The 55,224-nt window shown below is 64.5% G+C and carries 56 protein-coding genes and 1 pseudogene (2 of these 57 running past the window's edge); 25 read left to right on the top strand and 32 right to left on the bottom strand.

What is annotated here, in order from left to right; translation table 11 throughout:
• From AC5ZFO_RS06675 to AC5ZFO_RS06655, 5 genes are all read right to left on the bottom strand, one after another.
• Positions 1-1,326, bottom strand: partial view of a potassium transporter Kup gene (locus AC5ZFO_RS06675; protein ID WP_282518227.1) — the 5' portion only. 603 nt of this gene lie to the left of the window's left edge; only the first 1,326 of its 1,929 coding nucleotides appear in the window; its start codon is at positions 1,324-1,326; the stop codon falls past the left edge of the window.
• A 140-nt stretch (positions 1,327-1,466) separates the two neighbouring features.
• On the bottom strand, positions 1,467-3,365 hold the full coding sequence (locus AC5ZFO_RS06670; protein ID WP_282518228.1) for a potassium transporter Kup: 1,899 nt from the start codon (positions 3,363-3,365) through the stop codon (positions 1,467-1,469).
• A 274-nt stretch (positions 3,366-3,639) separates the two neighbouring features.
• Complete coding sequence (locus tag AC5ZFO_RS06665) at positions 3,640-4,470, bottom strand: OmpA/MotB family protein (protein ID WP_282518229.1); 831 nt, start codon at positions 4,468-4,470, stop codon at positions 3,640-3,642.
• 24 nt (positions 4,471-4,494) lie between these two features.
• Entirely contained in the window at positions 4,495-5,268 is a 774-nt protein-coding gene (locus AC5ZFO_RS06660; protein ID WP_028146686.1) for a motility protein A, read from the bottom strand.
• A 226-nt stretch (positions 5,269-5,494) separates the two neighbouring features.
• The gene (locus tag AC5ZFO_RS06655; protein ID WP_496121813.1) at positions 5,495-6,319 is read right to left on the bottom strand and encodes an SDR family NAD(P)-dependent oxidoreductase; all 825 of its coding nucleotides are present in this window, start codon (positions 6,317-6,319) and stop codon (positions 5,495-5,497) included.
• A 100-nt stretch (positions 6,320-6,419) separates the two neighbouring features.
• Between AC5ZFO_RS06655 and AC5ZFO_RS06650 the strand changes: the two genes are divergently transcribed.
• Positions 6,420-6,713 (top strand): hypothetical protein, encoded by a 294-nt coding sequence (locus tag AC5ZFO_RS06650; protein ID WP_282518231.1) that lies wholly within the window; start codon positions 6,420-6,422, stop codon positions 6,711-6,713.
• 16 nt (positions 6,714-6,729) lie between these two features.
• Here the strand turns inward: AC5ZFO_RS06650 and AC5ZFO_RS06645 are convergent, their stop codons facing one another.
• The 4 genes and pseudogenes from AC5ZFO_RS06645 to AC5ZFO_RS06630 form a co-directional block, all read right to left on the bottom strand.
• Positions 6,730-7,449, bottom strand: coding sequence for an RraA family protein (locus AC5ZFO_RS06645; protein ID WP_208086134.1), 720 nt, complete (start codon positions 7,447-7,449; stop codon positions 6,730-6,732).
• A gap of 121 nt (positions 7,450-7,570) precedes the next feature.
• Positions 7,571-8,455: a CDP-alcohol phosphatidyltransferase family protein gene (locus AC5ZFO_RS06640; RefSeq protein ID WP_282518232.1), complete on the bottom strand. Its 885-nt coding sequence runs from the start codon at positions 8,453-8,455 to the stop codon at positions 7,571-7,573.
• Positions 8,456-8,535: 80 nt separating this feature from the next.
• A pseudogene (locus AC5ZFO_RS06635) lies at positions 8,536-9,246 on the bottom strand (phosphatidylserine decarboxylase); the annotation flags it as partial.
• A 74-nt stretch (positions 9,247-9,320) separates the two neighbouring features.
• Complete coding sequence (locus tag AC5ZFO_RS06630; protein WP_496121810.1) at positions 9,321-11,279, bottom strand: ABCB family ABC transporter ATP-binding protein/permease; 1,959 nt, start codon at positions 11,277-11,279, stop codon at positions 9,321-9,323.
• A gap of 201 nt (positions 11,280-11,480) precedes the next feature.
• On the opposite strand from AC5ZFO_RS06630, the gene AC5ZFO_RS06625 reads away from it, so the two are divergent.
• On the top strand, positions 11,481-12,086 hold the full coding sequence (locus tag AC5ZFO_RS06625) for an LOG family protein (protein WP_248882691.1): 606 nt from the start codon (positions 11,481-11,483) through the stop codon (positions 12,084-12,086).
• A gap of 4 nt (positions 12,087-12,090) precedes the next feature.
• On the opposite strand, the gene AC5ZFO_RS06620 is transcribed toward AC5ZFO_RS06625, so the two are convergent.
• The 4 genes from AC5ZFO_RS06620 to cysS form a co-directional block, all read right to left on the bottom strand.
• Positions 12,091-12,468 carry a VOC family protein gene (locus AC5ZFO_RS06620; protein ID WP_282518234.1) on the bottom strand — a complete coding sequence of 126 codons (378 nt, stop codon included), beginning with the start codon at positions 12,466-12,468 and terminating at the stop codon, positions 12,091-12,093.
• Positions 12,469-12,692: 224 nt separating this feature from the next.
• The gene (gene cimA / locus AC5ZFO_RS06615) at positions 12,693-14,291 is read right to left on the bottom strand and encodes a citramalate synthase (RefSeq protein WP_282518235.1); all 1,599 of its coding nucleotides are present in this window, start codon (positions 14,289-14,291) and stop codon (positions 12,693-12,695) included.
• On the bottom strand, positions 14,288-14,779 hold the full coding sequence (locus tag AC5ZFO_RS06610) for a GNAT family N-acetyltransferase (RefSeq protein WP_282518236.1): 492 nt from the start codon (positions 14,777-14,779) through the stop codon (positions 14,288-14,290). The genes cimA and AC5ZFO_RS06610 overlap by 4 nt, the downstream gene beginning before the upstream one ends.
• A 115-nt stretch (positions 14,780-14,894) precedes the next feature.
• Entirely contained in the window at positions 14,895-16,277 is a 1,383-nt protein-coding gene (gene cysS, locus AC5ZFO_RS06605) for a cysteine--tRNA ligase (protein WP_282518237.1), read from the bottom strand.
• 290 nt (positions 16,278-16,567) lie between these two features.
• Here cysS and AC5ZFO_RS06600 point away from each other — a divergent pair, with 290 nt between their 5' ends.
• The gene (locus tag AC5ZFO_RS06600) at positions 16,568-16,873 is read left to right on the top strand and encodes a hypothetical protein (protein WP_354117388.1); all 306 of its coding nucleotides are present in this window, start codon (positions 16,568-16,570) and stop codon (positions 16,871-16,873) included.
• Between the two features lie 142 nt (positions 16,874-17,015).
• A complete protein-coding gene (locus AC5ZFO_RS06595) occupies positions 17,016-18,218 on the top strand; it encodes a DUF2865 domain-containing protein (RefSeq protein WP_496121806.1) in 1,203 nt (400 codons plus the stop codon).
• A gap of 54 nt (positions 18,219-18,272) precedes the next feature.
• Here AC5ZFO_RS06595 and AC5ZFO_RS06590 read toward each other — a convergent pair whose 3' ends face one another.
• The gene (locus tag AC5ZFO_RS06590) at positions 18,273-19,181 is read right to left on the bottom strand and encodes a DUF2189 domain-containing protein (RefSeq protein WP_282518240.1); all 909 of its coding nucleotides are present in this window, start codon (positions 19,179-19,181) and stop codon (positions 18,273-18,275) included.
• 545 nt (positions 19,182-19,726) lie between these two features.
• Between AC5ZFO_RS06590 and AC5ZFO_RS06585 the strand changes: the two genes are divergently transcribed.
• The 5 genes from AC5ZFO_RS06585 to AC5ZFO_RS06565 all read left to right on the top strand — a co-directional run bounded on the left by AC5ZFO_RS06585 (position 19,727) and on the right by AC5ZFO_RS06565 (position 24,257).
• Positions 19,727-20,560 (top strand): cytochrome c oxidase subunit II, encoded by an 834-nt coding sequence (locus AC5ZFO_RS06585; protein ID WP_282518241.1) that lies wholly within the window; start codon positions 19,727-19,729, stop codon positions 20,558-20,560.
• A gap of 78 nt (positions 20,561-20,638) precedes the next feature.
• Complete coding sequence (locus AC5ZFO_RS06580) at positions 20,639-22,417, top strand: cbb3-type cytochrome c oxidase subunit I (protein ID WP_282518242.1); 1,779 nt, start codon at positions 20,639-20,641, stop codon at positions 22,415-22,417.
• Positions 22,414-23,118, top strand: a complete 705-nt coding sequence (locus tag AC5ZFO_RS06575; protein ID WP_282518243.1) for a cytochrome c oxidase subunit 3 — start codon at positions 22,414-22,416, stop codon at positions 23,116-23,118. The genes AC5ZFO_RS06580 and AC5ZFO_RS06575 overlap by 4 nt, the downstream gene beginning before the upstream one ends.
• Before the next feature lie 14 nt (positions 23,119-23,132).
• Positions 23,133-23,855, top strand: coding sequence for a heme-copper oxidase subunit III family protein (locus AC5ZFO_RS06570; RefSeq protein ID WP_282518244.1), 723 nt, complete (start codon positions 23,133-23,135; stop codon positions 23,853-23,855).
• A 9-nt stretch (positions 23,856-23,864) separates the two neighbouring features.
• A complete protein-coding gene (locus tag AC5ZFO_RS06565; protein ID WP_282518245.1) occupies positions 23,865-24,257 on the top strand; it encodes a cytochrome C oxidase subunit IV family protein in 393 nt (130 codons plus the stop codon).
• Positions 24,258-24,282: 25 nt separating this feature from the next.
• Here the strand turns inward: AC5ZFO_RS06565 and AC5ZFO_RS06560 are convergent, their stop codons facing one another.
• Genes AC5ZFO_RS06560 through AC5ZFO_RS06550 form a run of 3 tightly spaced genes read right to left on the bottom strand, consistent with a single transcriptional unit; the run spans position 24,283 to position 27,803 of the window.
• A complete protein-coding gene (locus AC5ZFO_RS06560; protein ID WP_282518246.1) occupies positions 24,283-26,040 on the bottom strand; it encodes an NAD+ synthase in 1,758 nt (585 codons plus the stop codon).
• A gap of 16 nt (positions 26,041-26,056) precedes the next feature.
• Positions 26,057-26,410, bottom strand: a complete 354-nt coding sequence (locus AC5ZFO_RS06555; protein WP_063983991.1) for a diacylglycerol kinase — start codon at positions 26,408-26,410, stop codon at positions 26,057-26,059.
• A 4-nt stretch (positions 26,411-26,414) separates the two neighbouring features.
• Positions 26,415-27,803, bottom strand: a complete 1,389-nt coding sequence (locus AC5ZFO_RS06550) for a class II 3-deoxy-7-phosphoheptulonate synthase (RefSeq protein ID WP_282518247.1) — start codon at positions 27,801-27,803, stop codon at positions 26,415-26,417.
• Between the two features lie 182 nt (positions 27,804-27,985).
• Here AC5ZFO_RS06550 and AC5ZFO_RS06545 point away from each other — a divergent pair, with 182 nt between their 5' ends.
• Positions 27,986-28,882, top strand: a complete 897-nt coding sequence (locus tag AC5ZFO_RS06545) for an alpha/beta hydrolase family protein (protein WP_282518248.1) — start codon at positions 27,986-27,988, stop codon at positions 28,880-28,882.
• A 2-nt stretch (positions 28,883-28,884) separates the two neighbouring features.
• Here AC5ZFO_RS06545 and AC5ZFO_RS06540 read toward each other — a convergent pair whose 3' ends face one another.
• Both AC5ZFO_RS06540 and AC5ZFO_RS06535 read right to left on the bottom strand, forming a co-directional pair.
• Positions 28,885-30,195 carry an ATP-binding protein gene (locus AC5ZFO_RS06540; RefSeq protein WP_282518249.1) on the bottom strand — a complete coding sequence of 437 codons (1,311 nt, stop codon included), beginning with the start codon at positions 30,193-30,195 and terminating at the stop codon, positions 28,885-28,887.
• A complete protein-coding gene (locus AC5ZFO_RS06535; RefSeq protein WP_071917541.1) occupies positions 30,192-30,854 on the bottom strand; it encodes a response regulator transcription factor in 663 nt (220 codons plus the stop codon). Before AC5ZFO_RS06535 ends, AC5ZFO_RS06540 begins: the two co-directional genes overlap by 4 nt.
• Before the next feature lie 227 nt (positions 30,855-31,081).
• Here AC5ZFO_RS06535 and AC5ZFO_RS06530 point away from each other — a divergent pair, with 227 nt between their 5' ends.
• The 3 genes from AC5ZFO_RS06530 (at position 31,082) to AC5ZFO_RS06520 (ending at position 33,149) form a co-directional block, all read left to right on the top strand.
• A complete protein-coding gene (locus tag AC5ZFO_RS06530) occupies positions 31,082-31,831 on the top strand; it encodes a COG4705 family protein (protein ID WP_247307291.1) in 750 nt (249 codons plus the stop codon).
• Positions 31,832-31,952: 121 nt separating this feature from the next.
• Positions 31,953-32,291 (top strand): hypothetical protein, encoded by a 339-nt coding sequence (locus AC5ZFO_RS06525; RefSeq protein WP_282518942.1) that lies wholly within the window; start codon positions 31,953-31,955, stop codon positions 32,289-32,291.
• Between the two features lie 69 nt (positions 32,292-32,360).
• Complete coding sequence (locus AC5ZFO_RS06520) at positions 32,361-33,149, top strand: COG4705 family protein (protein WP_496121800.1); 789 nt, start codon at positions 32,361-32,363, stop codon at positions 33,147-33,149.
• Here the strand turns inward: AC5ZFO_RS06520 and AC5ZFO_RS06515 are convergent.
• From AC5ZFO_RS06515 to AC5ZFO_RS06500, 4 genes are read right to left on the bottom strand one after another with little or no spacing between them, the layout of a single operon-like run.
• Positions 33,136-34,890: a cytochrome c biogenesis protein DipZ gene (locus AC5ZFO_RS06515; protein WP_282518251.1), complete on the bottom strand. Its 1,755-nt coding sequence runs from the start codon at positions 34,888-34,890 to the stop codon at positions 33,136-33,138. The two genes, AC5ZFO_RS06520 and AC5ZFO_RS06515, sit on opposite strands and share 14 nt — an antisense overlap.
• Before the next feature lie 13 nt (positions 34,891-34,903).
• Positions 34,904-35,701 (bottom strand): substrate-binding domain-containing protein, encoded by a 798-nt coding sequence (locus AC5ZFO_RS06510; protein WP_496121797.1) that lies wholly within the window; start codon positions 35,699-35,701, stop codon positions 34,904-34,906.
• Positions 35,702-35,729: 28 nt separating this feature from the next.
• Entirely contained in the window at positions 35,730-36,419 is a 690-nt protein-coding gene (locus AC5ZFO_RS06505; RefSeq protein WP_282518253.1) for a M24 family metallopeptidase, read from the bottom strand.
• Between the two features lie 40 nt (positions 36,420-36,459).
• A complete protein-coding gene (locus AC5ZFO_RS06500) occupies positions 36,460-36,699 on the bottom strand; it encodes a hypothetical protein (RefSeq protein WP_282518254.1) in 240 nt (79 codons plus the stop codon).
• A 176-nt stretch (positions 36,700-36,875) separates the two neighbouring features.
• On the opposite strand from AC5ZFO_RS06500, the gene AC5ZFO_RS06495 reads away from it, so the two are divergent.
• From AC5ZFO_RS06495 to AC5ZFO_RS06485, 3 genes are all read left to right on the top strand, one after another.
• Entirely contained in the window at positions 36,876-37,880 is a 1,005-nt protein-coding gene (locus AC5ZFO_RS06495; protein WP_282518255.1) for an NHL repeat-containing protein, read from the top strand.
• A gap of 289 nt (positions 37,881-38,169) precedes the next feature.
• Positions 38,170-39,690, top strand: coding sequence for an aldehyde dehydrogenase (gene adh, locus AC5ZFO_RS06490; protein ID WP_282518256.1), 1,521 nt, complete (start codon positions 38,170-38,172; stop codon positions 39,688-39,690).
• 69 nt (positions 39,691-39,759) lie between these two features.
• Positions 39,760-40,140 (top strand): DUF779 domain-containing protein, encoded by a 381-nt coding sequence (locus AC5ZFO_RS06485; RefSeq protein WP_496121794.1) that lies wholly within the window; start codon positions 39,760-39,762, stop codon positions 40,138-40,140.
• A 1-nt stretch (position 40,141) separates the two neighbouring features.
• Here AC5ZFO_RS06485 and AC5ZFO_RS06480 read toward each other — a convergent pair whose 3' ends face one another.
• Positions 40,142-40,405 carry a hypothetical protein gene (locus tag AC5ZFO_RS06480; protein WP_063983997.1) on the bottom strand — a complete coding sequence of 88 codons (264 nt, stop codon included), beginning with the start codon at positions 40,403-40,405 and terminating at the stop codon, positions 40,142-40,144.
• Between the two features lie 187 nt (positions 40,406-40,592).
• Entirely contained in the window at positions 40,593-42,077 is a 1,485-nt protein-coding gene (locus AC5ZFO_RS06475; RefSeq protein ID WP_496121865.1) for an aldehyde dehydrogenase family protein, read from the bottom strand.
• A gap of 113 nt (positions 42,078-42,190) precedes the next feature.
• On the opposite strand from AC5ZFO_RS06475, the gene AC5ZFO_RS06470 reads away from it, so the two are divergent.
• The 5 genes from AC5ZFO_RS06470 to AC5ZFO_RS06450 all read left to right on the top strand — a co-directional run bounded on the left by AC5ZFO_RS06470 (position 42,191) and on the right by AC5ZFO_RS06450 (position 46,861).
• Entirely contained in the window at positions 42,191-43,273 is a 1,083-nt protein-coding gene (locus AC5ZFO_RS06470; protein WP_282518258.1) for a substrate-binding domain-containing protein, read from the top strand.
• A 126-nt stretch (positions 43,274-43,399) separates the two neighbouring features.
• Entirely contained in the window at positions 43,400-44,146 is a 747-nt protein-coding gene (locus AC5ZFO_RS06465; RefSeq protein WP_496121791.1) for a glutamine amidotransferase, read from the top strand.
• Positions 44,147-44,152: 6 nt separating this feature from the next.
• A complete protein-coding gene (locus tag AC5ZFO_RS06460) occupies positions 44,153-45,580 on the top strand; it encodes an NAD-dependent succinate-semialdehyde dehydrogenase (protein ID WP_282518260.1) in 1,428 nt (475 codons plus the stop codon).
• 8 nt (positions 45,581-45,588) lie between these two features.
• A complete protein-coding gene (locus AC5ZFO_RS06455) occupies positions 45,589-46,374 on the top strand; it encodes a class I SAM-dependent methyltransferase (protein ID WP_282518261.1) in 786 nt (261 codons plus the stop codon).
• 112 nt (positions 46,375-46,486) lie between these two features.
• Positions 46,487-46,861, top strand: a complete 375-nt coding sequence (locus tag AC5ZFO_RS06450; RefSeq protein WP_282518262.1) for a winged helix-turn-helix domain-containing protein — start codon at positions 46,487-46,489, stop codon at positions 46,859-46,861.
• Between the two features lie 48 nt (positions 46,862-46,909).
• Here AC5ZFO_RS06450 and AC5ZFO_RS06445 read toward each other — a convergent pair whose 3' ends face one another.
• Positions 46,910-47,896, bottom strand: coding sequence for a cysteine synthase A (locus AC5ZFO_RS06445; RefSeq protein ID WP_496121788.1), 987 nt, complete (start codon positions 47,894-47,896; stop codon positions 46,910-46,912).
• Between the two features lie 157 nt (positions 47,897-48,053).
• Positions 48,054-48,431, bottom strand: coding sequence for a hypothetical protein (locus AC5ZFO_RS06440; protein ID WP_028159380.1), 378 nt, complete (start codon positions 48,429-48,431; stop codon positions 48,054-48,056).
• 182 nt (positions 48,432-48,613) lie between these two features.
• Here AC5ZFO_RS06440 and AC5ZFO_RS06435 point away from each other — a divergent pair, with 182 nt between their 5' ends.
• The 3 genes from AC5ZFO_RS06435 to AC5ZFO_RS06425 all read left to right on the top strand — a co-directional run bounded on the left by AC5ZFO_RS06435 (position 48,614) and on the right by AC5ZFO_RS06425 (position 51,766).
• Positions 48,614-50,023 (top strand): aldehyde dehydrogenase family protein, encoded by a 1,410-nt coding sequence (locus tag AC5ZFO_RS06435; protein WP_014496167.1) that lies wholly within the window; start codon positions 48,614-48,616, stop codon positions 50,021-50,023.
• A gap of 67 nt (positions 50,024-50,090) precedes the next feature.
• Complete coding sequence (locus tag AC5ZFO_RS06430) at positions 50,091-50,642, top strand: DUF2478 domain-containing protein (protein WP_282518264.1); 552 nt, start codon at positions 50,091-50,093, stop codon at positions 50,640-50,642.
• Positions 50,643-50,818: 176 nt separating this feature from the next.
• Entirely contained in the window at positions 50,819-51,766 is a 948-nt protein-coding gene (locus tag AC5ZFO_RS06425) for an AraC family transcriptional regulator (protein WP_282518265.1), read from the top strand.
• Positions 51,767-51,786: 20 nt separating this feature from the next.
• On the opposite strand, the gene AC5ZFO_RS06420 is transcribed toward AC5ZFO_RS06425, so the two are convergent.
• From AC5ZFO_RS06420 to AC5ZFO_RS06400, 5 genes are all read right to left on the bottom strand, one after another.
• The gene (locus tag AC5ZFO_RS06420) at positions 51,787-52,371 is read right to left on the bottom strand and encodes a TIGR00645 family protein (RefSeq protein ID WP_282518266.1); all 585 of its coding nucleotides are present in this window, start codon (positions 52,369-52,371) and stop codon (positions 51,787-51,789) included.
• Between the two features lie 34 nt (positions 52,372-52,405).
• Positions 52,406-53,041: a TerC family protein gene (locus tag AC5ZFO_RS06415; RefSeq protein ID WP_282518267.1), complete on the bottom strand. Its 636-nt coding sequence runs from the start codon at positions 53,039-53,041 to the stop codon at positions 52,406-52,408.
• Entirely contained in the window at positions 53,038-53,400 is a 363-nt protein-coding gene (locus tag AC5ZFO_RS06410) for a hypothetical protein (RefSeq protein ID WP_282518268.1), read from the bottom strand. Before AC5ZFO_RS06410 ends, AC5ZFO_RS06415 begins: the two co-directional genes overlap by 4 nt.
• Before the next feature lie 2 nt (positions 53,401-53,402).
• Positions 53,403-53,876, bottom strand: a complete 474-nt coding sequence (locus AC5ZFO_RS06405) for a TerB family tellurite resistance protein (protein WP_439034564.1) — start codon at positions 53,874-53,876, stop codon at positions 53,403-53,405.
• 568 nt (positions 53,877-54,444) lie between these two features.
• Positions 54,445-54,825, bottom strand: a complete 381-nt coding sequence (locus AC5ZFO_RS06400) for a nuclear transport factor 2 family protein (protein ID WP_282518270.1) — start codon at positions 54,823-54,825, stop codon at positions 54,445-54,447.
• 176 nt (positions 54,826-55,001) lie between these two features.
• Here AC5ZFO_RS06400 and AC5ZFO_RS06395 point away from each other — a divergent pair, with 176 nt between their 5' ends.
• A protein-coding gene (locus AC5ZFO_RS06395) for an MOSC and FAD-binding oxidoreductase domain-containing protein (protein ID WP_282518271.1) crosses the window boundary here: on the top strand, positions 55,002-55,224 show its beginning. The gene runs 1,535 nt beyond the window's last position; 223 of the gene's 1,758 nt are visible here — the first part of the coding sequence; it begins with the start codon at positions 55,002-55,004; its stop codon lies off the right edge, out of view.

The following is a 55,224-nucleotide window of genomic DNA, read 5'->3' as shown; positions in this document are numbered from 1 at the left end:
GCCCTCGAACACCTTGAGCAGGTTGGCGGCGAGGAAGGTCAGGTCGAGGAACAGGAACGGCACGATCAGGGCGGCGGCGGCGAACGGCGACCACTTCCAGACCTTCCAGATCACGACGAAACCCATCATCGCCGTGACCACCATGGTCCCGGTGACAGAGATGCCATAGGCCGACGCCAGCGCGCTGGAGGAGCGGAACAGCAGCACCAGCAGCACCACCGCGACCAGCAGAAGCTGGTTGATGCGCGGGATGAAGATCTGGCCCGAATGAGCTTCAGACGTATGGCGAATTTCGAAGCGCGGCAGCAACCCGAGCTGAATCGCCTGGCGCGTCAGCGAATAGGCACCGGTGATGACGGCCTGGCTCGCGATCACCGTGGCAGCGGTGGCGAGAACGACCATGCAGCCGCGGAAAAAGCCTTGCGGGAACAGCTGGAAGAACGGGCTCACGATCGCGCCGGGATCGCCGAGGACGAGAGCGCCCTGCCCCAGATAGTTCAGCGCCAGCGACGGCAGCACGATGAACAGCCAGGCGGTCTGGATCGGCCGCTTGCCGAAATGGCCGAGGTCGGCATAGAGCGCCTCGGCACCGGTGACCGCCAGGAACACCGCGCCCAGCGTCACGAAACCGATGATGCCATGGTGGAACATGAAGGACACGGCGTAGAGCGGGTTCAGCGCGAACAGCACCTGCGGCTGCTCGATGATCGGGTGGATGGCCGCGATCGCGATCACCGCGAACCAGACGCACATCACGGGACCGAAGAACGCGGCGACGCGGGCGGTGCCGCGCGACTGCACGGCGAACAGGCCGACCAGGATGATCACGGTCAACGGAACGATGTAAGGCTCGAAGTGCAGGGTGATATCCTTCATGCCTTCGATGGCCGATAGCACCGAAAGCGCCGGCGTGATCACGGCGTCGCCGTAGAACAGGGCGCCGGAAATGATGCCGAGCAGGACGATGGTCGCCCCGCCGGTGCCGACCGCGCGCTGGGCCAGCGCCATCAGCGCCAGCGTGCCGCCCTCGCCATTGTTGTCGGCGCGGAGCAGGATCACGACGTATTTGAGCGTCACCACGACGATGAGCGCCCACAGGATCAGCGAGAGCACGCCAAGCACGGCTGCCGGCGTCGGCACCCCCTCCGCGCCCGAGGCCGCCATCACCGCCTCGCGGAACGCGTAGAGCGGGCTGGTGCCGATATCGCCGTAGACGACGCCGATGCTGCCGAGCGTCAGCGCACCGAAACGGGCGGTGGTGTGGGCTTCGCCATGCCCATTGGCCGCCGCCGTTTCCGGGGCGGAAATCGCTACGTCACTTGTCATGGGAGAGCCCAGTGGCCTCTAGAATGCTTCGCTGCACAACGGCGGAAGAGCGCGCGGCTTATAGTCCTGCGCTGCCGGCATAGCCTAGCCCGATTTTGGGCCCTTGCCATGCGAAATTTGCATGGATTGGCCAATTGCGTTCAGATGGTGACTTGGGTGCCGACTTCAACCACCCGCCCGGTCGGAATCTGGAAATAGTCGGTGGCGTCGTTGGCGGACCGGCTCAGCGCAATGAAGAGGTGATCCTGCCACAGCGGCATGCCCGACTGGGCCGAGGCCTTGAGCGACCTTCGCGACACGAAGAACGACGTCGACATGATGTCGAACTGCCAACCCTGCTTGCGGGCGATCGCCAGCGCCTTCGGCACGTTCGGCTGCTCCATGTAGCCGAAGCGCAGCCTGACCTTGGAGAACTTGTCGCTGATCTTCTCCATGCGGAACCGCTCGGACAGGTCGACCCGCGGCGTATGCGCGGTCTCGATGGTCAGGACCACGTTGTGCTCGTGCAGCACCTTGTTGTGCTTGAGATTGTGCAGCAGCGCGGTCGGCACGAAGGCGGGATCGCTGGTCAGGAACACCGCGGTGCCCTTGACGATGTGCGGCGGGCGCTTCTCGAGGCTGCGGATCAGATCGTCGAGCGGCACCTCGATCCGGCGCGTCTTCTGGAGCAGGATGCCGGTCCCCTTGCGCCAGGTCCAGATCGTCCCGGCCATGGCCGCGCCAAACAGCAGTGGCACCCAGGCGCCCTCGAGCAGCTTGAGCAAATTGGCGCTGAAGAAGCTGATGTCTACGACAACGAATGGAACGATCACCGCCGCAGCCGTCGCGGCGCGCCAGTTCCACAGTTTCCAGATCACGACGAAGCCCATGACGCCGTCGGCGACCATGGTGGTGGAGACCGCGATGCCGTAGGCCGAAGCCAGATTGCTGGGGGTGTGGAACAACAGCACGAGCAACATCACGCCGATCAGCAGCAGCCGATTGACACGCGGCAGATAGATCTGGCCAGCATGGGTCTCGGAGGTGTAGCGCACTTCGAAGCGCGGCAGGAGGCCAAGCTGCACCGCCTGATAGACCAGCGAATAGGCGCCGGTGATCACGGCCTGGCTCGCGATCACGGTCGCCGCGGTCGCAAGTCCAACCAGCGGCAGCACCAGACTCTCGGGCACCATGCGATAGAACGAATGCTCGATCGCACTGGGATCGGACAGCACCAGCGCGCCCTGCCCGAAATAGTTGATCAGGAGCGCGGGCAGCACGAAGAACATCCAGGCCGACTGGATCGGCTTGCGGCCGAAATGGCCGAGATCGGCGTAGAGCGCCTCGCCGCCCGTCACCGCCAGGAACACGGCGCCGAGCGTCACCAGGCCGATCGTGCCGTGCGACAGCAGGAATTGCAGCGCGTAATAGGGATTGATGGCCGCCAGCACCGACGGATCGTCGGCGATGTGCACGGCGCCCATCACCGCAAGAACGGTGAACCAGACCACCATCACCGGCCCGAAGGCCGAGGCCACCAGCGCCGTCCCCTTGCTCTGGACCGCGAACAGCAACACCAGGATGATGACGGTGAGCGGCACGACATAGTGTTCGAAGGCGGGGGTCACGAGCTTCAGACCCTCGACAGCCGACAGCACCGAGATGGCCGGCGTGATCATGGAATCGCCGATGAACATGGAGGCGCCGACCACGCCGAGTGCGAGCAGGAACCAGCTTCGTCGCCCGAGCGCGCGCTGGCCGAGCGCCATCAGCGAGAGCGTGCCGCCCTCCCCGTTATTGTCGGCGCGCAGCAGCAGCAGGACGTATTTGGCGGTGACGACGATAAAGAGCGCCCAGAGGATCAGCGAGAGCACGCCGAGCACCATGACCCGCGAGACCGGCTCGCCATGGGTCGCAGCCTTGACCGCCTCGTGGAATGCGTACAGCGGCGAGGTGCCGATATCGCCGAAGACAACGCCGATGCTTCCGAGCGTCAGGCCCCAGAAACCCGAGGTGACGGGCCCGTCCTGAGCGTCGGTCGATGTGATGCTCGCCGTCATGTGAGATGAGAAACGCTTCTTCCCGAGAATTGATCCGGCGCCTTTTGACCGTTCCGGCGCGCCTGTCAATCGGCACACCACCATAGCAGCCGCCGGGGCGGATGCTGTGACGGCGCAGCAACGATGATCGCTAGCGCGACGACATGCCTCAGGTAAGATGGTAGCGCAAGTGCCTAGAGCTTTCCGCTCCGAGTGAAGCGGGAACGGGCCTCGAGATTCTGAGCTTGACGGGTTTTGTTCACGCGAAACCGGCGGCCGCTTCGCGCGAAACGCTCTACGGCTTCAAATTCGGCGGCAGCGGCGGATCCTCGCGCATCAGCGTGATCGTCACCCGCCGGTTGGCCGCGAGCGAGGGATCGTCCGGAAACAGCGGCTGGGTGTCCGCCTTGCCGGCGACGGCGAAGATGTGGGATGGCGGCAGGCCCTCGCGTTCGAGGATCTGACGCACGGAATTGGCGCGATCGGCCGACAGGTCGAAGGCGCCATAGTCGCTGCGGGTCGGCACGAATCCGGCCGCGGTGTGGCCGGCGATGGAGACACGGAGCGGCGTTGCCTTCAGCGGGATCGCGAGCTTCTCGATCAGACGGCGGGTGCGGTCATACGGGACCTTGGAGCCGTCGGCGAACATCGAGCGGCCATCCTGGTCGACGATCTCCAGGTTGAGGCCCTGCTTGGTCTCCTCGAACATGATGTGCTTGGACATCTCGGTCAGTTCCGGCATGTCCTGCAACGCCTGGCGCAGCGAGGCCGCGGCGAGCGCGAAATTGCGGTCGACCTTGATCTTCGCGCCGGACGTCTTGTCGCGGTCCTCCTGATCCGGCGTCGGCGTGTTGGAGGCGTCCTCGGGCTGGATGTGGTCGACGTTCTTCAGCCGCGGGCGGGTCGGCAGACCGTCGGACTCGACGATACCGGCGTAGCGTGCCTCGCTCTGCACGCCGAATGCGTCGCGCATGGAGCCGGCGACGATCTTCAGCTTGTTGGCGTCCTGCGTCGAGAATGCGACGAGCATCACGAAGAAGCTCATCATCAGGCCCATCAGGTCGGCGAAGGTCACGAACCAGCCGTGACCGCCACCGTGAGCATCGCCGCGCTTCTTCTTGGCCATCTCTCGAGATCCCGGGCGGCGGCGTTACGCCGGCACCGGCTCGCCTTCGGCGTGGCGATGCTTCTCCGGCAGATAGGCCAGCAGCATTTCGCGCACGAGCGTCGGGCTCTTGGAGTCGCGGATCATCAGGATGCCGTCGATGATCAGCGTGCGGTTGGTTTCCTCGTCGAGCAGCTTGCCGTGCAGCTTGTCCGCGATCGGCAGACAGAACAGGTTCGCGACGAGCGCACCGTAGAGGGTTGCGAGCAGCGCGGTCGCCATGAACGGACCGAGCTTGGAGGGATCGGTCATGTTGGCGAACATCTGCACCATGCCGATCAGGGTGCCGATCATGCCGAAGGCCGGGGCGCAGTCGCCGATGGCGCGGTAGATCTTGCTGCCTTCGTCCAAGTGCATGAGGAAGTTGTCGCGGTCACGCTCGAGATTGTCGCGGATGAAGTCGAGGTCGTAGCCGTCGGCGACGTAGCGGATGCCCTTGGCCAGGAACGGCTCGTCGGTCTCGACCTTTTCGAGGCCGACCGGGCCCTGCTTGCGGGCGATCTCGGCGATGCGGGCGAGCTCGTCGACGAGGTCGTGCGCCGACAAGCGGCTCATGGTGAAAGCGAACTTGGCGCCGAGCGGAAGGCCGTGCAGGAGCGCGCTGAGCGGAAAGCGGATCATGGTGGCCGAGACCGAGCCGCCGAAGATGATGATCATGGCATGTTCGGAGATGAACATGTGGAGGTCGCCGCCCATGAAGATCATCGCCGTAATGACGATGATGCCCGCAATGAGCCCGACGCTCGTCATGATATCCATGGGACACTCCAACGCGAACGCAACAACGGCCGTCCTGGCCGCTGGCGCGGCCCAACCCCGAACCGCATCGGAAACCCTAGAGTGCCGCCCTTAAAGCCGCGTAAAGGTTAAGTTGAGCCGGGGCGCCAAACCGGTGCAGCGCGCTGACAGGACGCCGGCTTTGCCCGCGACCGACCGGAATCTCAACACTTCGCTAACCATGATTGCGGCGCGCCAGGACGGCAGCTCAGGACGAAAGCCCGGTCAGCTCGCGGCTGAGCGCGCGCAGGCGCCTGCGCGCGCCGGCATCGTAGGCCTGCGGATTGGCGCGCGTCTCGTTCATGCCGTTGAAGAACAGTCCGCTCTTGCCGGCGACATCGTCGCCTTCGACGAGGTGCAGGATCGCCGCACCGCCCTGCTCCACCGTCGAGATCGGCGTGATGCCGCCGGCGCGCACCATCGTGGTGTTCATGTAGGTCGCCGGATGCAGCGCGTTGACGGTGATGCCCATGCGTTTCACGTCCTCCGCGAAATCGATGGTGAACATGATCTGCGCGAGCTTGCTCTGGGCGTAGGCACGTGAACCGCTGTAGCCCTTGCTGATCATGACGTCGTCGAAATCGATCGGATGCTGACCGAGGGAGGCAACATTGACGACGCGCGAAGGTGCTGCAGACTTCAACAGCGGCAGCAGCAGGTGCGCAAGCAGGAAGCCCGAGAGGTAATTCACCGCAAAGCGCAGTTCGTAGCCGTCCGGGCTCTCCTGCCGTTGCGGTCCGTCGTTCTGCGAGCCGATGCCGGCGTTGCTGACGAACACATCGAGACGCCAGTGATCGCGGATAACGGCCGCTGCGAGCTCTCGCGTGCCCGACATCGACGATAGATCGGCCTGGTAGAATGTCGGCGCGGCGTGGCCGGCCTGCACGATCTGGTCGATCAGCGCGTTCGCGCGCACGGCATCTCGGCCGTGGATCAGGACCCTCGCACCTGCTTCGGCCAGCCGGCGCGCGACGTGGCGGCCGACGCCGTCCGTCGAACCGGTGATCAGGGCGGTTTTGCCAGTCATCTTCATTGTGCGTCCTCCGACTGCGGCCCTGCGCCACATCCGCGACGAGAGATCATGCAGTATTCTATTGCCGGGCGGCATGCTCCATCGCAGGAGCCGTTTTGCCATGTTGACGCTGTTCGGTCTTCTCACCGCGCTGCCCGCGGTACTGGCGCTCCACCTGCTCGAACCAGGCCTCGTCCTGCCGGCGTTCAGCGTCTTGCTGTTTGTCGAGGCGGGCTTTGCCGTGATCGCAGCGCGCTTGATTCACGTCCCTGATGATGCCGACGACATCACCCTCTGGGATCTCGCCGGCGGCTTCACCCTGATCGGGTGCGCCGCCGCAGTGTTCGGCGAGCCGGATCAGGCCGCCCTGTTTCTGACGGAACAGGGCGGCCCGCGGCCGGCAAGCCGGCCGTAAGTCGTTCGGTCGCCCCTCAGTGAATCTCCGCCGAGCGCTTCAGCGCGGCTTTCAACTTCTCCAGCGAGAAGTCGGGGCTGCGCGCGATCTCCAGGATCGGCGTCTCGCGGCGGCCGCAGAGCTCGGCGGCCTCGGGCAGCTTTGCCGCGATGTCGAGCGGGATCACGATGGCGCCGTGCTGGTCGGCATGGATCAGATCGTCGGACTTCACGGTCATGCCGGCGACGCGCACCTCGCCGCCGAAGCTTTCCGCATGCACCCAGGCATGCGACGGGCCGATCGAGCCGGCCAGCGCCTGGAAGCCCGGGGCCCATTGCGGGATGTCGCGAATCGAGCCGTCGGTGATGACACCGAGGCAGCCGAGCGCTTTGTGCACGTTGCTCTGCACCTCGCCCCAGAACGCGCCGTAGCCGACGTCGGGGCCGTCAATGTCCTGGATCACCGAGATGCGCGGACCGTGGCCGGTGCCGACATATTCGTAATATTCGATGCGGCGCTTGGACTGCTCTTCGGCCGGCAGCGAGGACTTCAGCACCGAGCGGATCGCAACCGTGCGGGCGTAGCCGACGATCGGCGGCAGGTCGGGAAATGGGCAGACCAGTTGCTTGGTGGTGTAGCCGATCAACCGGCGCTCGGGCGCCACGATCTCCATGGCATTGCAGATCGTCGGGGTGTCATAGCGGCCCAGCGCTTCGAGGACGGAAGCGGGCAGCGGCCCGGTCGCTTTATCAGTCACGGCGTTCTCTCCCAGATTGGCGGCCGCTGTTGGCGCGGTGCCGCCGGCACAGGGCGATATAGCCGAGATCGGGCTTCAACCCAACTCGGCCGCCTTCATGGCAGATATCCGCGAAAACCGCTCAGTGCAGCCGTCCGGGCCGGTCGTCGTCGTCGTGCGGCGGCTCCGACAAATTGGCCAGCGTCGGCGCCGAAGGCGGCGACGGGACCTCGCCTCCCGACGGCGCAGTGGCCGCCATCGCGCGCGCCTGGTCGCGATAGGATTTGTAGCCGAGCGGCAAACCGAGCAGATACAGCACCGTGCCGATCGACAGCACGTGCCAGGGATAGGCAATCAGGATAGCGATGAAGACGATCACCGCGACGAACGCCGGCAGCACCAGCTCGGGCGGCACGCGCATGCGCTTGGTCTTGCCGGAGAATACCGGCAGACGCGACACCATCAGGAAGGCGATCAAGAGCGTATAGGCCGCCGTCACCGCCGCGGGCAGCCGGCCGAGATCGAGAAACGCGATATAGATCGGCAGCAGCACGGTGATCGCGCCGGCGGGCGCCGGCACGCCGGTGAAGAAATTGGCGGCGAAGGCCGGTTTGTTCGGATCGTCCATGGTGGCGTTGAAGCGCGCCAGCCTCAAGCCCCCGGAGATCGCAAACACCATGGCGGCGATCCAGCCGGCATTGCCGAGCTCGTGCAACTGCCAGAAGTACAGCATCAGGCCGGGCGCCACGCCGAAATTGACGAAGTCGGCGAGGCTGTCGAGCTCGGCGCCGAACTTGGACTGGCCCTTGATCATGCGCGCGACGCGGCCATCGATGCCGTCGAGGGCAGCCGCGAACACGATGGCATAGACCGCGAGCGTCATCCGCCCCTCGATCGACAGCCGGATCGAGGTCAGGCCGGCGCAGATCGCCAGCAGCGTGATGACGTTGGGCACCAACATCCGCACCGGGATCGGGCGGAACCGCCGGCGGCGGACGTCAGGGTCTTTAAGATCATAGGGCGTCATGGCTTACCTCAAGGCGAGATATAGCAAGCCGCGTCCCCCTCCGCCATTGCGGCGGAAGGCCCTGATGCACCGACCAATGGTTAATTGGCGCGGTAGGCGCGGCTTGGGTCGTCCCCGGCAAGATCGGCCAAAATCGTCTCCCCGGCGATCGCGGTCTGCCCTTCCGACACCAGCGCCTTGGTGCCCAGCGGCAGATAGACGTCGAGGCGCGAGCCGAAGCGGATCAGGCCAAACCGCTCGCCCGCCCCGATCGCCTGCCCTTCCCTGACGAAGCAGACGATGCGCTTGGCGACGAGCCCCGCGATCTGGATCACGCCGATCCTAGCCGTCGGCGTCGTGATCACGAGCGAATTGCGTTCATTGTCCTCGCTCGCCTTGTCGAGCTCGGCGTTGACGAACAGGCCCGGCCGGTAGGCGATGCGGTCCACCCTGCCCGCGATCGGGCTGCGGTTCACGTGGCAGTTGAACACGCTCATGAACACCGAGATCCGCGGCAAAGGCCGGTCGCCGAGCCCGAGCTCGGCCGGCGGCAGCGCCATGGTGATCATCGAGACGCGGCCGTCGGCCGGCGACACCACGAGCCCCTCGCGCACCGGCGTCACGCGCACGGGGTCGCGGAAGAACAGCGCGCACCACACGGTCAGGATCGTGCCGATCCACCCGAGCGGCGACCACAGCCAGAACAGGATCAGGCTTGCCAGCGCAAAGCCGCCAATGAAGGGATAGCCCTCCTTGTGGATCGGCGGGATCTGACGCTGGATCGAATCGAGGATGGACATCGCTATCTGCCGCCTGGGAGTTGATGGCGCCGGGTCGCCCCCGCGCGGTGGAGTTGTTTAGGCCAGAGTTGGGACCCGAGACAAGGTCACTCCGCGGCCGCTGATGTCGCGAGGGCGTCATCGACCGGCGGCGGCTCCCGGTTGGGCGCCTCGCTGGAATCCGCCATCTTGGCCAGTTTCTCGCGCGCCGCCTCGGCCTCGCGCTGCCTGTTCCACATGCTGGCATAGAGGCCGCCCTGCACGAGCAGCTTGGCGTGGGTGCCCCGCTCGGCGATGCGGCCCTGGTCCAGCACGATGATCTCATCGGCGCCGACGATGGTGGAAAGCCGGTGCGCGATCACCAGCGAGGTGCGGTTCTTCGCCACGCGGTCGAGCGCGCCCTGGATCTCGTGCTCGGTGTGGGTGTCGAGCGCCGAGGTCGCCTCATCGAGCACCAGGATCGGCGGCGCCTTGAGCACGGTGCGCGCGATGGCGACGCGCTGCTTCTCGCCGCCGGACAGCTTCAAGCCGCGCTCGCCGACCTGGGTCTCGTAACCCATCGGCGCCATGCGGATGAAATGGTCGATCTGCGCCAGCCGCGCCGCCTCTTCGACCTCGGCATCACCAGCATCCCAGCGGCCGTAGCGGATGTTGTAACGGATGGTATCGTTGAACAGCACCGTATCCTGCGGCACCATGCCGATCGAGGCGCGCAGTGAATCCTGCGTGACCTCGCGGATGTCCTGCCCGTCGATCAGGATCTTGCCGCCGGAGACGTCGTAGAGGCGGAACAACAGACGCGAAATCGTCGACTTGCCCGCACCGGACGGGCCGACGATCGCGACCGTCTTGCCGGCCGGCACCTCAAAGCTGATGCCCTTGAGGATCGGCCGCGTCGGCTCGTAGGCAAAGCGCACGTCCTCGAAACGCAGGTTGCCGGCCGAGACCACCAGCGGCTGCGCATCGGGCATGTCCTTGATCTCGGCCTCGCGTCCGAGCACGCCAAACATCTTCTCGATGTCGATGATTGCCTGCTTGATCTCGCGATAGACCATGCCCATGAAATTCAGCGGCTGGTAGAGCTGGATCATCATGGCATTGACCAGCACGAAATCGCCGACCGTGTTGGTGCCGTTGCGCACCCCGATCGCGCACATCAGCATGGTCGCGGTCAGCCCGAGCGTGAAGATCACGGCCTGGCCGGTGTTGAGCACCGCGAGCGAGGTATAGGCCTGAACGCTCGACTCCTCGTAGCGCGCGACCGACTTGTCGTAACGCTGCGCCTCGCGCGTCTCCGCGCTGAAATATTTCACGGTCTCGTAGTTGAGCAGCGAGTCGATCGCCTTGGTGTTCGCCTCGGTGTCGGAATCGTTCATCTTGCGGCGGATGCCGATCCGCCATTCGGTCGCGATGTAGGTGTAGTACATGTAGACCGCGACCGTGATCAGCGTCGCCACGACGTAGCGCCAGTCGAACTGCCAAAGCAGCACCGCCAGCAGCAGCGTGACCTCGACGATGGTCGGGATCAGCTGCAGGATCACCATGCGCACGATGACCTCGATGCCCTCGCCGCCGCGCTCGAGCACGCGCGTCAGGCCGCCGGTCTTGCGCTCGAGGTGGAAGCGCAGCGACAGCTCGTGCATGTGGATGAAGGTGATGGTGGCGAGCTTGCGCACCGCATGCATGGCGACGCGGGCAAAGATGCCGTCGCGCCATTGCGTCAGCACCGCCATCAGGATGCGCGTCACGCCATAGCTCGCGGTCAGCAGCAATGGCGAAGCGATCACCCAGAGGTGCCAGTTGTCGGGCTGCACCGGCGCGGTGTTGGCGCCGGTCAGCGCGTCCGTCGCCCATTTGAAGCTGAACGGAACGGTCAGCGTGATCAGCTTGGCGGCGAGCAACAGCACCATCGACCAGACCACCCGCATCTTCAGGTCGAAACGGTCGCCCGGCCAGATATAGGGCCACAGATGCGCCAGCGTGCCCATCAGCGTGGCCCGCTCCAGCGATCCTCCCGAGGGAGGATCGGGAACGTCTGCGCCGTCGAACGATTGAGGTTGGTCCATCAAAAAGCCTGAAAGCCCGCCGGGTGCGGGCAGCGTTACGATTTGCGATTTTCGCCCGTCATATAAAGCTTTCCCGATGCCAGCGCACCCCGCCAGATGGCGAATCTTTGATTGTTTGTCGCCATTTACCGGTAGATTTCCGGGGGATCCGAATCACCGATTGGGCTTGACGCCCCTTCGCTGCAATGCATCATGGCACCAATGAGCACGATCAAAACTGTCTGTGTCTATTGCGGCTCCGGCCCAGGAACCAATCCCAGCTTCACCGAAGGCGCCAAGGCGTTCGGCAAGGCCCTCGCCGAGAGCAACATCCGCCTGGTCTATGGCGGCGGCTCGCTCGGCCTGATGGGCTCGGTCGCAACCTCCGTGCTCGATCACGGCGGCACCGTCACCGGCATCATTCCCGAATTCCTCCGCAAGCGGGAGAATGCGCTGACCCGCGTGCAGGAGATGATCGTCACCCCCGACATGCACGAACGCAAGCGGTTGATGTTCGAGCGCTCCGACGCCTTCGTGGCATTGCCGGGCGGCGTCGGCACGCTGGAGGAGCTGGTGGAGCAGCTGACCTGGAAACAGCTCGGCCGTCACGCCAAGCCGGTGCTGCTCGCCAACTTCGACAATTTCTGGGAGCCGCTGTTCTCGCTGCTGTCGCACATGCGCCAGACCGAGTTCATCCGCGCCGGCCTTTCGGTCGACATCCTCAAGGCCGATCGCGTCGAGGATATTCTGCCGAAGCTGAAGGCGGCGGCGGCACAGATCGCCGAATCTGAAACGCAGCTCGCTCCGGAAGTGGCGCGCAAGCTCTAGCGCCTTACTCCGCCGGAAACGTCACCGCCTCGATCCGGTTGCCATCGGGATCGGTCACGAAGGCCGCGTAGTAGCGCACGCGGTCATGCGGGCGGAGGCCCGGCGCGCCGTCGGACGCACCGCCGGCGGACAGCGCCGCGACGTGAAACGCATCGACCTCGGCCGTCGTCTTTGCCCGCAGGCAGATGTGCACGCCGCTCTCCGGTGCCACGGGCAGCATTTCCTCGCGCAGATTGATCCAGAACTCGGGATAGGCCTTGCCGAAGCCGATCGTCAGCGGCCGCACGACGAGGCGCGTGAGGCCGAGCGCGGCGAGCGTGATCTCGTAGAATTTTGCGGAGCGATCGAGATCGCTGACCCCGACGGAGATGTGGTCGATCATGTTCTGTCCCCACCCATCGTTGCCGGCCTCTCCTTACTCTCCGCTGTCATCGCCCGGCTTGACCGGGCGATCCAGTACTCCGAGACGGAGTGATTGAACCGATGGGCCGCGGCGTACTGGATACCCCGCTTGCCGCCTACGCTAGAGCTTCGGCGCCCCTGGACCTCAACCCCGGCGAAGCCTTGGCGTAGCCGGGTCGCGGGGTATGACAGCAATACCTGGGACTACGCCGGCGCCCCCGACTTCACCAGCTTGTAGATCACCGAGTCCATCAGTGCCTGGAACGAGGCGTCGATGATGTTCGGGGACACGCCGACCGTGGTCCAGCGATCGCCGTTCTCGTCCTCGCTCTCGATCAGCACGCGCGTGACCGCGCCGGTGCCGCCGTTGAGGATACGGACGCGGTAGTCGATCAGTGTCAGGCCCTCGATGTACTTCTGGTACTTGCCGAGATCCTTGCGCAGCGCGACGTCGAGCGCGTTGACGGGGCCGTTGCCTTCGGCGGCCGAGATCAAACGCTCGCCGGCAACGTCGACCTTGACCACTGCAAGCGCGACGGTGACGCGCTCGCCGTGCGAATTATAGCGCTGCTCGACATTGACGTCGAACTGCTCGACCTCGAAATAATGCGGCACCTTGCCGAGCGTGCGCCGCGCCAGCAGATCGAACGAGGCGTTGGCGGATTCATAGGCGTAGCCCGCCGCCTCACGCTCCTTCAATTCCTCAACCAGCCGCGTCAGCTTGGGATCGCTCTTCTCGTAGGCAATGCCGGCACGGTCGAGCTCGGCAATGACGTTGGAGCGCCCGGCCTGGTCTGACACCAGCACCTTGCGATGATTGCCGACCAATTCCGGCAGCACATGCTCGTACGTCTGCGGGTCCTTCAGCACGGCGGAGGCATGAATGCCGGTCTTGGTGACAAAGGCGCTCTCGCCGACATAGGCCGCATGCCGGTTCGGCACGCGGTTGAGCATGTCGTCGAGGGTGCGCGAGACCTTGACGAGAGTTGCGAGCTTTTCGGGCGTGACGCCGATCTCGAAGGCGTCGGAAAACTCCTTCTTGAGCTTCAGCGTCGGGATCAGCGAGCACAGATTGGCGTTGCCGCAACGCTCGCCGAGACCATTCAGCGTGCCCTGGATCTGCCGCGCGCCGGCCCGCACCGCGGCCAGCGAATTGGCCACGGCCTGCTCGGTGTCGTTATGGGCGTGGATGCCGACATGGTCGCCCGGGATGTGCTTCGTCACCTCGGTGACGATGGCCTCGATCTCGTTCGGCATGGTGCCGCCATTGGTGTCGCACAGCACCACCCAGCGCGCGCCGGCCTCATAGGCGGCCTTGGCGCAGGCGAGCGCGAAGGTTGAATCCTCCTTGTAGCCGTCGAAGAAGTGCTCGCAGTCGAGCATGACCTCGCGGCCCGCGGCCTTCGCCGCCGCGACGCTGTCGCGGATCGACGCCAGATTTTCTTCCTTCGTCGTCTCCAGCGCGACGCGCACCTGATAGGCGGAGGACTTCGCCACGAAGCAGATCGCGTCGGCCTTCGCTTCGAGGAGCCCGGCCACACCGGGATCGTTGGAGACCGAGCGGCCTGCCCGGCGCGTCATGCCGAAGGCGGTGAAGCGCGCATGCGAAAACTTCGGCTTGGTGCCGAAGAACTCGGTGTCGGTCGGATTGGCGCCGGGATAGCCGCCCTCGACATAGTCGATGCCGAGATCGTCGAGCATCGCCGCGATGACCTGCTTGTCGGTCAGGGTGAAGTCGACGCCGTTGGTCTGCGCCCCGTCGCGCAGCGTGGTGTCGAACAGATAGAGACGCTCCTTGCTCATTGCGCGCCTCCGAGCGTCTTTTTCATCGTGGTGTTGGCGAGCCACTCGTCGTTGATGGTGATGCTGTTGCGCTGCATGGCGACATAGCCGCGCTTGGCGAAGAAGTTTTGCGCGGTGTCGCTGGCATCGACCGACAGGCTGGTCGCGCCGCGACCGCCGGCGAGCTTCTCCAGCGCGTCCACCAGCATGGCCGCGATGCCCTGACCGGTCACGGCGGGATGCACATAGAGCATATGGATGTGATCGGCCCCGCGCAGCGAGGCGAAGCCGACGGGCGAGCCCTCCAGCGTGGCGACCAGCGTGAGATCGGCCGCGAGCCGCTTGCCGAACTCTTCGGTTTCCGCCGCCTCCATCCAGGCCTGCTGCTGCGCCTCGTTGTAGTCTTCGCCGGTCAGCTCCTCGATGCTTGCCGTGAAGATCGCGGCGAGAACCGGAACGTCATCAGGCAGGAACGGCCGCAATCCGGGTTTTGGCAAAGTCTGTCCCATCGTCTTCACCACATCCCATAGAGTTTCAGGGCCAGCGCCACGGCCGCCGCGAGCAGCAGTATCTTCAGCGCGATGTAATAGAGCCAGTGCCGCGGAAAAGGCGTGTCGGGCCGCTTCATCGCGCGACCTCCCAGGTCGTCCCGTCCTTGGAGTCCTTGATCGCAACGCCCATCGCGGCAAGCAGATCGCGAATTCGGTCGGACTCTTTGAAGTCCTTGCGGCTACGGGCGGCCGTCCGCTCCGAGATCAGGCGTTCGACTTCCTTGGCATCGACCCCGCTGGCCTGCTGCTTGCGCCCTTCCCACTGCGCAGCGCTTTCGGAGAGGAAGCCGAGCAGGCGCAACGAGCCCGCCAGCGCGCTCACGTCGCTGCCACGCAGGCCATGCAGCGCCGCGATCGCCAGCGGCGTGTTGAGGTCGTCGAGCAGCGGCTCGACCACGGACGCGGCCGGCTGGCCGGGCTCGGCGTCGGCCGCGACCCGATACCAGTCGTCGAGCGTCCTGGCGCTCTCCTCCAGCGACTTCAGGGTCCAGTCGATCGGCGAACGGTAATGCGTCTTCAGCATGTTCAGGCGCAGCACCTCCCCCGGCCAGTCCGCGAGCAGCTCGTGGATGGTGACGAAGTTGCCGAGCGACTTCGACATCTTCTCGCTCTCGACCTGGAGGAAGCCGTTGTGCATCCAGTAATTCGCCATGCGCTCTTGATGGAAGGCGCAGCAGGTCTGTGCCACCTCGTTCTCGTGATGCGGAAACACGAGATCGATGCCGCCGCCATGGATGTCGAAATATTCGCCGAGATGCTTCCAGGCCATGGCCGAGCACTCGATGTGCCAGCCCGGGCGTCCCTGCGCGGTGATCCCGGCCGGCGACGGCCATGACGGCTCACCCGGCTTGGACGGCTTCCACAGTACAAAGTCGGTGTTGTCCTTCTTGTAGGGCGCGACGTCGACGCGGGCGCCGGCGATCATCTCGTCCAGCGAGCGATTGGACAGCGCGCCATAGCGCGGCAGGCCGGAATTGGCCGCGTTCATCGCCTGCGGCGAGAACAGCACATGGTCCTCGGCAGCATAGGCAAAGCCACCCTTGACGAGCCTTTCGATGATCTCGCGCATCTCGCCGATATGCTCGGTCGCGCGCGGCTCGACGGTCGGCCGGAGTGCACCAAGCGCATCGACGTCGGCGTGAAACTGCTTTCCGGTCTGCTCGGTGACCTTGCGGATCGCCTCGTTCAGCGGGAGCCCCGGAAAATCGCGCGCGGCGCGGTCGTTGATCTTGTCGTCGACGTCGGTGATGTTGCGGACATACGTCACGTGCGCCTCGCCATAGAGATGGCGCAGCAACCGAAACAGCACGTCGAACACGATCACCGGCCGCGCATTGCCGATATGGGCGAAGTCGTAGACGGTCGGTCCGCAGACATACATGCGGACGTTCTTCGCATCGAGCGGCACGAAGGTGCGCTTGTCCCGGCTCAGCGTATCGTAAAGGCGCAATTCCATATGGATACCCGTCGGCTGTTGGCCGGGCGTCCAGTGCTCTCAATGCTTTTTGAGAAAAGACGGCTCCAGCCAGCGAATCGCTAGCTCGTAATCTCGCGGCAAATGCCACAAATGGCGAGGAGACCGTTCATGCGGGAACATATGGGCCACGAGGGGCCCTTGCGTCAAGAGAGCCGCGAAAACGCCGTTTTATCTCCGCAAAGCGCGGCCGCCCGCCTTGATGGTTCATCATCCTTAACCTTTTGAGTTTACTTGGAACCCGGCGGTTCCCTACAGCCCCCGGTGCACCCATGCGATCCCTGCTCGCGCTCGTCTCTTGTGCCTCCATCATCGCGGCATCCAGCGCGTTCGCCGAGACCCGCGTCTTCATCATCGCCAATCAGGCGGACGGCTACGGTGTGGACCAGTGCCTCGCCAAGGGCGAGAAATGCGGCGCACAGGTCGCGCGCACCTATTGCCAGTCACGCGATTTTGCCCAGGCCTCGGCCTACCGCCGGGTCGATCCCGACGAAATTACCGGCTCTGTCCCCAAAACTGGCGCAAACTGCTCCCATGGCCATTGCGACGAATATGTAGCAATCACCTGCCAGCGCTGAATTCCCTCGGAGCTGGCGGACCTTAGGACCAGTTTTCGGCCCCTGAAACGACGTGACGATGCCGCAGGAAGCGGCTATTGGAGGGCGCGCGTCGGCCCCCAAAATCGCATTGGAAGTCACTTGGGGCCGTGACCTCGCTAGAATGGCGGATATGCCTGAATTTTTGCCTCTCTCCCGTGCTCGCTCCATCCTTGCCTGCACCGTGCTTCTGAGCACGGTCGTGCTCGCCAACGGTGCTTTCGCGCAAGCCGGCCCGCCCGGCCCGCCGCCGCAGCCCGGCCAGAACGGGCTCGGACCAAATCCGATGTGCGTGCGGCTGGAAGGCCAGCTCGCCGCGCTCGATCGTGGCGGCGGCGGTGGCGACCCCGCGCGCGAAGACCAGATCCGCCGCTATCAGGATTCCCAGGCCAAGCAGCAGGCCGAGCTCGACCGCGTCACCATGCAGGCCAAGCGCATGGGCTGCGATTCCTCCGGCTTCTTCTCGCTGTTCAACGGCCAGTCGGCGCAATGCGGCCCGGTCAACACCCAGATCCAGCAGATGCGCGCCAATCTGGACCAGATCACCGGCAATCTCGAACGCCTGCGCGGCGGCGGCCCCGGCGGCTTCAGCCCGGAGCGCGACAACCAGCGCCGCTCGGTGCTGGCGGCACTGGCGCAGAACAATTGCGGCCCGCAATATGCCAACGCCGCGCAATCGCAGGGCGGCGGCAACTTCCTGAGCAATCTGTTCGGCGGCAACAACCCCAACAATCCCAACAATCCGCAAGGCGTGCCGCCCTCCGATCTCGGGCCGCAATCCGGCACCTACCGCACCGTGTGCGTGCGCACCTGCGACGGCGCGTATTTCCCTGTCTCGTTTGCCACCGTGCCGGCGCGCTTCCCCGACGACGAGAAGACCTGCAAGGCGCTGTGCCCGGCCGCGGAAGCCGTGCTCTACACCCATCGCAATCCCGGCGAAGACATGAACTCCGCGGTCTCCACCAGCGGCCAGCCCTACACGGCGCTGCCGACTGCGTTCAAATTCCGCAGCGAGTTCAACCCGTCCTGCTCCTGCAAGGCCGCAGGCCAGACCTGGGCCGACGCGCTGAAATCCGCCGACGACAAGGCGGCGGCCGAGCAGCAGGGTGACATCATCGTCACCGAGGAGAGCGCCAAGAAGATGCAGCAGCAGCGGCTCAACAAGGGCACGCCTGCGACTGCCAAGAAGGGCGCGGCTCCCGCGCCGACGACGGCCGGCGCACCGGCTGCGACGCCGCCTGCGGAGACCGGCACGGCCACCCCGTCGTCGGAGAACAAGCCGATCCGCTCAGTCGGCCCGACGTTCCTGCCGCAGCAGCAGAAGTAGGCCCTGACCCGTCATGCCCCGCGAAGGCGGCCGCCAGGCGCGGCCGTTTCACTGTTACTGCTTACCCTCGCGGCTCCACGGGAAGAGATTGGCCGGAAAGTCCGCTGCGTAGCGCTTTCCCTTCGGAGGCGGCGGCGGCTCGTCCGGAGGATTCGGATTCGGCTCGACCACCCGCCGATAGAGGTGCCAGGTGGCGTGACCGAGCACCGGCAGGACGACAGCGAGACCGACGAAGAACGGCAACGAGCCGATCACGAGCAGTGCCGCGACGATGACGCCCCATCCGGCCATCGCAACCGGATTCGCCGCCACCGCTCGGAGCGACGTGCGGATCGCGTCGATCGCAGTCGCGTGCCGGTCAAGCATCAACGGAAACGACACGACGCTGACGCACAAGGCCACAACCGCAAACAGGAAGCCACAACCGCAACCGACGATGATGAGCGACCAGCCTTCCGGTGTCGTCAGCACCCGCGTTGCGAAGTCGGGAATGCTTGCGGCCGCCGCGTGACCGAAGATCGTGACATAGATCGCGTTCGCGACACCGATCCAGGCCCCGAACAGGACCAGCAGGAGTACGCCGAGCTCGACCATGGCGCCGAACGACGGTGCGCGCAGCACCTTGATCGCATCCCACGCATCGACCTCCTCGCCGCGCTCGCGACGCCGGCTGAGTTCATATAGACCGATCGCGGCAAAAGGGCCGATCAAGGCAAAGCCGGCAGCCAGCGGAAACAGCAGCGGCAGCACCGAATAGCCGAGAACCATCCTGAACAGGACGAGACCGAGGACGGGATAAATCACGCACACGACGATCGCGTGGCTCGGCATCGCCTGGAAATCCTCCCAACCCAGGCGCAGCGCCTCTGTCAGGTCGGACCAGCCGATCTTGCGAATGGGATAGGAGGCCGCTTCGCCGAACAGGTGCCGCTTTACGATGTTGTCGGAATAAAGAGTGGCCATGGACACACCCTCCTCTGCTGAAAGTCGCGGCGGCAAACGGCGCGCTTTCCGGCCGCGCGTATCCGCCCTTATGTGCGGGAGACGCGATCGAGCCGAGTACGGCAGTTCCAGGCTCAACGAGGAAGGAGCTTAGCCGGACGAAACCCGTCGCGACCTGCGCCCCGAGCTTAGCGCGCGCGATCTGGAATGACCAGCGCTCCCGGCTGGGTGAATTGTGCGTTGCATATTTTGTGCGATGCATCACATCGAGAATGCGACCGACGCTCGCCAGCTCGCACGGCAACATCGATCGCCCACGCCGCCTAAGCGTGTTGACATGCTATTGACGCCGGGTTCGCGGGGGATCATTTTAAAAGTCTGGACGCCCCCAGCGGTCGCGGTCTTCCTCTTGAACATCGCGACCGGTTGAATGGGCGAGGCAAGAGGCGCCGCGATGGCGCATATGTCAGCATAGATGTCCGCGTAGAGAAAGTCCGCCATCGCGACAGACATGAGCTCCGCCCTGGATTCGTATCCGTAGCCTTCGATGGCAAGGATGGATCAGGATGGCTGTCGCTCTGATACTGCTTCTGGTCGCGATCGGCTCGGTGCTGTTTCACCTCTACAGCCCGTGGTGGTGGACGCCGATCGCCACGAACTGGGCCTATATCGACCACACCATCAACATCACGTTCTGGATCACGGGCTTCGTTTTCGTCGCGGTCATCGCCTTCATGGCCTATTGCGTCTTTCGCTTTCACCACAAAGAGGGAAGACGGGCTGACTACAATCCGGAAAACAAAAAGCTCGAATGGTGGCTGAGCGTCGGGACCGGCGTCGGAGTCGCGGCCATGCTGGCGCCTGGCCTCGTGGTCTGGCACCAGTTCGTGACGGTGCCTGCGGATGCTACCGAGGTCGAGGTCATGGGCCAGCAATGGCAATGGAGCTTCCGCCTTCCGGGCAAGGATGGGCGGTTGGGCACATCCGACGTCCGCAACATCGCTTCCGACAATCCGATGGGACTCAATCGTGACGACCCACACGCGCAGGACGACGTGGTGATCGAGAACGGCGACCTGCACCTTCAGATGGGAAAGCCGGTCAAGGTTCTGCTCCGCTCGGTTGATGTCCTGCACGATTTCTACGTGCCCGAATTCCGCGCCAAGATGGACATGGTCCCTGGCATGGTGACCTATTTCTGGATAACGCCGATCCGAACCGGAACGTTCGACGTTCTATGTGCGGAGCTTTGTGGCGCTGCTCATTATCAGATGCGGGCCAAGGTCATCGTCGACGAAGAGCGTGAATATCACGCCTGGCTGGAGCAACAAAAGACGTTTGCCGAATTGTCGCCGGCAAGAGCGGTCGTGAAGGCGACGTACCAATCCGGTGGCAAGTAGCAAGCTGCCGCTGCGAAGATGGATCGGGTGCACGAGGCCAACGCCCCACCCCCGATGGAAACGACCGAGGAGGTTTCGATGGTCGATATTCCATATGATGGGATCGCAGGCATCCCGCCTGCCGAAGTACCTGAAGTCGAGCTCTATCATCCAAGGAGCTGGTGGACGCGGTATGTCTTCTCGCAGGACGCCAAGGTGATCGCCATTCAGTATTCGCTGACGGCTTCGGCCATCGGGCTGGTGGCCCTTGTGCTGTCGTGGCTGATGCGACTGCAACTGGGATTCCCCGGCACCTTCTCTTTCATCGATGCCAACCAGTACCTCCAGTTCATCACCATGCACGGCATGATCATGGTGATCTATCTGCTCACCGCATTGTTCCTCGGCGGCTTCGGCAACTACCTGATCCCGCTGATGGTCGGCGCCCGGGACATGGTCTTCCCTTACGTGAACATGCTGAGCTACTGGGTCTACCTGCTCGCAGTCCTGGTGCTGGCCTCGACATTCTTCGTGCCCGGCGGCCCCACCGGCGCCGGCTGGACGCTATACCCGCCGCAAGCCATCCTCTCCGGAACGCCCGGGCAGGATTGGGGCATCATTCTCATGATGTCATCCCTGATCCTGTTCATCATCGGTTTCACCATGGGCGGGCTCAACTACGTGGTCACGGTGCTGCAGGCGCGCACCCGCGGCATGACGTTGATGCGCCTGCCCCTGACGGTGTGGGGCATTTTCACGGCGACCGTCATGGCGTTGCTGGCATTCCCTGCACTCTTCGTTGCCTCGGTCATGCTGCTGCTCGACCGTCTCCTGGGAACCAGCTTCTTCATGCCCTCCCTCGTCGAGATGGGACAGCTGTCGAAATATGGCGGCGGCAGCCCGCTGCTGTTCCAGCACCTGTTCTGGTTCTTCGGCCACCCCGAGGTCTACATCGTCGCCCTGCCCGCCTTCGGCATCGTCTCCGATCTGATCAGCACGCATGCGCGCAAGAACATCTTCGGTTATCGCATGATGGTCTGGGCGATCGTGGGGATTGGTGCGCTCAGCTTCGTCGTGTGGGCGCACCACATGTATGTGAGCGGTATGTTCCCGCAATTCGGGTACTTCTTCGCCACCACGACGCTCATCATCGCCATCCCCACCGCGATCAAGGTCTATAACTGGGTGCTGACCCTGTGGCGCGGCGACATTCATCTCAGGGTGCCGATGCTGTTCGCCCTCGGCTTCATCATCACCTTCGTGAATGGCGGGCTCACCGGCCTCTTCCTCGGCAACGTCGTCGTGGACGTGCCCCTCTCGGATACCATGTTCGTGGTCGCGCATTTCCACATGGTGATGGGCGTGGCACCGATCATGGTCGTGCTCGGCGCGATCTATCATTGGTACCCCAAGGTCACGGGACGGATGCTGAACGACCTCCTGGGCAAGTTTCACTTCTGGGTCACCTTCCTCGGCGCCTACCTGATCTTCTTCCCCATGCACTATCTGGGACTGCTCGGGGTTCCGCGCCGGTATTTCGAACTTGGCGACACGTCGTTCATTCCGTCCTCGGCCCATTCGCTGAATGCCTTCATCTCCGTGGTGGCCTTGACCGTCGGCTTCAGCCAGATGGTGTTCCTGTTCAATCTTGCCTGGAGCCTGTTCAAGGGTGAGGCCTCAGGCGGCAATCCGTGGCGGGCGACGACGCTGGAGTGGCAGACGCCGGAGACGCCCCCGGGGCACGGCAACTGGGGCAAGGAGCTCCCGGTCGTCTACCGCTGGGCCTATGACTACAGTGTGCCCGGCGCCGCGGAGGACTTCATTCCGCAGAACCAGCCGCCGCGCGCGACGCAGCTCGTTCAGGGAGCTGCTTCGTGAGCGCCATCATCCTGTTCCTGGCTGTGCTTGCGGTGATCGCCGGATGGTGGCTGTCGCAGCAGCGGCTGATGGCCAAGCCCTGGCTGGAGGAAGGCTCGGTCGGTGACTTCCCCGGTGGCGATAGCATGACCTGGCCCGCAGCGAAGGTCGGGCTTGGCGTGTTTCTCGCCGTCGCGAGCGCATTATTCGTCCTCTTCATCAGCGCCTACTCGATGCGCATGAGCGTGGTGGACTGGCGCCCGGTACCGGTACCGCGGCTGCTGTGGGTCAACACGGGCGTCCTGGTCCTGAGCAGTGTCGCGCTGCAATGGTCGTACGTGGCTGCCGGGCGACACGATACCGAGAGCGTCAAGATCGGTCTGCTCGTCGGCGGAGCATCTGCCGTGATCTTCCTCGCCGGACAGCTCCTGGCCTGGCAACGGCTCGGGGCTGCCGGATATTTCGTGGCGTCCAATCCGGCCAATTCCTTCTTCTACCTGTTGACCGCGGTCCACGGGCTGCATCTGACGGGCGGCCTGGTGGCCCTCGGGCGAACCTCGGCCAAGGTGTGGCGCGGCGCCGAGATCGCCGAGATGCGCTTGAGCGTGGAGCTGTGCGCCATCTACTGGCACTTCCTGCTGCTGGTCTGGCTTGTGCTGCTCGGTCTTCTCACGGGCTGGACCGACGATTTCGTCAACATCTGCCGTCAATTGCTGAGCTAGGGAGGCGAGACCAGATGGCTGAAACCGTGCTGACACATTCGGGCCAATCGCCTGCGCGGCTTGAAGGCTGGCGCGGCATCGCCGCCGACTGGGCGTCCGATCAGCGCGCCTTCAAGAACGTGTCCTGGGGCAAGGCCATGATGTGGATCTTCCTCCTCAGCGACACCTTCATCTTCAGTTGCTTCCTGCTCTCCTACATGACGGCACGCATGTCGACGACCGTGCCGTGGCCGAATCCCAGCGAAGTCTTCGCCCTCAATATCGGGGGCCACCACATCCCCCTGATCCTGATCGCCATCATGACCTTCGTCCTGATCAGCAGCAGCGGAACAATGGCGATGGCCGTCAATTTCGGCTACCGCAAGGATCGCGTCAGAACCGCAATCCTGATGCTGGTCACGGCGGCCTTCGGCGCAACATTCGTCGGAATGCAGGCGTTCGAATGGACCAAGCTGATCATGGAGGGCGTTCGCCCCTGGGGCAATCCATGGGGCGCGGCGCAGTTTGGCTCAAGCTTTTTCATGATCACGGGTTTCCACGGCACCCACGTGACGATCGGCGTGATCTTCCTGATCGCGATCGCGCGAAAGGTCTGGCGTGGAGACTTCGACGTCGAGAGGCGCGGCTTCTTCACAAGCCGCAAGGGCTATTACGAGATCGTCGAGATCACGGGCCTGTACTGGCACTTCGTCGATCTCGTGTGGGTGTTCATCTTTGCATTGTTCTATCTTTGGTGAGGTCGACGCATGACAAACGCGGCGGTACACATGGAAGGCCAGCTCCACGCTCCGGCGCACGGCGCAGTCGCAACAGCAGCCGTGCACGCCAAGGGGCAACAGCACCCGATCAAGCTCTACCTCGTGGTCTGGGGCTGGCTGTTCGTCCTCAGCACGTGCTCCTACCTCGTCGACTACTTTGGCCTGCACGGCTACCTCAGGTGGTCGCTGATCCTGGTGTTCATGGTGCTGAAGGCCGGCCTGATCGTCGCCGTCTTCATGCACATGGCCTGGGAGCGGCTGGCCCTCGCCTATGCGATCCTGCTGCCACCAATCGCGGTCATGGTGTTTGTGACAATCATGGTGCTCGAATCCGAATACACGCACTTCCTGCGGGTGATGTTCTTCGCAACCCCGTCATAGGGCCCGCTGTCGTTCGAGCTGAAGTTCAGCCCTCGAACGCGTCGATCGACGCCGTGCTGCCGCGCGAGACCAGCGTCTCGTCCGCGGCGGGCGACGGCTCGCCCTTGTCGCGAAAGCGGTTGGTGATGGGATAGCGGCGGTCGCGGCCGAAATTCCTGGCCGTCACCTTCACGCCCGGCGCGGCCTGGCGGCGCTTGTATTCGGCGACGTTGAGCAGATGATCGATGCGGACGACCGTCTCGCGGTCGAAGCCGGCGGCGATGATCTTGTCGAGCGACTCCTCGCGCTCGATCAGACGCTCCAGGATGGCATCGAGCACGTCATAAGGCGGCAATGAATCCTGATCGGTCTGGTTTTCGCGCAGCTCCGCCGTCGGCGGGCGCGTGATGATATCGGGCGGAATGACCTCGCCCGCAGGCCCGAGCGCGCCGTCGGGCTTCCAGTGGTTGCGCAGCGCGGCCAACCGAAACACCTGCGTCTTGTAGATGTCCTTGATCGGATTGAAGCCGCCGTTCATGTCGCCATAGAGCGTGGCGTAGCCGACCGACATTTCCGACTTGTTGCCGGTCGTCACCACCATCAGCCCGGTCTTGTTGGAGATCGCCATCAGCAACGTGCCGCGGGTGCGGGCCTGCAGGTTTTCCTCGGTGATATCGGGCGGCAGATTCCTGAAGATGCCGGACAGGATGGTCTCGAAGCCGGTCACGGCTTCAGCGATCGGCAGCACCTCGTAGCGGATTCCGAGATGCCCGGCGAGTTCGCCCGCGTCCGCGATCGAGTGTGCTGCGGTGTAGCGATAAGGCAGCATCACCCCATGCACCTGGTCGGCACCGAGCGCATCGACCGCGATCGCCGCGCAGAGAGCGGAGTCGATGCCGCCGGAAATGCCGAGCAGAACGCCGGGAAATCCGTTCTTGGCGACATAGTCGCGCAAGCCCAGCACGCAGGCCGCGTAGTCGGCGTGGTCGCCCTCGGGCTGCGCGGCAATCGGCCCCGCGCAGCGCCAATCGTCGCCGTTCCTGGTGAAGCGCAATGTGGTGACGCTCTCTTCGAAAGCCGGCAATTGCGCCGCGAGCGAGAGATCGCCGTTGAGTGCAAAGGACGCGCCGTCGAACACCAGCTCGTCCTGACCGCAAACCTGGTTGAGATAGACCAGCGGCAGGCCGCTCTCGGTGACGCGCGCCACGGCGACCGACAGGCGCACATCGCTCTTGTCGCGGGCATAGGGCGAGCCGTTCGGCACCAGGATGATCTCGGCGCCGGTCTCGGCCAGCGTCTCGACCACATTCTCGTAATCCTCGGACTCCTCCAGCCAGATGTCCTCGCAGATCGGCACGCCGATCCGCACGCCGCGCACGGTCACGGGACCTGCGGCAGGGCCGCGCGAAAACAGCCGCTTCTCGTCGAACACGCCGTAATTCGGCAAGTTGCACTTGAAGCGCAGTGCGGCGATGCGGCCGCCATCGAGCAGCGCGCAGGCATTATGGAGCCTGCCGTCCTCGACCCAGGGCGTGCCGACCAGCACCGCCGGGCCGCCATCGGCGGTCTCGCGCGCGAGCGCCTCGATCGCGGCGCGGCAGGCGTCCTGAAACGCCGGCTTCTGCACCAGATCTTCCGGCGGGTAGCCGGCGATGAACAATTCCGGAAACAGCACGAGATCGGCGCCGTCGGACTTGGCTTGCGCGCGCGCGGCACGCACTTTCGCGGCATTGCCCTCGATGTCGCCCATGGTCGGATTGAGCTGGGCGAGCGTGACCGCGAAGACGTTGAGACGTTCGGTCATGGCGCCGCACTCCGCTTCAGAGGAACCCCAATCGCTCGATGATGGCGATGATCCAGAACGCGCCGGCCATCAGCAGCGCAACGCCGACCGCGGCCGAGCCCATGTCCTTGACCCGGCCGATCTGCTTGTCGTGATCCATGGTCAGGCGGTCGGCAAGCTTCTCGATCGCGGTGTTGAGCAGCTCGACCGTCAGCACGAACGCAACCGAACAGACCAGCTCAACCGCCCGCAGCGCCGTCGCGGCGACGAACCATGCCAGCGGCACCGACAGGATGAGCGCAAAAATCTCCTCGCGAACGGCCTGCTCCGACCGGAACGCGAAGGCCAGACCGTTGCGTGAATTGATCGTCGCCTTCCAGATCCGCAGCAAGGTGTTAGAGCCCCGCGGCGACCGGCATCGGCCTGGCCTTGCCGGCGCGCTCCTGCTTGAGGAGCTCCGCGATCAGGAAAGCCATGTCGATCGATTGCTCGGCATTGAGGCGGGGATCGCAGACCGTGTGGTAGCGGTCGTTGAGATCCTCGTCGGTGATCGCGCGGGCGCCGCCGATACACTCGGTGACGTCCTGGCCGGTCATCTCCAGATGCACGCCGCCGGCGTGCGTGCCTTCCGCGGCGTGGATGGTGAAGAACGACTTCACCTCCGACAGGACGCGGTCGAACGGGCGTGTCTTGTAGCCCGACGTCGAGGTGATGGTGTTGCCGTGCATGGGATCGCACGACCAGACCACAACCCTGCCCTCGCGCTTCACGGCGCGGATCAATCCCGGAAGATGGTCGGCGACCTTGTCGGAGCCGAAGCGGTTGATCAGCGTCAGCCGGCCCGGCTCGTTGTCGGGGTTGAGCACGTCGATCAGCTTCAAGAGCTCGTCGGGCTTGAGCGACGGGCCGCACTTCAGGCCGATCGGGTTCTTGATGCCGCGGAAATATTCGACATGGCCGTGATCGAGCTGGCGGGTGCGGTCGCCGATCCAGATCATGTGGCCCGAGGTCGCGTACCAGTCGCCGGTGGTGGAATCGACCCGGGTCATGGCCTGCTCGTAGCCGAGCAGCAGCGCCTCGTGGCTGGTGTAGAAATCGGTCGCGCGCAACTCAGGATGGCTCTCGAGGTCGAGACCACAGGCGCGCATGAAATTGAGCGCGTCGGAGATGCGGTCGGCCAGTTCCTTGTAGCGGCGGGACTGCGGCGAGTCCTTCAGGAAGCCGAGCATCCATTGATGCACGCTGCCGAGATTAGCAAAGCCGCCGGTCGCGAATGCCCGCAGCAGGTTCAGCGTCGCGGCCGACTGGCGATAGGCCATCAGCTGGCGCTGCGGGTCCGGCACGCGCGCTTCCTTGGTGAAGGCGATGTCGTTGACGATGTCGCCGCGATAGCTCGGCAGCTCGACGCCGTTCATCTTCTCGGTCGGCGACGACCGCGGTTTTGCGAACTGGCCGGCGATGCGGCCGACCTTCACCACCGGCACCGCGCCGGCATAGGTCAACACCACCGCCATCTGGAGCAGCACGCGGAAGAAATCGCGGATGTTGTTGGCGCCGTGCTCGGCAAAGCTCTCGGCGCAGTCGCCGCCCTGGAGCAGGAAGGCCTCGCCGGCCGCAACGCGGGCCAGCGACTTCTTCAGATTGCGCGCCTCGCCCGCGAACACCAGCGGCGGAAAGGTCGCAAGCTGCGCCTCGACGTCGGCCAAGGCCTTGGCGTCGGGATAATCGGGCACCTGTAGCACCGGCTTGCTGCGCCAGGACTCGGGCGTCCACCGCTCGGACATCGCAATCTCTCCGTGAAGCAAAAAAGCACAACCTGATCTGTGGGTTGCGAGGGCCGCCTTATACACAGCCCAGTCCCCCGCCGCCAGTTGTAAATCCATTTCGCACTGCAAACCCTTGCGGGGAAAGCCGAATTCGCATTTGCTGACGGCTGGCAAGGAAACCGGCAGGACATCGGCTGCCCATGGACGCGGCGCGCAACGACGTTTTCATCGACGAGATCACCTTCCCGGCGACGGACGGCTATCCGCTGGCAGGCACCCTGTTCCTGCCGCGCGCCAGCAAACGCCATGCGGTGCTGATCAACTCCGCCACCGCCGTCCCGCGAAAGATCTATCGCGGCTTTGCCTCCTACCTCGCCCATCGCGGCTGCGCGGTCCTGACCTACGATTATCGCGGCATCGGCGATTCCCGGCAGCCGGCGATGGTCGGCTACAACCAGCCGAAATCGCTGGTCGGCTTCAAGGCCTCGATGTCGGACTGGGCCGCGCAGGACGTCACCGCCGCGGTGCGCTGGATGCGCGAGCGCTACACCACCCTGCCGCTCGCCTATGTCGGCCACTCCTTCGGCGGCCAGGCGCTCGGACTGATCGACAACAACAGCGACATTTCGCGCGCCGCCTTCGTGGCCTCGCAGGCCGCGACCTGGCGGCTGATGACGTCGCCGGAAAAATACCGCGTCTACGCCTTCATGAATTTCGTCGGCGTGCCGCTCGTCCACGCGCTCGGCTACGCGCCGGGCTGGGCCGGCATCGGCGAGGATCTGCCCAAGGGGGTTTTCCTGCAATGGGCCGACTGGGTCTCCAGCCCGCGCTATCTGTTCGACTCCAAATTACCGGCGCTGGAGAACTTCGCAAAGTTCAAGGGCGAGCTGCGCGCGCTCTGCTTCTCCGACGATCCCTGGGCGACGCGGCCCGCGGTCGAACTGCTCGCGAGCGGCTTCACCGCGATCAAGCCGGAGGTGCTGACGGTCAAGCCGTCCGACGTCGGCGCCAAGGCGATCGGCCATTTCGGCTTCTTCCGCCCCGAGCACCGCGACACGCTGTGGCGCGGCGTGGCGGAATGGATCCAGGGGGAGTGACATTACGCGGCCGCCGCGGGCAGCTTGATGACGATCCGCAATCCGCTTCGTTCGCTCTCCGTGATATTCGCGGCGTCGATCGTTCCCCCAAGTCGATCGACAATCCGCTTGACGATCGAGAGGCCCAGACCGACGCCCTCGCCTTCCGGCCGCTGCCCACGGAAGAACGGCTCAAATATCCGGCCGATCTCGTCGGGGGACACGCCTGGCCCATTGTCCTCGATCCGAAGCACAGCCATGGCGCCATCCCGGTAAATCGCCACATCGATCCTGCCGCCCGCCGGCGTGAAACGGAGCGCGTTATCGAGAAGATTGCGGATCATGGCTGCGAGCATGACCGGCTCGCCGCGCACCGGAACTGACTCGGCCCGTTCGAAACCAAGATCGACGCCGCGGCTGATCGCCTCCCGCAAGAGATCGGCGATGACGCTCTTCGCCGCGTGATCGAGCTCCACGACTTCCCATTGCCGGCAATCGGTGGACGCAGCGTCGTGGCGCGCCAGCGCAAGCAACTGCTCCAGAAGATGCTTGCTGCGACTCATGCCCTGCCGAAGCGCCGCAAGGCGCTCGCGCGCGGCCGGCGGCAGTTCGACGTGATCGAGATTCTCAGCCTGTACGCTCAACGCCGTGAGCGGTGTGCGCAGTTCGTGCGCGGCATCCGCGATAAACCTTCGCTGCTGCCCTATCATTTCGTGCATGCGCTGCAACAGGCCGTTGATGGAAGACACGAACGGATTCAGTTCGCTTGGGAGCTCGCGAAGCGGCAACGCCGTCATGTCATCCGCACGCCGTGCGTTGAGTTCGTCCGCCAGCCGGACCATGGGTCGAAGCGATCCGGCAATGACAAAGGCGATCACCAGCATCAGGCAAGGGATCAGCGCGGCGATCGGAAGCACGGTGCGGAGCGCCATGTCACTCGCGATCTCATCCCTGACCCCCGTGCTCTGGGCCACGGCAAACCGGCTGCCATCGGATCGCGTCCTCAGCACCACCCGGACCGGTTTTCCCTGTCGCGTTGCATCGCGCATCCCATCCTGAAGCCGCCACAACTGGCGCTCCTCGGGTGTGCCTTGCGGCGCCTTGCCCAGCTCCATCAGCCAGACCTCGGAGTTTTCATCGACCCCATGGAGGTCCTGAGCTCCGGTGAAGCCACCGCTCTGAACGAGGCCCGCGATCTGGATCAGCACGGAGTCCTGCGTCTCGATCGCCTCATCGAATGCCCACCGGTGTGCGAAGACGCCTCCGATGAGCCCGGTCACCAGCACGATCGTCGTCAAGCTGATGAACAGCCGGCCGCGCAGCGAGTTGATCATGGCGCGCGATCCACCATCCATCCCATCCCGCGCACGTTACGGATCGCCTCCGTACCAAGCTTCTTTCGGATGGTGTGGATCAGGAATTCGACCGCGTTGCTTTCGACCTCCTCGTTCCAGCCGTACAGCTGCCGCTCGAGTTCGCTTCGCGACAGGATGGTGCCGGGGCGCGTCAACAATGCCTGGAGCAGCGCGAACTCGCGCGCGGTCAGGAGGGCCGTTTGGCCACACAGAGAAGCCTCGCGGGTCGCAGGATCGAGACTGAGCTTGCCGTTGCCAAGCACAGCGGGCGCACCGCTGCCTTCGCGGCGAAGCACCGCCCGCATCCGCGCCAGCAATTCGCGGATCTCGAACGGCTTGACCAGATAATCGTCTGCGCCGAGATCTAGGCCTTCGATCCTGTGATCGACGCCATCCCGCGCGGTGACGATAATGACCGGGCACCTGCAGCCATTCGCGCGCAGCTGCCGCAGGATATCCCGACCGTCCGCGTTCGGCAGGCCGAGATCGAGCAGCAGCACCTCATAAGACTCGGCTGAGGCAGCAAGCAGCGCGGACTCGCCGTCCCTCACCCAGTCGACGGCGTAAGCAGCATCCTTCAGCGCCTGTTCGACGGCGGCTCCAACCATCCTGTCGTCTTCGATCAGCAGTACCCGCAAAGCTCGATCCTCGAAACCGCCGGCCATCCGGCCGTCAAAATCATGGCCGTTCCGACTTAGCGCAGAGTTAGGGAGCGCCAGCAGGCCAAAAATGCGGCGAACGCCGCCCCCGCATTGAAAATTCTCGTCCCTAAGCCCGGCCTAAGTCGCCTGCGCGACGGTCTCGCATCGCTTCGGCTTTGGGAGATTTGGGCGTGTCGCAATATTCAGGTTTTGGCGCAAGACGGATGCTGAACAAGGTTCCGGAGGTCACGGCGATCTTCTGGGCCATCAAGATTCTCTCGACCACGGTTGGCGAGACCGGCGCCGACTATCTCGCGGTGCATGTCGGCCTCGGCGCCAGCCTGACCGCGATCTGCATGAGCGGCCTGCTGGTCGCAGCCCTGCTGCTGCAACTGAACCGCCGCGTCTACGTGCCCTGGATCTACTGGCTGACCGTCGTTCTCGTCAGTATCGTCGGCACGCAGCTCACGGATCTCCTGACCGACAAGCTCGAGATCAGCCTCTACATCAGCACAGCGGCGTTCGCTTGCGCGCTCGCCGCGACCTTTGCGGTCTGGTACGGCGTCGAGCGCACGCTGTCGATCCACAGCATCGTGACGACGCGGCGCGAGCTATTTTACTGGACGGCAATCCTGTTCACCTTCGCGCTCGGCACGGCCGCAGGCGATCTTGCCACCGAAGCACTCGGTCTCGGTTTCCAGCTCGGCGTCGCCGCCTTCGGCATGCTGATCGCGGCGGTGATGATGGCCTATTATTTCGGCGCCAATCCCGTCCTCACCTTCTGGCTTGCCTACATCCTTACCCGCCCGCTCGGCGCCTCGCTCGGCGATCTGCTCTCGCAATCGCGCGAGTACGGCGGCATCGGCCTCGGCACGATCCAGACCAGCATCGCCTTCCTGACCGTGATCGTCGGCCTCGTCGCCTGGGTGACCTTCGAGGGCGACGGCAGGCGCCGCGCCGATCCGGCGCAATAGTTTCAACCGCGAAATCCCGCTCTCTGCACGAAGCAGGAGCTCCACCAGGAGAAACCACATGATGAAACTGATTTCCGCCGTCGCCGTCTGCCTCGTGACGACCCTCACAGGCGAGCCGCGCATGCATGCGACCCAGCACTTCACCTTCGTGCCGCTCGCAGAAGCCGCGACCGCAAAGCTCGGCGATCTCACGCCGTTCCGGAGCATCGTGGTCGACGTCGCCGCGCTGATCGACAAGGGCGACCTCCCCGCCGCCAAGACGAGGATCAAGGACCTCGAGACCAAATGGGACGAGGCCGAAGCCGGATTGAAGCCGCGCGCGGCAGCCGATTGGCACACCGTCGACAAGGCGATCGACCGCGCGCTGGAGGCGCTGCGCGCGGGCGCGCCGGATGCGGCGAAGTGCAAGCAGGCGATCGCTGATCTGCTCGCGGCCATGGATACCGCCGCGAAGTCCTGACGCCTCTGCGCGCCATCATCCCGTCAGCCGCGGATCCCGGTCCGCGGCTGACGCATCAACGAGGACACAATGGAAGATCAGACCAAAAGCAGTATCAGCAACGAGAGCAAGGTCCCCGAGGTCACGCTCGGCTTCTGGATCATCAAGATCGCCGCCACCACGCTCGGCGAGACCGGCGGCGACACCGTCACCATGACGCTGAACTGGGGCTATCTGGCCGGGACTTGCCTGTTCCTCGCGGCCATGATCGTCCTGGTCGCGGCGCAGGTCCGCGCGCGCAAATTCCATCCGGCACTGTATTGGGCCACCATCGTCGCATCGACCACCTTCGGCACCACGATGGCCGACTTCGCCGACCGCTCGCTTGGCATCGGTTATACCGGCGGCTCGACGCTGCTGCTCACTTGTCTCGTGCTGGTGCTCGGCCTCTGGTATCGCGCCGAGGGAACGATCTCGGTCAACAGCGTCAGCACACCGCGCGTTGAGGCCTTCTATTGGGGCGCGATCACCTTTTCGCAAACACTGGGTACTGCGCTCGGCGACTGGATCGCAGATACCGGCGATATGGGCTATCGCGGCGGCGCATTGATCTTCGCGGCCGGACTCGCCGTTATCGCTGCACTTTACTTCTGGACCCGCGCCTCGCGCGTCACGCTGTTCTGGGCCGCCTTCATCTTGACGCGTCCGCTGGGTGCGACCGTCGGCGACTTTCTCGACAAGCCGCTCGACCACGGCGGCCTGGCGCTGAGCCGGCCGCTGGCCTCGGTCGTGATCGCAGCTTTTATGCTGGTGTGCCTGCTGCTGCTCCCGCAACGCGCGGGGCAGCATCCCGGCGATCACTCTCTCAGCCGAACGTGAACGCGTAAGCCTGAAGGCCGGCATCGAGGAAGCGGATTTCGAAGGTGTGGTCGGTGACGGCGTCCGGGGTACGGATGAGCTGATAGAGGCGCTGCGTCGTCACCACGCCGTTGCCGTCGGCGTCCGTGTCCATGCCATGCGCGGCCCCGGGCGGCTTGCCGTCGATGGTGACGCGAAAGCGAATGCTGGCGCCTTCCGTTGCAGGGCCGAGCACGAGATGCAGGTCGCGGGCGTGGAAGCGGTAGACGATGCTGCCATCAGGAGCATTCAGTTGCCCGCGCTCGGGCCCGACCGTCCAGTTGCCGGTCAGCGACCAGTCGTTGAGCTGCGGCTCGCCGGCGGCGTAGGCGTGGGCCTCGTCCTTCACCACGCCGCCGGGTGAGACGAAGTTTTCGCCGCGGCTATAGCCGACATAGGTCTCGTGCGACTGGACGTCGGCGCTGTCGGACGCAGCCGCCTCCGCGCCCGAGGCCTTGACCGCGACGACGTCGGACGGAACGTTCCTGTTGCCGGCTTCGGCGAGCAGCGTCTGGATCACGCGCTCGGACTCCGCATACTCGCCCTCGCCGAAATGATGGTGACGGACCTTGCCGTTGGCATCGATGAAGTAGTGCGCGGGCCAGTACTGGTTCTCGAACGAGCGCCAGATCTTGTAGTCGTTGTCGATCGCGACGGGGTAGCCGATCCTCAGCGTCGAAACCGCATTCTTGACGTTGGCGACGTTGCGCTCGAAAGCGAATTCGGGCGCGTGCACGCCGATCACCACCAGCCCCTGATCGCGATATTTCTCCGCCCAGGCACGGACATAGGGGATCGAGCGCAGGCAGTTGATGCAGGAATAGGTCCAGAAATCGACGAGGACGACTTTGCCCTTGAGCGCCTCAAACGTGAGCGGAGGCGAGTTCAGCCACTCCTGCGCGCCGGCCAGCGTGGGATCGAGATCTTCCACCGTCAGGCCGGAGGCGGCCTCGCCAGCGGGCTTGGCCTGCATCGACGGGCCGGTCATCACCGTCTTCTGGTTCGGGCGAAGCTTGTCGAGCAGTGCCTGCTCAAGTGACGTCGTGCTGCCGACCGAGAGGTTGGTGAGGAAGCCGGTGTCCAGACCAAGCGAAATGGCGACGACAGCCGCGAGCACGGCGACGCCCACGCCACGCCTGATCCATTCACCAGCGCCGATCGATCGCTTCATCGCGGCAAAGACCCGCCCGCCGACCAGCAGGGCCAGCGCCAGCGAGGTCGCCGCTCCCGCGGCGTAAACCAGAAGCAGCAACGCCGTTCCGGCATTTGCACCCTGGAGCGCTGCGCCGGTCAGGATCAGGCCGAGCACGGGGCCTGCGCAAGGCGCCCAGAGGAAGCCCGTAGCGATGCCGAGCACGAACGGCGCGACAAGACTGTCCTCGCCCGGCTGCTCCGCCGATTGCGAGATGCGCGCGCCTACCGCCACGAGCGGCCGCATCAGGCGGTCGGCCAGCTCAGGAAACACCAGCGTCAGGCCGAACACGGCCAGCAGGATCAGCGCGGCTGCACGCCCGTATTGATTGGCGGAGACGACCCAGCCGCCCGCCACCGAGGCCAACGTCGCGACGACGGCAAAGGCCAGCGACATGCCGATCAGCATCGGCAGCCCGTTCCGCAGGAACGGCCGATCGGCGCGCGCCAGCACGAATGGGATGACCGGCAGGATGCACGGACTCACGATGGTCAGGACGCCACCGAGATAGGCCAATAGATAGAGGATCATGGGCCTGCTCTTATCACCGCTCAGTGGGAGCGATCTTCACAAGACCGTTTTCGGCGAGAATGTCCTGCCCCTTGTCCGACAACAGGAACAGCGCGAGCCTTGCGGCGGCCGGATTGTCCGTGAGCAATGCGAGCCCATAGGTGGCGACGACGTCGATTTCCGCCGGCAGGCGCGAGACCTTCAATCCCGGAACCTCGCGGAGGGTCTGCTGCCGGCCGCTGCAATAGACCAGCAGCACATCCGCCTTGTCGGCGAGGAAGATGCTGGCGGCAGGCGAATGGCCTTCCAGCGGCTTGATCGCGGCCGGACCGCCGATCAGCTTCAGCGCCTTGTTGCTGAGCACCGCCTCCGCACCGGCCCGGACCTTCTCCGCGCGCTTGAACACCGCAAAAGCATAGTCGCCGCCGGGATCGACGATCGGCGTCGACGTCGCCAGACGTATCCTGGGGTCCAGCATCGTCTCCAGCGCGTTCGCCTCGGTCAGCCCGACCGCCTCACGGCTGAACAGGCAGAGCGTATTGCGCGCGAACGGGATCATCAGCGCCTGGGGCCGTTGAGCCACCAGCGTGCGCGGATGCGCCGTGTCGGCCGACAGGTAAAGATCAACGGCCTCGCCCTTCTCGATCCGTTCGCGCAGACCACCCGACGGGCCGAACACGGGATCGGCGACCTGCGAGGCGTCAAGGCCCGCGGCCTTGATTGCCTGCTTCAGCGGCGCCGTCAGGCTTCCCGCGGCGAAGACGCGCGCCGGCTCGGCATGGGCGGCGACGACGCCGACGGCGAGACACAACGCGGAGACAAGCAGTTTCATTCGACCTCGATGTCCGGATGCGTCGGCACTATAGCAGACGCTCGTAAAATCCGCCGTAGGAGCCATTCGGCTCGACGAGATGGATCTCCAAGATCCAGTGCCGCTCCCGGCCGAGCTCGTCGGGGTCGCGCATCCGCTTGTCGTTCCCGGGCTGCACGCGATTGAGGTTCTTGTCGCCGGGGATGTGGGCATGGGCGAACTCGCTGACGAGATGGCCCGCGATGGCGCCGCCAAAACGCCAGCCAGCCTGTTCGGACGCCTTCTCTGCAAACGCGTACAAATCCTGGCCCGTGATGTCGGGCGAAGCGAGATAGTGGGCTTGCACCCTGTCGAACACGACAGGCAGCGCTTCCACCAGCGGCCCGCCGGGATGATTGCCCAGGACATAGGTCCGTCCAAGGTCCGCCTCCCAATCCTCGAAGACGGGACCGAGGTCGACATAGACGATGTCGTCGGCCTCGATATTCCGGATCGGCGGATTGTCGGCGGCCAGTGTCAGCGTGTTCTCGCGCGCCCTCACGATACGCTTGTGCCAGTGCTTCTCGACGCCGAATTGCTCAAGGGCGATCGTATAGATCTCCTGCTCGATCTCGCGCTCGGTGCGGCCCGGCCGGATCAGGTGTCGCCGTTCGATCTCGTCGAAGAGGGTCTCTGCACGTTTCTCGGCCTCGACCAGCGCCATACGCCGCGCTGAAAGCTCTGCCTGCTCTTGCTTCACTCGTTATCCTCGTTCCTGTCAAACTGCTTTGATCGCGATCTTATCTGCGCCGCGTGACGGCCTTCCCGCCTGCCGGACGCATCTCGATCAATTTTGCGGTGCACGCGTTGCAGACGAGCGCGCACTCGTCCGAGACCAGACCGAGCTTGGCGTTGAGGCCGATGTCGAGGTCCTGATCGCCAAGGCTCTCGATAATCCCGTTGCAGCTCAGGCACCTGCGCTGAACATCCTCCCAGCGACCATCGGCGGCGCCCTGCGCCGGTGCAACATGACGGGACATCGTGGGATCCTCTTACATTCCGGCCGTCGGCCTTCGTCTCGCTATATTTATCCGTATACATCGAATGCGGCAAGGCGGCCCGGGAGGATCAACAAACCGCCAGCCATAGCGACAAAACGGCCGACAAAGCTCGCCTCTGAAGAATAGTCCCTTCTTATTCGTCAGGAATCGCAATCATGAAAAAGTACAATGATGCCTCGCGCTCGCGCACGCAGGGAGAAACGCTCATGACCGGTCGCGCACTCGGCGCGGCCGTTGCCATCCTCACCGCCTGCCTACTGACCACCGGTCTTGCCCGGGCGCAGACCACGCCGGTCAATCTGCCCGAAAAGAGTTTTCCCGAGAGCGTGACGTCGACCAGTGACGGCGCACTCTATGTCGGCAGCTTCAACCATGGCGGCGTGACGCGGATTACGCCGACCGGCAAGGTGGATGCCTTCGTCTCGCCCGGCGCCAATGGCAGCCGCTCCACGCTCGGGGTGCTGGCCGACGAGACAAGCGGCACGCTCTATGCCTGCTCAAACGACCTCTCCGGCCTCGGCGTTCCCAGCCCCGGCGAAGGCAAAGGCGCATTCCTCAAGACGTTCGACCTGCGAACGGGTGCGCCCAGGAGCAGCTTCCCGCTCAAGGACGAAAAATCCTTCTGCAACGACATCGCGGTGGGCGCCGATGGAACAGCCTATGTCAGCGACTCCTTCGCGCCTTATGTCTACAGTCTCAAGCCGGGCGCGACCGCGCTCGAGGTCTGGGCGACGGACCCGGTGCTGGCACCGGCCAAGGACGGCGTGGGTCTCGACGGCATCGCCGTTGGTTCCGACGGCAACGTCTATGTCACGACCTTCATCCCGGCAAAACTGTTCCGGATCGCCGCCAAGGACGGCAAGTCCGGCGCCATCACGGAGCTGAAGCCGTCAAGCGCGCTGGACCACGCCGATGCGCTTCGCACATTCGGCAGCGGTTTTCTGCTGATCGAGGGCGCCGGACGTCTCGACAAGGTCACCGTCAGCGGCGACGAGGCGCGGATCGAGGTGATCAAGGACGGGCTCGCCGAGCCGGTCTCGGTCGCGCAGGTGGGCAATACCGGCTGGGTCGCGGAAGGCAAACTGTCCTACGTCATCGGTGACAACAAGAGCAAAGACCCGGGCGCCTTCACACTGAAGCCGATTGCACTGCCGAAGTAACGCACCAGCGGACGCGCAGCGCAGCAATCGCGCTGCGCGTCCATGTCCCGCGGCTGCGCGCCATATTTCATCGTATATAGCGTTGACGAACCATGCGGCCCGGCGCAGACTTCGCGTGGTTTCGCCGGGATGATCCAAAATCTCCCCTCGTTGCCGGAGCGGCGAACGCTCCGGATTGGCTAATTTTGCGCCGTGGTGCTCCGCCGCGATCGGAGCGTCCGTTCGACGACGCGCGAGACCGCATGATTCAAGGCGCAGAGAACGCCGATCAATCCACGGAGGAAATACCATGTTCCAGCAGGCGCTCGACCAGGTCTCGAAGACTCTCCTCATCCGCGAACGCTACGACAATTTCATCGGCGGCAAATGGGTTGCTCCCGTCGAAGGCAAGTATTTTGACAATCCAAGCCCGATCACCGGCAAGAAGCTCTGCTCGGTGCCCCGCTCGACCGCCGCGGACATTGAGCTCGCGCTCGACGCCGCTCACAAGGCAAAGGAATCCTGGGGCAAGACGTCGGTGCAGGAGCGCTCGCGCATCCTCAACAAGATCGCCGACAAGCTCGAATCCAATCTCGACCTGCTGGCGCTGATCGAGACGTTCGACAACGGCAAGCCGATCCGCGAGACCACGCATGCCGACATGCCGCTGGTGGTCGACCACTGGCGTTATTTTGCAAGCGTGGTGCGCGCCCAGGAAGGCGGCATCTCCGAGATCGATCACGACACCGTCGCCTATCACTATCATGAGCCGCTCGGCGTCGTCGGCCAGATCATTCCCTGGAATTTTCCGATCCTGATGGCGACGTTGAAGCTCGCGCCGGCGCTGGCCGCCGGCAATTGCGTGGTGCTCAAGCCCGCCGAGCAGACGCCGCTCGGCATCCTCGCCGTGATGGAGCTGATCGCGGACATCCTGCCGCCCGGCGTCATCAACGTCGTCAACGGCTTTGGCATCGAGGCCGGCAAGCCGCTGGCGCAGAACAAGCGGATCGCAAAGATCGCCTTCACCGGCGAGACCACGACGGGCCGCATGATCATGCAATATGCGTCCGACAATCTCATTCCGGTGACGCTGGAGCTCGGTGGAAAATCGCCGAACATCTTCTTCGCCGACGTCGCCGAGACCGACGACGACTTCCTCGACAAGGCATTGGAAGGCTTTGCGATGTTCGCGCTCAACCAGGGCGAGGTCTGCACCTGCCCGAGCCGCGTGCTGGTGCAGGAATCGATCTACGACAAGTTCATGGAGATGGCGGTCGCGCGGACCAAGAAGATCAAGCAGGGTCACCCGCTCGATGCCTCGACCATGATCGGCGCGCAGGCCTCGAACGACCAGTTGGAGAAGATCCTGTCCTACCTCGACATCGGCAAGCAGGAAGGCGCGAAGGTGCTGACCGGCGGCAAGCGTGCGTCGATGGAGGGTGAGCTCGCCGAGGGCTATTACGTCGAGCCGACCATCTTCGAAGGCCACAACAAGATGCGCGTGTTCCAGGAGGAGATCTTTGGGCCGGTCGTCTCGGTCGCAAAGTTCAAGAACGAGGAGGACGCGCTCGCGATCGCCAACGACACGCTCTACGGCCTTGGTGCCGGCGTCTGGACCCGCAACGGCAACCGCGCCTATCGCTTCGGCCGGGCCATCCAGGCCGGCCGGGTCTGGACCAATTGCTACCACGCCTACCCCGCGCATGCGGCGTTCGGCGGCTACAAGCAGTCGGGCATCGGGCGTGAGACCCACAAGATGATGCTGGATCATTACCAGCAGACCAAGAACGTCCTGGTCAGCTACTCGACCAAGGCGCTCGGGTTCTTCTGATCGTTCGCCGCCTCTGGGCGCAGGCGTGGCTCGTCCACGTCTGCGCCGTCTTTTTGTGGGATACAAATCATGATCAATCGGGTCGAGATCACGCCCAAGGCGGCCGAAATCGTCGAACGTCTCAAGGGCCAGCACGGCGCCTTGATGTTTCACCAATCCGGCGGCTGCTGCGACGGTTCGGCGCCAATGTGTTATCCAGTCGGGGATTTCCGCGTCGGCCCGCAGGACGTTCTGCTGGGCAAGATCGCCGATAGCGAATTCTATATCGGCGCCGCCCAGTTCGAATATTGGCAGCACACCCAGCTTATCATCGACGTCGTGCCCGGCCGCGGCTCCGGATTTTCGGCTGAGGCGCCGGAGGGCGTGCGGTTTCTCACCCGCAGCCGCGTCTTCACCGACGCGGAAGTGGCCGAGCTGGAAGCCGCGGGGCCACCGGCACGGGCGGCGTGAATTAGCGGATGATCGTCGTCAGAGACGAGTAGCGCCGGTTCGGCTTGGCCTCGCCCGGCGCAAACTGCGCGAAGGCCTCGCTGACGCGGACCGCCGGCGGCGTGTCGCTGGCGAAGCGGAATTCCTTCGGCCGCGGCGCGTAGAAGCTGGCGCTGTAATAGGCGTCGTCGAAACGCGCCTCGCCGACGCCGAACAATGCGTCGCAGACGAACAGGAGCGCGTAGACTCCCGCAACCGCCGCAACGATCTCCCTGAGAACAGACATGCTGATGCCCCAACCTTTGGCAGGCAGGATGCACGCCGGTTCCAAAGTGGAGGTTTAAGGCAACAGCCTTCTTGTCCGCAGGGTTTGCCGCCGCTGAGCGGAATGCAGACAATTTTATCGATGTCGAAAAGGGAGCCCGCCTGACCGGACGATCAGGCGGGCCCAGGATTGGCCGATCGGGAGGTTATCAGACGGCCAGATTCATCCAGACAGCCTTGGGCTCGGTGAAATTGTCGAGCGCGGCGGTGCCGCGCTCACGGCCGAGGCCGGAGTCGCGCTCGCCGCCCCAAGGCAGGCGCACGTCGGTGTAGCCATAGGTGTTCATCCAGACCGTGCCCGCGCGCGCCCGCCTGGCGAAGCGCTGGAGCTTGCCGATGTCGCGGCTCCAGACCCCGGCGGCGAGGCTGTAGGCCGTGCCGTTGGCGATCCTGAGCGCGTCGGCCTCGTCCTTGAACTTGATGACGCTGACGACGGGGCCAAAAATCTCCTCCTGCGAGATCCGCATCTCGTGCGCGACGCCTGCGAACACCGCGGGGCTGATGAAATAGCCGCGATCTCCGACTTTCTCGCCGCCGGTGACGAGGGTCGCGCCCTCCTTCTGGCCGATGTCGACATAGTCGAGGATCAATTTCATCTGCTTCTCGGAGATGACAGGACCGAGTACCGTCTTGCGATCGAGCGGATCGCCGATCCTGAGCGACTTTGCGCGCGCAGCCAGCCGCTCCACGACTTCGTCATAGGCCTTCTCCTGCACCAGTACGCGGGAGCCGGCCGAGCAGACCTGGCCGGCATTGAAGAAGATGCCTGAGGCCGCAGCCTTGGACGCCGCTTCGAGATCGGCATCGTCAAAGATGACGTTGGCCGACTTGCCGCCGAGCTCGAGCGAGACGCGCTTGAAGTTGCTCGCCGCGCCTTTCATGATTCCACGGCCGACGCCGGGCGAGCCGGTGAAGGTCACCTTGTCCACGTCGGGGTGATTGACCAGCGCGTCGCCGACGACCCGGCCCGGACCCGTGACGACGTTGAAGACGCCCGCCGGCAGACCGGCTTCGAGTGCGAGCTCGGCGATGCGCAGCGCCGACAGCGAGGTCAGCTCGGCCGGCTTCATCACGATGGTGCAGCCGCAGGCCAGCGCCGGCGCGAGCTTCCACATGCCGATCATCAGCGGAAAATTCCACGGCACGATTGCCGCGACCACGCCGACCGGCTCGCGCACGGTATAAGTCAATGCATCGTCACGCACCGGCACGACGTCGCCGCTGATCTTGTCGGCCCAGCCGGCGTAATAGATCAGCGTATCGACCGCGGCCGGAAAGTCCTGGCGCGCGGTCGCGGAGATCGGCTTGCCGGCATCGATCGACTCGAGCTCGATGATTTCCTCCGAGTGCTGCTTGAGCAGGTCCGCCCAGCGCAGCAGGATCTGGCCGCGCTCCGACGCCCGCATCGTGCGCCACGGGCCTTCGAAGGCCCGCCGCGCGGCGGCGACCGCATGCTCGACATCGGCCTCGTTACCTTCGGCCACGACGGCGATGACCTGCCCGGTGGCGGGATTGAGGGATTTGAAGGTCCGGCCGGAGCTGGCGGGGACGCGGCGGCCGTCGATGAGCAGATGCTGCGGCCGGGCCATGAATTCGGTGGCCTGCGAATGCGCAAAGTCATATGCAACAGACATCATATTTCCTCCTGTTCTGGTATACCAGGATAGGCAGCTATTCGCCGGAGTAAATATGATATGGTTTGCAAATGGACACCCTACATATGAAGCATAGTTCATAAGGAAGTCTGATGCTTCAGATCGAGATCGAGGCCGTCTGGCGATTTCGCCACGAGGGCAGCCCGCGCACCGCAGTCGTCATGCTCGGCGTGCTCAACGAGATCCGGAAGACCGGAAAGATCACGAGCGCGGCCAGCGATGCGCACCTGTCCTACCGGCACGTCTGGAATCTGATCGAGCAATGGTCGGAGTTCTTCGGAACCCCTTTGGTCGAAACCCAGCGCGGCAGGGGCTCGAAGCTCACGCCCTTCGGCGAGCGGCTGGTGTGGGCCGGCGAACGCATGCAGGCCCGGCTCGGCCCGCAGCTGGAAAACCTGGCGCAGGAGCTGGCGAGCGAGATCAAGCCGTTCCTCGAACAGCGCCCTTCGGTGATCCGCGTTCATGCCAGCCACGGCTTTGCCGTGGCAAAACTGCGCGAATTCCTCGATCGCGAGCCCGGCATCGGCGTTGATTTGCGCTATGTCAGCAACCAGCATTCGCTGGTCGCGCTGGCGCAGGGCGCCTGCGATCTCTCGGGCCTGCATCTGCCGCACGGCGCGTTGCGCGCCCAGGGCATCAAGGCGGCGCGCGAATGGCTCGATCCGCGCGAGGATCGCATCATCAGTTTCGTCACGCGCGAGATGGGGCTGATGGTCGCGCGTGGCAATCCGCTGCGCATCGCTTCGCTTCAGGATCTCACCGGTCCAAAAGTCCGCTTCGTCAACCGCGACCATGATTCCGGCACGCGGCTGTTGTTCGACCAGCTGCTTGCCGCGAACGGCATCGACGAGAGCAGGATCAACGGCGCGCAGCAGATCGAGTTCACCCACGCCGCCGTCGCGGCCTATGTCGCGAGCGGCATGGCGGATGCGAGTTTTGGCGTCGAAGCGGCCGCCCGCCACTTCGGCCTCGATTTCATCCGCATCCTCACCGAGGATTATTTCTTCGTCTGCAAGCGTGCCTTCCTCGATACCGGGCCGATGCAGCGCATCCTGGAGATCATGCGCAGCGCCGACTTCCGCGCCGCCGTCGCCACCCTGCCCGGCTACGTGCCGTCGGATACCGGCAACGTGACCGGCGTGAAGGCGTTTCTGGAGATGCACGCCGTGCGGTGATGTCGCATGCAGGCCATGCGCACGGCAGATCCGGCCCGGAACCGTCTGGACGAGACCCAGCATCCGTTATATCTATCCGGATATAGTGGATGCCGTCGAAAGACCCCGCGCAACAGGGTTTTGTGGATGTTTCAACGCCGCCGATCTGCCGTCGCGCTCCGTCACGTGGCCTTCGAGGATCTCGGCCTGCTGGCGCCGATCATGGAACGCGAGGGCTGGAACGTGTCGTTCTGCGAGGCGCCGGTCGACGATCTCAGCCATTCCTCGATTGGGGATGCCGACCTCCTGATCGTGCTCGGCGGCCCGATCGGCGTCTACGAGACCGAGAGCTATCCGTTCCTCACAAGGGAAATCGACCTGCTGGAGCGCCGCCTTGCGCAAGGCCTGCCGACGCTCGGTATCTGCCTTGGCGCGCAGCTGATGGCAAAAGCGCTCGGCGCGCGCGTCCATGCCGACCGCGTGAAGGAGATCGGCTGGGGATCGGTCATACTGACGGATGCCGGCCACGCCTCCAGCCTGAAACCGCTCGCCGAGGGCGCGCCGGTTCTGCACTGGCACGGCGACACGTTCGATCTCCCCGCGAACACCGCGCGGCTCGCCTCGAACGAGAACTACGAGAACCAGGCATTCGCGTTCGGCAACAATGCGCTGGCGTTGCAATTTCACCTCGAAGCCGATCCGCGGCAGCTCGAGGAATGGTATGTCGGCCATGCCGTCGAGCTCGCGTCTGCCAAGATTTCGGTGCAGGAGCTTCGCGCCAGGACGGCCGAGGTCTCAAAGACCGTCGCACGCGCCGCCGACCGCGTGTTCACGACATGGCTCGGCCAGCTCGGCCAGGGAAACGCCGCAGGCAAAACCGCACAAGCAAGGTGAAGAACAATGGCGGAATATCCTCTGATCGAACTCTACATCGACGGACAATGGAAGCGCACCAGCGGACCGCCGATCATCAATCCCGCCGATGAGAGCGTGCTGGGCACCGTCCCCACCGCCACGAAGGCCGATCTCGACGACGCGCTAGCCGCCGCCGAGAAAGGTTTTGCGATCTGGCGCAGCACCGCGCCCGCCAAGCGCGCACAGATCATCCTGAAGGCGGCCGCCCTCATCCGCGAACGCGTGGATGTGATGGCCGCCGCGATGACGCTCGAACAGGGCAAGCCGATCGAACAGGCCAAACTCGAAATCCTGCGCGGCTGCGACATCATCGAATGGGACGCCACCGAAGGCCTGCGGCTCTATGGCCGCGTGATCCCGAGCGAGCCGGGCATGCGCCACACCGTGCTGCGGCAGCCGATCGGCCCGGTCGCGGCGTTCTCGCCGTGGAATTTCCCGATGAGCTCGCCGGCCCGAAAAGTGGCAGGCGCCCTCTCCGCCGGCTGCTCGATCATCCTCAAGGCCTCCGAAGAAACGCCCGCCGGTGCATTCCAGCTCGTGCGCGCCTTCCATGATGCAGGCCTGCCAGCCGGCGTGCTCAATCTCGTGTTCGGCAATCCCGCCGAGATCTCGGAATACCTCATCCCGCAATCGCGTATCCGGCTGGTCACCTTCACCGGCTCCATTCCCGTCGGAAAGCATCTCGCCGAGATGGCCGGCCGCTACATGAAGCCGGCGATCATGGAGCTTGGCGGCCACGCACCCGTGATCGTCTGCGACGATGTCGATCCCGTCGCAACCGGCGCCGCCTCCGCCATCGGCAAGTCGCGCAATGCCGGTCAGGTCTGCGTCGCTCCGACGCGATTCTTCGTGCAGGAAACGATCTACGAGCAGTTCGCGCAATCCTTCGCCGAGCGCGCCAGCCAGCTCAAGGTCGGCAACGGCCTCGATCCCTCGACGCAGCTCGGGCCGCTCGCCAACTCACGCCGCATCGACGCGATGGAAACGCTGGTCGCCGACGCCAAGGCCAAGGGCGCGCGCGTGCTTGCCGGCGGACAGCGAATCGGCCATCGCGGCTATTTCTTTCCGCTCACGGTGCTCGCGGACCTGCCGGACGATGCCCGCGCCATGAACGAGGAGCCGTTCGGGCCGCTCGCGCTGGTCAATCCGGTCAAGACGCTGGACGAGGCGATCGAGAAGGCCAACGCCCTTCCCTACGGCCTTGCCGCCTACGCGTTCACGCGCTCGGCGAGCAATGCCGAGCGCCTCGCCGAGAGCGTCGAGGTCGGCAACCTCTCGATCAACCATTTCGTCGCCTCCGTCGCGGAGACGCCGTTCGGCGGGGTGAAGGACAGCGGTTACGGGCGTGAAGGCGGCACCGAGGGCTTGCAGTGCTACACCGTCGTCAAGAACGTGTCGCACAAGACGCTGTAGGATCGTTCATGCAGGACACCGCACCACGCCACCAGGACGGCAGCGCCGGTGACGCCAATTACGGCGCCATCGGCAAGGGCTACACGAATTTCCGCCAGCCGGACCCGCGCATCGCGGAGCTGATCGATGCGGCGCTCAGCGAGGCCCGCACCATTCTCAATGTCGGGGCGGGCGCCGGCTCCTACGAGCCGGTCGGCCGCACCGTGACGCCGGTCGAACCGTCGCAATCGATGCGGGCGCAGCGGCCGGCGCATCTTCCCGCAGCGATCGATGCCGTCGCGGAGAAGCTGCCCTTCGAGGACGCCACGTTCGGCGCGGCGATGTCGACCTTCTCGGTGCACCAGTGGAAGAACCTGAATGCCGGCCTTTCCGAGATGCGGCGGGTGACGCGCGGCCCGATCGCGATCATGACCTGCGCTCCCGACGAGCTCGATCGCTTCTGGCTCAACGCCTATTGCCCGGAGGTGATCGCGGTCGAGGCTGTGCGCTATCCGGCAATCCGCGATATCGCGGAAGGCCTCGGCGGTACGACGGATGTCTTGCCCGTCCCGATCCCGCTCGACTGCACCGACGGCTTCAACGAGGCCTATTACGGCCGCCCCGAGATGCTGCTCGATCCGGCCGCGAGGCTCGCCTGCTCGGCCTGGAGTTTTGTCGCGGACGACGTCGTACGGCGTTTCGAGGACCGTCTCGGCAATGATCTCGTGTCGGGCCGCTGGGACGCGCGACAGGGGCACTATCGGCAGCGTCCGACCTTCGTCGGATCGCTCAAGCTGATCGTCAACCACATCTGACCCGGCAAAAGCGCGCCGGCGTGGATATGCATTCCGGATATCCGGCGTCTTCGCCTTGTCCCTCGCGGGCAAGAGTGGCAATCTCGCAGGCGAATAGCCAAGAGACTTCATCATGTCGCGCGCGAGCGTCAAATCGCTTCCCCAGCTGAGCCTGCGTATCGACCTCGACGGCGAGGATCGGATCGGGCCCGGCAAGATCGAGCTGTTGGAGCAGATCCGCGAGCACGGCTCGATCTCGGGGGCCGGCCGCGCCATGGACATGTCCTACAAGCGCGCCTGGGACCTGGTCGACGAGATCAACCGCATCTGCGGACATGCCGCGGTCGAACCGCAGGCCGGCGGCAAGAACGGCGGCGGCGCGATGCTGACGCCTTTCGGCGAGAAACTTGTTGCGCGCTACCGCAAGATCGAGCGCGATGCCGCCCGCGCGGTGCACAAGGAGCTGGAAGCGCTCAGGAGCGACATCGCCCGTTCCCGGAAATCGTGAACCGGCGGGCGCGCGTGGGCGGGGAGCAACCCGGCCGCCGGCGGCTCGCTATTGCATCCAGCGTGGCAGGGGCAGATTTTTCTTGCGCAGGAATTCCGGGTTGAACAGCTTGGATTGATAGCGCTGTCCGCCATCTGCGAGGATGGTCACGATGGTTTTGCCTGGACCGAGGTCGCGCGCAAGTCGCATGGCTCCGACGATATTGATCGCGCTTGAGCCGCCCAACACCAGTCCTTCATGCTCGATCAGGTCGAACAGAACAGGCAAGGCTTCCTCGTCCGTAATCCGATAGGCCATATCGATCGGCGTACCTTCGAGGTTCCTGGTGACACGGACTTGCCCGATCCCTTCGGTGATGGAGTCTCCCTCTGTCGTCAGCTCGCCTTTGGTGAACCAATTGTAGAGAGCGGCCCCCATGGGATCGCTGAGCGCAATCTTGATGCCGGGATTTCGTTCCTTGAGGGCCCGCGCGATCCCACCCAAGGTACCGCCGCTCCCAACGGCACATGTGAAGCCGTCTATTCGTCCATTCGTCTGCTGCCAGATCTCAGGACCGGTCGTGCGATAGTGTCCCTCCCGATTGGCGACATTGTCGAACTGATTGGCCCAGAAAGCGCCGAGCTCCTCGGCGAGCTGACCGGAATAGCGCGCGTAATGACCCGGATTGGAATAGGGTACGGCAGGCACCAGACGCAGGTCGGCACCGCACAGCCGCAACATGTCCTTTTTCTCCTGACTTTGGGTATCAGGCATCACGATCACGCTTCGATAGCCGCGTGCATTCGCCACGAGTGCTATGCCGATTCCGACATTGCCGGCTGTTCCTTCGACGATGACGCCTCCTGGCCCAAGCTTGCCGCATCGCTCGGCATCGTTGATCATGGCCAGCGCCGCGCGATCCTTGATCGAGCCGCCGGGATTGAGAAATTCGGCCTTGCCATAGATCTCGCAACCCGTGGCCTCCGACGCCATTCGCAGCCTGATCAATGCCGTGTTGCCGATAGCGTCCAGGAAGCCCGTTCGAACATCGCTCATCGCTTGCCCACCTCCACGCGCCCACAACTTTAGGCTGGCGAACAGGCAATGCGATTCTGTAGTTCAGGCGACGCGTGCAATATTTTCGGCGCTCGACCGGCCCAATCGGCAATTCCATTCTCAGACCGCGTTTTATTGGCGCCTTTGGCCCAAGCCGCTAGTTCGGCCGCACCGACATTTCCGGCATCGGCTGGGTCAGCGCTTCGCCGAGCAGGCTCTGCTCGGCTTTCGGGATCGAGAAGCGCACCTTGAAGCCGTCCTCGGTCTGAAGCGTGATGATGCGCTGGGTCGTATCGGTCGCCTGCTCGATCGCCCAGGACGCCAACGGATAGGCGTAGCGCAGGCTCTGGTCGCCGTAGCGGGCCTTCAGCGCCGCCTCGAGCAGCCCGGGCAGCGTCATGATGAGCGCGCCGACCTGGTTGAGCGAGACGCTGACCGCAGCAGGGTTGCCCGCCAGATCCTCGAAGCCCAGCGAGATCGCGCCGCCGTCGGACGCCACCTCGCAGGTCGTGAGCTGCCTCACCTTGATTTCCATCGCCAGTCCCGGAACACGGTTCGCTATATTCATTACGATATATCGATATCTCCACCCGCGTCCAGCCCTGCTTTTCTGGAATTGATCGAGCCGGCCACCATGGCCGGTTCGGCGAAGTCGTGATATATAGTTCGATATAACGAGGCCCGAACGGCCCGTTTCTGCAAGGGAGCGCAAAGCCAATGAGTGACTACAATCTTCTCATCGACGGCAAGATGGTGCCCGGCGACCAGACCATGCCGGTTCTCAATCCCGCGACCGAAGAGGTGCTGGCGCAGTGTCCGCGTGCCTCGAAGGCGCAGCTTGATGCTGCCGTCGCCGCGGCGAAGGCCGCCTTCCCGGCCTGGGCCGCGACCCCGATGGCGGAACGCCGCAAGCTCGTGAACAAGATGGCCGACGTCATCGAGGCCAATTCGGGCGAGCTCGCCCACATCCTCACCAGCGAGCAAGGCAAGCCGCTTGGCGACGCCACCGGCGAAGTTTTGGGGATGGCCGCGTTCTTCCGCTACCTCAGCTCGCTCGAATTGCCGATGAAGGTGATCGAGGATTCCGGTGACCGCAAGGTAGAAGCCTATCGCCGCCCGCTCGGCGTCGTCGGCGCCATCATTCCCTGGAACTATCCGCTCCTGATCCTCAGCTTCAAGCTGCCATCGGCGCTGCTCGCCGGCAATACGCTGGTGGTGAAGCCGGCGCCGACCACGCCGCTCGCGACCCTGCGCTTCGCCGAGCTGATCAAGGACGTCCTGCCGAAGGGCGTCCTCAACTTCATCACCGACGCCAACGATCTCGGCGGCGAGATGACCAAGCATCCTGATATCCGCAAGATCTCGTTCACCGGTTCCTCCGCCACGGGACAGAAGGTGATGGCGAGCGCGGCGCAGACGCTCAAGCGCATCACGCTCGAGCTCGGCGGCAACGACGCCGGTATCGTGCTCGACGACGTCGACCCGAAGAAGGTCGCGCCCGGCATCTTCGAGGGCGCATTCCAGAACTCCGGTCAGGTCTGCCTCGCCATCAAGCGGCTCTATGTCCACGAGTCCGTCTATGACGAGCTCTGCAACGAGTTGGTCGCGATCGCCAAGAGCACGGTGGTCGACGACGGCGCCAAGCAGGGCACCAAGCTCGGGCCGCTGCAGAACAAGATGCAGTACGAGAAGGTGAAGACGTTCCTCGAGGACGCCCGCAAGAACGGCAAGGTGGTCGCCGGCGGTTCGGCGATGGACCGTCCCGGCTATTTCATCGAGCCGACCATCGTGCGCGACATCCAGGAAGGCTCCAAGCTGGTCGACGAAGAGCAGTTCGGCCCCGTGCTGCCGCTGATCAAGTATTCCGACAAGAACGACGCGATCCGCCGCGCCAACGCCACCACCTACGGCCTCGGCGCTTCGGTCTGGTCGTCCGACATCAAGCGCGCGCACGAGGTCGCAACGCAGCTCGAGTCCGGCACGGTCTGGATCAACAAGCACCTCGACATGGCCCCGCACATCCCGTTCGGCGGCGCCAAGCAGTCGGGCATCGGCACCGAATTCGCCGAGGAAGGTCTCGCCGAATTCACCCAGCTCCAGATCATCAACGGCCCGCCCGCGGCCTGATCGGAAAGCCGGGGCCGCGGCGGAAGCGTCGCGGCCCCAATTCTCTGCCGTCAAACGGAGGCGGACCATGTTCGATGCGCAATGCGACCTCGCCGCCCTCGTCTACGAGGTGCATCAGGACCCCGACGCGGTCCTGCGCAGCTTCGCGGCGGATCTCAACGCGCGTGGCTGTCGCGTCGTCGGCATGGTTCAGGCCGGCCAATGCGCGGATTCGAGCCTGTCGGCGGTGCTGCTTCACAGCGGCGAGACGCTTCTGCTCGCGCAGGATTTCGATCCGGCCGCGCGCGGCTGCCGTCTCGATCTCGCGCGGCTGCAAAATGCGGGGATGCGGATCGCGGACGCGCTTTCGCATGGCGCCGATCTCCTCATCATCAACCGCTTCGGCAAGCGCGAGCGCGACGGCAAGGGCCTGTCCCATCTGATCGAACGCGCGCTCGACGCCGACATTCCCGTGGTGATCGCGGTCGGCAGAGACCATTTCGCCGACTGGATCAAGTTTGCCGGCGGCATGAGCGTCAGGCTCGGCTGCGAGCGCGACGCGCTGGAGGCGTGGTGGCGGAGCATCTCCACAAGCAACGCGCGGCTTGACGTTGGATCACTGTGCGAAATTCTGAAGTGAACGATCTGAGCCTGCCGGACTCGCGTACTTGTCCGTGAAGTCCTCAGAACATCGCGCCGGCTCGCCCTGTCGCCACCGCGCAGGCAGTAGTTTCCCGGAATATGGCCGACGGTCGGGCCTCTGATACGCTTCTGCGGATTCAACCCGCTCACCCCCGACATGCCTGGGTTCCCGAAATGCCGGTACGTCGGCTAAAACCATCGCGCGTCCTCGGCGTCGAGCGCTTCTCGGACTTCGACGATTTTCGCGCCAACGAGGTGCTCGGACTCGGCATCAGCACGCCACTCCGTCCGCGGGAATTCTCGCTGTCTCGCGCCATCCTGCCGCTCCGCGACGGGCTCTTCGTGCTCCAGCGCTCCTTCGCACGGCGGTATGAGGCCGAGATCGGCACGGACAACGGCCTCGGCCTCGTTGTTCCCCTGACCTTTCACTCCATCGCCAATGGCCACGAGGTCGATAGTTCGATGATCGCCGTCATGCGCGGCAAAACTGCCGTAGAAGCGATCGAGCATCATCCCAACATTTACCTGATGCTGCGCTTCAACTCGGACATGCGCCATCGCGGTTGGGCGGATTTCGACACCAGCCTCGCCTATGTTCGCGCGCAGGACGATCCGATGACGCGCCTGCGCGCCGCTATCCTGGAGATGTTCTCGCTGGCATCGGCGTCCAACGATCCCCGGCAATTCGAGGCGCTCAACCGCCCGATCCAGGAAACGCTGCTTGCCGGCCTCGACGCTGCCCTGCTGCCATCAGGCGCACGCAGCGCCCGCCCCGGTTCATTCGACAAGCACCGCAAGCTGATCGCCCATCTCGACGACGTCGTTGCGCTGTTCGGCAGCAAGCCTCTCTACAGCGACGACCTCTCCGCCGCGCTTGGCGTCTCCGTGCGCACGCTCCAGACCGCGACGCGCGCGGTGCACGGCGTGAGCCTGCATCACTATCTGCGTCTCAAGCGGCTATGGTCGACCCGCATTCAGCTCATGACCGGAAGCGCCGGACTGAGTGTCAAGGCCGCGGCGCTCGGCAACGGCTTCTGGCATCTCGGCGACTTCTCGCGGGGCTACAAGATGACGTTCGGCGAGGCGCCATCCGAGACGCTGGCGCGGGGCCGTCGCCTCTAGGTGCCGCCGCGATCGCACGCTCAGCCGTGAGGGGCCGCCTTGCGGTGCCCGCTCTCGCTGAGACGGTCGACCCAGGCGATACCGATCGCGGAAATGATGAAGGTCAGGTGGATCAGGACCTGCCACATCACGCCGGACTCGGTGAAATTGCTGCGCGTGGTGCCGAGATTGCCGGCCTCGATGAAGGTCCTGAGCAGCGAGATCGAGGAAATGCCGATGATCGCCATCGCGAGCTTGATCTTCAAAACGCTGGCATTGACGTGGCTCAGCCATTCCGGCTCGTCTGGATGGCCGTTCAGGTTCAGCCGCGACACGAAGGTCTCGTAGCCGCCGACGATCACCATGACCAGCAGGTTCGAGATCATGACGACGTCGATCAGTCCGAGCACGACCAGCATGATCTGCTGCTCGCTGGCGTCGAACGAGTGCGCGACCAGGTGCCAGAGCTCTTTCAGGAACAGCAGCACATAGACGCCCTGCGCGACGATGAGGCCGACATAGAGCGGCACTTGCAGCCAGCGCGAGCCAAAGATGAGTTGGGCGAATGGACCGATTTTCGGTCGCGGCCCGGCGTGCGCCGAAGGTGCTTTGGGTTCAGACGTCATGGATCACTCCGGATTGCAGGCAGGAATTGTCGCCTCAGAGACTCGCGATGACGGGCGCGAGCTCGAGCGAACCGCGATAGATCATCTCGAAGGCGACGTAAACGATGATGGCGAGACCGACATAGGCGATCCAGCGCTGCTTCTGCAACACCCGGCCGAGCAGATCGGCGGCGACGCCCATCATCGCGACCGACAGCAACAGTCCGAACGCGAGGATGTAGGGATGCTCGCGCGCGGCGCCCGCGACCGCGAGCACGTTGTCGAGAGACATCGAGACGTCGGCGGCGACGATCTGCAACGCCGCCTGCCCGAAGGTCTTGCGCCGCGCCGGTGCGCTGCCCGCGTTGCCGCCATGGCTTAACGCGAGCTCGGTATGCGCGGACTGCTCGCGCAGCTCGCGCCACATCTTCCAGCACACCCACAGCAGCAGCACGCCGCCGGCGAGCAGCAGGCCGATCACTTGCAGGAGCTGGGTCGCGACCCCTGCAAACACGATACGCAAGGCTGTGGCGGCGACGATGCCGACGACGATCGCACGGCGGCGCTGCTCGGCCGGCAGGCCGGCGGCGGCAAGGCCGATGACGACGGCGTTGTCGCCGGCGAGCACGAGGTCGATCAGGATAACCTGGAGCAGCGCGGTCAGCGCGTCGGCGGTGATGAATTCAGTCATGATTGATCATTTTTCGATGCAGACGGATCGAGCCATTGCGGCTTCTTCCGCTCGACCCAATCCAGGACCTTGGAGCGCGAGGCGCGCAACGCCGGGACGTCTTCGGCGAGCAGTGCGAGGCCGAGCGGCAGCATCCAGACTCCGAGCACCGGCAGGAAGGAGAGCACGCCGCCAATGATGAGCAACGCGCCCGACGGGATCCTCACCCAGCGGCTGGACGGTTTGAGCAGATAGGTGACGGTGTTGCCCATGCGCGGCGGCAGGCGGCGGACGAGCTTGTCGAGACGCGGATCGCCACCGGCCATCTGGCCGGTGGTGCCCGCGTTTCCTGTCGTACGCTCGTCCGATGCTGCACTCATGCTCACTCCTGCGTGGCGGCGCGCCGTTCAGTGCCTGCGCTGCCCGGCGCCACCGGCTTTGCGCGCGGCAGCACCAGCGTCAGCAGGCGCAACAGCTTGATCGCCTGCACCTCATGGGGATGCACGTCCTCGTCCGCAGCCGCGACGCGCTCCGACAGTTCCATCAAATGGGCCGACAGCGGCAGGTCCGAGACCGGACGCAACGTGTCGATCACCACATTGGCAAAGTCGGGCTCCTCGAGCCGTTCCGCCAGTTCGTCGAATATTGCAAACAGCCGGTCGTCGCTCATGTGCGGCGCCAGTCCGCGATCCCTGATGAAGCGGATCACCTCGTCGCGCTCGACCGGCGAAACGCGCCGGTCGGCGACGGCGACGAGCGCGCCGGCAATCACCAACGCGACCGCGGCCTGCTCGTTCAGCCTGGACGGTTCCGTGATCTCGATTTCGGTCGGATTTGAAGTGGCGGCGTCGGACATCGTAGCTCCCTTACGTTGCGAAATGACCGCGCGGAGCTGCGATGGGGACGATTGGTCGGAGGAAACAGAGAAGGCCCGACGATCGGCCGATCCATCGCATTCGCGCGGGACAGGTCATCCGACATCGCGAGGTTTTGCCGACATGGTCGGCGTCCTCGCCAGAGGGGCCCGGATTCTTGTTCGTCTCAGACATAAAGATGGGGTCGCCGGAATCAAGCCAACGAGACTGCGACCAGCCGCCGCATCGGGTTCCATGACACTATGTTTGGTTAAGCAATAGTGCGCGTCTCTCCGTGTCCCGGACGCGCTGCAACGCCCTTCGCGTTGCTGCGCAGAGCCGGGACCCGGAAGGCCACGCATTCCGCCGCAATATCGACCCCGGCTCAGCAGCGTACCGCCGAAGAGGCGCTACGCTGCGTCCGGGGCACGAGACCGCCGTTTGGCGCGCAACTGCATCAGCATCGTCATTGCGAGCGCAGCGAAGCAATCCAGAATCTTTCCGCCGCGGCAGCCTGGATTGCTTCGCTGCGCTCGCAATGACGGAGTGTGGGGCGACAGCGTCGCTCCTTCAATTCGCCCGCTCGACCAGATGCGCCCGCGACGGTGCGGGATCGAACTTCTCGCCGAAATATTGCGTTTCGTGCGCCACCAGTCCTTCGCGGAATTCCATGATGCTGACGACATAGGACGGCACGCCGTCATAGGTCAGCACGAACTCGCTCACCCAGAGATCGCCGCCGCCGACGATCCGGCGGACCGCGAAGCGCTTCTTGTTGGGCTGCACGAACCGGCTTTCCTGAATCGTCCTGCGGCCGCGGATGCGCTCGCCGGACTGCGGATAGTCGAGCACGGCGTCCTCGCGGTAGATGTCATGCTCGGCCTCGAAATCATTCGCGTCCGACGCATCCCAATGGCGCTGAAGGGCCGCCAGTATCGCCTGATCATCCATCGCGATCTCCCGTCTTGCGGTGTCTGCTCCCCAGATCGGGGCGCAGACAGCCGGCGACAAGACCGGCTAGCAACGTCTAACAACGACTAACGGGCCAAAAATCCGACATGGATGCAGATTGGCATTGCAGCGACCTGGAATCCACCAGCGCCGCGCCCGTCACGCCGGGGAACCCCATGGCCCGTTTGCTCTCCCTCAATGTCGGCCTGCCGCGCGACATCGCGTGGCAAGGCAGGACCGTGCATACCGGAATCTGGAAGACGCCCGTCAGTGGTCCGCGCAGGGTGCGCCGGCTCAACATCGACGGGGATGGCCAGGGCGATACCGCCGGTCATGGCGGCGAGCAGCGCGCCGTCTACGTCTACCAGCAGGACTCCTATCGATATTGGCAGGAGCACC

The sequence above is a fragment of the Bradyrhizobium sp. Unk1 genome, assembly GCF_059512345.1.
The sequence above is the reverse complement of the archived record's forward strand: the minus strand, read 5'-3'. Positions and strand labels throughout refer to the sequence as shown.

Coding starts and splice junctions, on each gene's coding strand:
- AC5ZFO_RS06670 (WP_282518228.1), bottom strand. CDS start 3,365: ATGACGGCGAGCATCACATCGACCGACGCTCAGGACGGGCCCGTCACC.
- AC5ZFO_RS06665 (WP_282518229.1), bottom strand. CDS start 4,470: ATGGCCAAGAAGAAGCGCGGCGATGCTCACGGTGGCGGTCACGGCTGG.
- AC5ZFO_RS06660 (WP_028146686.1), bottom strand. CDS start 5,268: ATGGATATCATGACGAGCGTCGGGCTCATTGCGGGCATCATCGTCATT.
- AC5ZFO_RS06655 (WP_496121813.1), bottom strand. CDS start 6,319: ATGAAGATGACTGGCAAAACCGCCCTGATCACCGGTTCGACGGACGGC.
- AC5ZFO_RS06650 (WP_282518231.1), top strand. CDS start 6,420: ATGTTGACGCTGTTCGGTCTTCTCACCGCGCTGCCCGCGGTACTGGCG.
- AC5ZFO_RS06640 (WP_282518232.1), bottom strand. CDS start 8,455: ATGACGCCCTATGATCTTAAAGACCCTGACGTCCGCCGCCGGCGGTTC.
- AC5ZFO_RS06630 (WP_496121810.1), bottom strand. CDS start 11,279: ATGGACCAACCTCAATCGTTCGACGGCGCAGACGTTCCCGATCCTCCC.
- AC5ZFO_RS06625 (WP_248882691.1), top strand. CDS start 11,481: ATGAGCACGATCAAAACTGTCTGTGTCTATTGCGGCTCCGGCCCAGGA.
- AC5ZFO_RS06620 (WP_282518234.1), bottom strand. CDS start 12,468: ATGATCGACCACATCTCCGTCGGGGTCAGCGATCTCGATCGCTCCGCA.
- cimA (WP_282518235.1), bottom strand. CDS start 14,291: ATGAGCAAGGAGCGTCTCTATCTGTTCGACACCACGCTGCGCGACGGG.
- AC5ZFO_RS06610 (WP_282518236.1), bottom strand. CDS start 14,779: ATGGGACAGACTTTGCCAAAACCCGGATTGCGGCCGTTCCTGCCTGAT.
- cysS (WP_282518237.1), bottom strand. CDS start 16,277: ATGGAATTGCGCCTTTACGATACGCTGAGCCGGGACAAGCGCACCTTC.
- AC5ZFO_RS06600 (WP_354117388.1), top strand. CDS start 16,568: ATGCGATCCCTGCTCGCGCTCGTCTCTTGTGCCTCCATCATCGCGGCA.
- AC5ZFO_RS06595 (WP_496121806.1), top strand. CDS start 17,016: ATGGCGGATATGCCTGAATTTTTGCCTCTCTCCCGTGCTCGCTCCATC.
- AC5ZFO_RS06590 (WP_282518240.1), bottom strand. CDS start 19,181: ATGGCCACTCTTTATTCCGACAACATCGTAAAGCGGCACCTGTTCGGC.
- AC5ZFO_RS06585 (WP_282518241.1), top strand. CDS start 19,727: ATGGCTGTCGCTCTGATACTGCTTCTGGTCGCGATCGGCTCGGTGCTG.
- AC5ZFO_RS06580 (WP_282518242.1), top strand. CDS start 20,639: ATGGTCGATATTCCATATGATGGGATCGCAGGCATCCCGCCTGCCGAA.
- AC5ZFO_RS06570 (WP_282518244.1), top strand. CDS start 23,133: ATGGCTGAAACCGTGCTGACACATTCGGGCCAATCGCCTGCGCGGCTT.
- AC5ZFO_RS06565 (WP_282518245.1), top strand. CDS start 23,865: ATGACAAACGCGGCGGTACACATGGAAGGCCAGCTCCACGCTCCGGCG.
- AC5ZFO_RS06560 (WP_282518246.1), bottom strand. CDS start 26,040: ATGACCGAACGTCTCAACGTCTTCGCGGTCACGCTCGCCCAGCTCAAT.
- AC5ZFO_RS06550 (WP_282518247.1), bottom strand. CDS start 27,803: ATGTCCGAGCGGTGGACGCCCGAGTCCTGGCGCAGCAAGCCGGTGCTA.
- AC5ZFO_RS06545 (WP_282518248.1), top strand. CDS start 27,986: ATGGACGCGGCGCGCAACGACGTTTTCATCGACGAGATCACCTTCCCG.
- AC5ZFO_RS06540 (WP_282518249.1), bottom strand. CDS start 30,195: ATGATCAACTCGCTGCGCGGCCGGCTGTTCATCAGCTTGACGACGATC.
- AC5ZFO_RS06530 (WP_247307291.1), top strand. CDS start 31,082: ATGCTGAACAAGGTTCCGGAGGTCACGGCGATCTTCTGGGCCATCAAG.
- AC5ZFO_RS06525 (WP_282518942.1), top strand. CDS start 31,953: ATGCATGCGACCCAGCACTTCACCTTCGTGCCGCTCGCAGAAGCCGCG.
- AC5ZFO_RS06520 (WP_496121800.1), top strand. CDS start 32,361: ATGGAAGATCAGACCAAAAGCAGTATCAGCAACGAGAGCAAGGTCCCC.
- AC5ZFO_RS06515 (WP_282518251.1), bottom strand. CDS start 34,890: ATGATCCTCTATCTATTGGCCTATCTCGGTGGCGTCCTGACCATCGTG.
- AC5ZFO_RS06510 (WP_496121797.1), bottom strand. CDS start 35,701: ATGAAACTGCTTGTCTCCGCGTTGTGTCTCGCCGTCGGCGTCGTCGCC.
- AC5ZFO_RS06500 (WP_282518254.1), bottom strand. CDS start 36,699: ATGTCCCGTCATGTTGCACCGGCGCAGGGCGCCGCCGATGGTCGCTGG.
- AC5ZFO_RS06495 (WP_282518255.1), top strand. CDS start 36,876: ATGAAAAAGTACAATGATGCCTCGCGCTCGCGCACGCAGGGAGAAACG.
- adh (WP_282518256.1), top strand. CDS start 38,170: ATGTTCCAGCAGGCGCTCGACCAGGTCTCGAAGACTCTCCTCATCCGC.
- AC5ZFO_RS06485 (WP_496121794.1), top strand. CDS start 39,760: ATGATCAATCGGGTCGAGATCACGCCCAAGGCGGCCGAAATCGTCGAA.
- AC5ZFO_RS06480 (WP_063983997.1), bottom strand. CDS start 40,405: ATGTCTGTTCTCAGGGAGATCGTTGCGGCGGTTGCGGGAGTCTACGCG.
- AC5ZFO_RS06475 (WP_496121865.1), bottom strand. CDS start 42,077: ATGTCTGTTGCATATGACTTTGCGCATTCGCAGGCCACCGAATTCATG.
- AC5ZFO_RS06470 (WP_282518258.1), top strand. CDS start 42,191: ATGCTTCAGATCGAGATCGAGGCCGTCTGGCGATTTCGCCACGAGGGC.
- AC5ZFO_RS06465 (WP_496121791.1), top strand. CDS start 43,400: ATGTTTCAACGCCGCCGATCTGCCGTCGCGCTCCGTCACGTGGCCTTC.
- AC5ZFO_RS06460 (WP_282518260.1), top strand. CDS start 44,153: ATGGCGGAATATCCTCTGATCGAACTCTACATCGACGGACAATGGAAG.
- AC5ZFO_RS06455 (WP_282518261.1), top strand. CDS start 45,589: ATGCAGGACACCGCACCACGCCACCAGGACGGCAGCGCCGGTGACGCC.
- AC5ZFO_RS06450 (WP_282518262.1), top strand. CDS start 46,487: ATGTCGCGCGCGAGCGTCAAATCGCTTCCCCAGCTGAGCCTGCGTATC.
- AC5ZFO_RS06445 (WP_496121788.1), bottom strand. CDS start 47,896: ATGAGCGATGTTCGAACGGGCTTCCTGGACGCTATCGGCAACACGGCA.
- AC5ZFO_RS06440 (WP_028159380.1), bottom strand. CDS start 48,431: ATGGAAATCAAGGTGAGGCAGCTCACGACCTGCGAGGTGGCGTCCGAC.
- AC5ZFO_RS06435 (WP_014496167.1), top strand. CDS start 48,614: ATGAGTGACTACAATCTTCTCATCGACGGCAAGATGGTGCCCGGCGAC.
- AC5ZFO_RS06430 (WP_282518264.1), top strand. CDS start 50,091: ATGTTCGATGCGCAATGCGACCTCGCCGCCCTCGTCTACGAGGTGCAT.
- AC5ZFO_RS06425 (WP_282518265.1), top strand. CDS start 50,819: ATGCCGGTACGTCGGCTAAAACCATCGCGCGTCCTCGGCGTCGAGCGC.
- AC5ZFO_RS06420 (WP_282518266.1), bottom strand. CDS start 52,371: ATGACGTCTGAACCCAAAGCACCTTCGGCGCACGCCGGGCCGCGACCG.
- AC5ZFO_RS06415 (WP_282518267.1), bottom strand. CDS start 53,041: ATGACTGAATTCATCACCGCCGACGCGCTGACCGCGCTGCTCCAGGTT.
- AC5ZFO_RS06410 (WP_282518268.1), bottom strand. CDS start 53,400: ATGAGTGCAGCATCGGACGAGCGTACGACAGGAAACGCGGGCACCACC.
- AC5ZFO_RS06405 (WP_439034564.1), bottom strand. CDS start 53,876: ATGTCCGACGCCGCCACTTCAAATCCGACCGAAATCGAGATCACGGAA.
- AC5ZFO_RS06400 (WP_282518270.1), bottom strand. CDS start 54,825: ATGGATGATCAGGCGATACTGGCGGCCCTTCAGCGCCATTGGGATGCG.